This window comes from Streptomyces sp. Ru62 (genome assembly GCF_002920615.1).
Classification (GTDB): domain Bacteria; phylum Actinomycetota; class Actinomycetes; order Streptomycetales; family Streptomycetaceae; genus Streptomyces.
Genome location: NZ_PQSU01000006.1, coordinates 226,197 through 281,776, shown reverse-complemented (window position 1 = coordinate 281,776; position 55,580 = coordinate 226,197). Strand labels below are relative to the sequence as shown.

Annotated in this window: 60 protein-coding genes (2 of these 60 cut by a window edge); 22 read left to right on the top strand and 38 right to left on the bottom strand. The window is 72.0% G+C overall.

Translation table 11 applies throughout. From position 1 onward, the window contains the following. The 4 genes from C3492_RS11105 to C3492_RS11090 form a co-directional block, all read left to right on the top strand. Positions 1-50 carry the final stretch of a hypothetical protein gene (locus C3492_RS11105; protein ID WP_103811546.1) on the top strand. Its footprint begins 250 nt before the window's first position, so only the last 50 of its 300 coding nucleotides appear in the window; its start codon lies beyond the left edge, outside the window; the stop codon is at positions 48-50. 8 nt (positions 51-58) lie between these two features. Further along, positions 59-1,303 carry a cytochrome P450 gene (locus C3492_RS11100; protein ID WP_103811545.1) on the top strand — a complete coding sequence of 415 codons (1,245 nt, stop codon included), beginning with the start codon at positions 59-61 and terminating at the stop codon, positions 1,301-1,303. Between the two features lie 69 nt (positions 1,304-1,372). After that, the gene (locus C3492_RS11095; RefSeq protein ID WP_103811544.1) at positions 1,373-1,690 is read left to right on the top strand and encodes a hypothetical protein; all 318 of its coding nucleotides are present in this window, start codon (positions 1,373-1,375) and stop codon (positions 1,688-1,690) included. A 59-nt stretch (positions 1,691-1,749) separates the two neighbouring features. Further along, complete coding sequence (locus C3492_RS11090; protein ID WP_103811543.1) at positions 1,750-2,385, top strand: TetR/AcrR family transcriptional regulator; 636 nt, start codon at positions 1,750-1,752, stop codon at positions 2,383-2,385. 76 nt (positions 2,386-2,461) lie between these two features. On the opposite strand, the gene C3492_RS11085 is transcribed toward C3492_RS11090, so the two are convergent. The 3 genes from C3492_RS11085 to hpnD all read right to left on the bottom strand — a co-directional run bounded on the left by C3492_RS11085 (position 2,462) and on the right by hpnD (position 4,455). Next, positions 2,462-3,319: a GNAT family N-acetyltransferase gene (locus tag C3492_RS11085; protein WP_103811542.1), complete on the bottom strand. Its 858-nt coding sequence runs from the start codon at positions 3,317-3,319 to the stop codon at positions 2,462-2,464. After that, positions 3,316-3,543 carry a hypothetical protein gene (locus C3492_RS11080; protein ID WP_146075673.1) on the bottom strand — a complete coding sequence of 76 codons (228 nt, stop codon included), beginning with the start codon at positions 3,541-3,543 and terminating at the stop codon, positions 3,316-3,318. Before C3492_RS11080 ends, C3492_RS11085 begins: the two co-directional genes overlap by 4 nt. Before the next feature lie 75 nt (positions 3,544-3,618). After that, positions 3,619-4,455: a presqualene diphosphate synthase HpnD gene (hpnD, locus tag C3492_RS11075; protein ID WP_103811574.1), complete on the bottom strand. Its 837-nt coding sequence runs from the start codon at positions 4,453-4,455 to the stop codon at positions 3,619-3,621. A 410-nt stretch (positions 4,456-4,865) separates the two neighbouring features. Here hpnD and C3492_RS11070 point away from each other — a divergent pair, with 410 nt between their 5' ends. Further along, entirely contained in the window at positions 4,866-6,353 is a 1,488-nt protein-coding gene (locus tag C3492_RS11070) for a long-chain fatty acid--CoA ligase (RefSeq protein WP_103811540.1), read from the top strand. A gap of 125 nt (positions 6,354-6,478) precedes the next feature. On the opposite strand, the gene C3492_RS11065 is transcribed toward C3492_RS11070, so the two are convergent. The 11 genes from C3492_RS11065 to C3492_RS11015 form a co-directional block, all read right to left on the bottom strand. Further along, on the bottom strand, positions 6,479-7,201 hold the full coding sequence (locus C3492_RS11065; protein WP_103811539.1) for a dienelactone hydrolase family protein: 723 nt from the start codon (positions 7,199-7,201) through the stop codon (positions 6,479-6,481). 437 nt (positions 7,202-7,638) lie between these two features. Next, complete coding sequence (locus C3492_RS11060; RefSeq protein WP_103811538.1) at positions 7,639-8,757, bottom strand: HoxN/HupN/NixA family nickel/cobalt transporter; 1,119 nt, start codon at positions 8,755-8,757, stop codon at positions 7,639-7,641. Further along, entirely contained in the window at positions 8,744-9,133 is a 390-nt protein-coding gene (locus C3492_RS11055) for a hypothetical protein (protein WP_103811537.1), read from the bottom strand. The genes C3492_RS11060 and C3492_RS11055 overlap by 14 nt, the downstream gene beginning before the upstream one ends. A 4-nt stretch (positions 9,134-9,137) precedes the next feature. Further along, positions 9,138-10,055, bottom strand: a complete 918-nt coding sequence (locus tag C3492_RS11050) for an MIP/aquaporin family protein (RefSeq protein ID WP_103811536.1) — start codon at positions 10,053-10,055, stop codon at positions 9,138-9,140. Further along, the gene (gene nthA, locus C3492_RS11045) at positions 10,052-10,732 is read right to left on the bottom strand and encodes a nitrile hydratase subunit alpha (RefSeq protein ID WP_103811535.1); all 681 of its coding nucleotides are present in this window, start codon (positions 10,730-10,732) and stop codon (positions 10,052-10,054) included. Before nthA ends, C3492_RS11050 begins: the two co-directional genes overlap by 4 nt. A 4-nt stretch (positions 10,733-10,736) precedes the next feature. Then, complete coding sequence (locus C3492_RS11040; RefSeq protein WP_103811534.1) at positions 10,737-11,045, bottom strand: SH3-like domain-containing protein; 309 nt, start codon at positions 11,043-11,045, stop codon at positions 10,737-10,739. After that, positions 11,042-11,377: an SH3-like domain-containing protein gene (locus C3492_RS11035; protein ID WP_103811533.1), complete on the bottom strand. Its 336-nt coding sequence runs from the start codon at positions 11,375-11,377 to the stop codon at positions 11,042-11,044. Before C3492_RS11035 ends, C3492_RS11040 begins: the two co-directional genes overlap by 4 nt. Before the next feature lie 244 nt (positions 11,378-11,621). Continuing rightward, positions 11,622-11,882 carry a type B 50S ribosomal protein L31 gene (locus C3492_RS11030; RefSeq protein ID WP_103811532.1) on the bottom strand — a complete coding sequence of 87 codons (261 nt, stop codon included), beginning with the start codon at positions 11,880-11,882 and terminating at the stop codon, positions 11,622-11,624. 114 nt (positions 11,883-11,996) lie between these two features. Next, positions 11,997-12,161: a 50S ribosomal protein L33 gene (gene rpmG / locus C3492_RS11025; protein WP_103810678.1), complete on the bottom strand. Its 165-nt coding sequence runs from the start codon at positions 12,159-12,161 to the stop codon at positions 11,997-11,999. 153 nt (positions 12,162-12,314) lie between these two features. Then, positions 12,315-13,115: a phosphotransferase gene (locus C3492_RS11020; RefSeq protein ID WP_103811531.1), complete on the bottom strand. Its 801-nt coding sequence runs from the start codon at positions 13,113-13,115 to the stop codon at positions 12,315-12,317. Between the two features lie 250 nt (positions 13,116-13,365). Next, entirely contained in the window at positions 13,366-14,862 is a 1,497-nt protein-coding gene (locus C3492_RS11015) for an FAD-dependent monooxygenase (protein WP_103811530.1), read from the bottom strand. A 199-nt stretch (positions 14,863-15,061) separates the two neighbouring features. On the opposite strand from C3492_RS11015, the gene C3492_RS45595 reads away from it, so the two are divergent. Beyond that, positions 15,062-15,184, top strand: a complete 123-nt coding sequence (locus C3492_RS45595; RefSeq protein WP_258055615.1) for a hypothetical protein — start codon at positions 15,062-15,064, stop codon at positions 15,182-15,184. A 174-nt stretch (positions 15,185-15,358) separates the two neighbouring features. Here C3492_RS45595 and C3492_RS11010 read toward each other — a convergent pair whose 3' ends face one another. Then, positions 15,359-16,210: an MBL fold metallo-hydrolase gene (locus C3492_RS11010; protein WP_103811529.1), complete on the bottom strand. Its 852-nt coding sequence runs from the start codon at positions 16,208-16,210 to the stop codon at positions 15,359-15,361. Between the two features lie 424 nt (positions 16,211-16,634). Here C3492_RS11010 and C3492_RS11005 point away from each other — a divergent pair, with 424 nt between their 5' ends. Continuing rightward, positions 16,635-17,090 carry an ATP-binding protein gene (locus tag C3492_RS11005; RefSeq protein WP_258055614.1) on the top strand — a complete coding sequence of 152 codons (456 nt, stop codon included), beginning with the start codon at positions 16,635-16,637 and terminating at the stop codon, positions 17,088-17,090. Between the two features lie 39 nt (positions 17,091-17,129). Here C3492_RS11005 and C3492_RS11000 read toward each other — a convergent pair whose 3' ends face one another. The 5 genes from C3492_RS11000 to C3492_RS10980 all read right to left on the bottom strand — a co-directional run bounded on the left by C3492_RS11000 (position 17,130) and on the right by C3492_RS10980 (position 20,969). Beyond that, positions 17,130-17,759 carry a cysteine hydrolase family protein gene (locus C3492_RS11000; protein WP_103811573.1) on the bottom strand — a complete coding sequence of 210 codons (630 nt, stop codon included), beginning with the start codon at positions 17,757-17,759 and terminating at the stop codon, positions 17,130-17,132. 197 nt (positions 17,760-17,956) lie between these two features. Then, complete coding sequence (locus C3492_RS10995) at positions 17,957-18,427, bottom strand: indole-3-glycerol phosphate synthase (RefSeq protein WP_103811527.1); 471 nt, start codon at positions 18,425-18,427, stop codon at positions 17,957-17,959. 110 nt (positions 18,428-18,537) lie between these two features. Next, positions 18,538-18,849 (bottom strand): putative quinol monooxygenase, encoded by a 312-nt coding sequence (locus C3492_RS10990; RefSeq protein ID WP_103811526.1) that lies wholly within the window; start codon positions 18,847-18,849, stop codon positions 18,538-18,540. A gap of 208 nt (positions 18,850-19,057) precedes the next feature. Further along, a complete protein-coding gene (locus C3492_RS10985; protein WP_103811525.1) occupies positions 19,058-20,083 on the bottom strand; it encodes a zinc-binding alcohol dehydrogenase family protein in 1,026 nt (341 codons plus the stop codon). An 82-nt stretch (positions 20,084-20,165) separates the two neighbouring features. Next, positions 20,166-20,969, bottom strand: a complete 804-nt coding sequence (locus tag C3492_RS10980; RefSeq protein ID WP_103811524.1) for a glycine betaine ABC transporter substrate-binding protein — start codon at positions 20,967-20,969, stop codon at positions 20,166-20,168. A gap of 173 nt (positions 20,970-21,142) precedes the next feature. Here C3492_RS10980 and C3492_RS10975 point away from each other — a divergent pair, with 173 nt between their 5' ends. Continuing rightward, a complete protein-coding gene (locus tag C3492_RS10975; protein ID WP_103811523.1) occupies positions 21,143-22,093 on the top strand; it encodes a LysR family transcriptional regulator in 951 nt (316 codons plus the stop codon). Between the two features lie 51 nt (positions 22,094-22,144). On the opposite strand, the gene C3492_RS10970 is transcribed toward C3492_RS10975, so the two are convergent. After that, the gene (locus tag C3492_RS10970) at positions 22,145-22,519 is read right to left on the bottom strand and encodes a hypothetical protein (RefSeq protein WP_103811522.1); all 375 of its coding nucleotides are present in this window, start codon (positions 22,517-22,519) and stop codon (positions 22,145-22,147) included. A gap of 279 nt (positions 22,520-22,798) precedes the next feature. On the opposite strand from C3492_RS10970, the gene C3492_RS10965 reads away from it, so the two are divergent. After that, a complete protein-coding gene (locus tag C3492_RS10965; protein WP_103811521.1) occupies positions 22,799-23,521 on the top strand; it encodes an SDR family oxidoreductase in 723 nt (240 codons plus the stop codon). A gap of 58 nt (positions 23,522-23,579) precedes the next feature. On the opposite strand, the gene C3492_RS10960 is transcribed toward C3492_RS10965, so the two are convergent. Then, entirely contained in the window at positions 23,580-26,300 is a 2,721-nt protein-coding gene (locus tag C3492_RS10960) for an AAA family ATPase (protein WP_258055613.1), read from the bottom strand. Positions 26,301-26,523: 223 nt separating this feature from the next. Here C3492_RS10960 and C3492_RS10955 point away from each other — a divergent pair, with 223 nt between their 5' ends. Continuing rightward, entirely contained in the window at positions 26,524-27,963 is a 1,440-nt protein-coding gene (locus tag C3492_RS10955; RefSeq protein WP_103811520.1) for an aldehyde dehydrogenase, read from the top strand. Between the two features lie 331 nt (positions 27,964-28,294). Then, positions 28,295-28,822 (top strand): YbhB/YbcL family Raf kinase inhibitor-like protein, encoded by a 528-nt coding sequence (locus C3492_RS10950; protein WP_103811519.1) that lies wholly within the window; start codon positions 28,295-28,297, stop codon positions 28,820-28,822. A gap of 282 nt (positions 28,823-29,104) precedes the next feature. On the opposite strand, the gene C3492_RS10945 is transcribed toward C3492_RS10950, so the two are convergent. From C3492_RS10945 to C3492_RS10930, 4 genes are all read right to left on the bottom strand, one after another. Next, entirely contained in the window at positions 29,105-30,376 is a 1,272-nt protein-coding gene (locus tag C3492_RS10945; RefSeq protein WP_258055612.1) for an MFS transporter, read from the bottom strand. Between the two features lie 67 nt (positions 30,377-30,443). Continuing rightward, positions 30,444-31,055, bottom strand: a complete 612-nt coding sequence (locus C3492_RS10940) for a flavodoxin family protein (RefSeq protein ID WP_103811518.1) — start codon at positions 31,053-31,055, stop codon at positions 30,444-30,446. Positions 31,056-31,148: 93 nt separating this feature from the next. Then, positions 31,149-32,018, bottom strand: a complete 870-nt coding sequence (locus C3492_RS10935) for an aldo/keto reductase (RefSeq protein ID WP_103811517.1) — start codon at positions 32,016-32,018, stop codon at positions 31,149-31,151. Positions 32,019-32,671: 653 nt separating this feature from the next. Then, a complete protein-coding gene (locus tag C3492_RS10930) occupies positions 32,672-33,703 on the bottom strand; it encodes a zinc-binding alcohol dehydrogenase family protein (protein WP_103811516.1) in 1,032 nt (343 codons plus the stop codon). Positions 33,704-33,840: 137 nt separating this feature from the next. Here C3492_RS10930 and C3492_RS10925 point away from each other — a divergent pair, with 137 nt between their 5' ends. The 3 genes from C3492_RS10925 to C3492_RS10915 all read left to right on the top strand — a co-directional run bounded on the left by C3492_RS10925 (position 33,841) and on the right by C3492_RS10915 (position 38,051). Further along, positions 33,841-34,197, top strand: coding sequence for a helix-turn-helix domain-containing protein (locus C3492_RS10925; RefSeq protein WP_103811515.1), 357 nt, complete (start codon positions 33,841-33,843; stop codon positions 34,195-34,197). A gap of 163 nt (positions 34,198-34,360) precedes the next feature. Further along, on the top strand, positions 34,361-35,194 hold the full coding sequence (locus C3492_RS10920) for an alpha/beta fold hydrolase (protein ID WP_103811514.1): 834 nt from the start codon (positions 34,361-34,363) through the stop codon (positions 35,192-35,194). 133 nt (positions 35,195-35,327) lie between these two features. Then, positions 35,328-38,051, top strand: coding sequence for an AAA family ATPase (locus tag C3492_RS10915; RefSeq protein WP_103811570.1), 2,724 nt, complete (start codon positions 35,328-35,330; stop codon positions 38,049-38,051). Between the two features lie 200 nt (positions 38,052-38,251). Here C3492_RS10915 and C3492_RS10910 read toward each other — a convergent pair whose 3' ends face one another. Then, the gene (locus C3492_RS10910; protein WP_103811513.1) at positions 38,252-39,181 is read right to left on the bottom strand and encodes an NADP-dependent oxidoreductase; all 930 of its coding nucleotides are present in this window, start codon (positions 39,179-39,181) and stop codon (positions 38,252-38,254) included. Between the two features lie 17 nt (positions 39,182-39,198). After that, positions 39,199-39,669, bottom strand: a complete 471-nt coding sequence (locus tag C3492_RS10905) for a MarR family winged helix-turn-helix transcriptional regulator (protein WP_103811512.1) — start codon at positions 39,667-39,669, stop codon at positions 39,199-39,201. Between the two features lie 157 nt (positions 39,670-39,826). Here C3492_RS10905 and C3492_RS10900 point away from each other — a divergent pair, with 157 nt between their 5' ends. The 3 genes from C3492_RS10900 (at position 39,827) to C3492_RS10890 (ending at position 43,048) form a co-directional block, all read left to right on the top strand. Beyond that, positions 39,827-41,047, top strand: coding sequence for an MFS transporter (locus C3492_RS10900; protein ID WP_103811511.1), 1,221 nt, complete (start codon positions 39,827-39,829; stop codon positions 41,045-41,047). A gap of 48 nt (positions 41,048-41,095) precedes the next feature. Then, on the top strand, positions 41,096-42,133 hold the full coding sequence (locus C3492_RS10895; protein ID WP_103811510.1) for a TIGR03571 family LLM class oxidoreductase: 1,038 nt from the start codon (positions 41,096-41,098) through the stop codon (positions 42,131-42,133). Between the two features lie 378 nt (positions 42,134-42,511). Next, the gene (locus C3492_RS10890) at positions 42,512-43,048 is read left to right on the top strand and encodes a GNAT family N-acetyltransferase (RefSeq protein WP_103811509.1); all 537 of its coding nucleotides are present in this window, start codon (positions 42,512-42,514) and stop codon (positions 43,046-43,048) included. Positions 43,049-43,291: 243 nt separating this feature from the next. On the opposite strand, the gene C3492_RS10880 is transcribed toward C3492_RS10890, so the two are convergent. From C3492_RS10880 to C3492_RS10870, 3 genes are all read right to left on the bottom strand, one after another. Further along, complete coding sequence (locus C3492_RS10880; RefSeq protein ID WP_103811507.1) at positions 43,292-43,792, bottom strand: peptidylprolyl isomerase; 501 nt, start codon at positions 43,790-43,792, stop codon at positions 43,292-43,294. Positions 43,793-43,898: 106 nt separating this feature from the next. Next, positions 43,899-44,327 (bottom strand): phosphopantetheine-binding protein, encoded by a 429-nt coding sequence (locus C3492_RS10875; RefSeq protein ID WP_258055611.1) that lies wholly within the window; start codon positions 44,325-44,327, stop codon positions 43,899-43,901. A gap of 55 nt (positions 44,328-44,382) precedes the next feature. Continuing rightward, a complete protein-coding gene (locus tag C3492_RS10870; protein WP_103811506.1) occupies positions 44,383-45,102 on the bottom strand; it encodes an HAD family phosphatase in 720 nt (239 codons plus the stop codon). 400 nt (positions 45,103-45,502) lie between these two features. On the opposite strand from C3492_RS10870, the gene C3492_RS10865 reads away from it, so the two are divergent. Beyond that, positions 45,503-46,117 (top strand): ScbR family autoregulator-binding transcription factor, encoded by a 615-nt coding sequence (locus tag C3492_RS10865; RefSeq protein WP_103811505.1) that lies wholly within the window; start codon positions 45,503-45,505, stop codon positions 46,115-46,117. A 79-nt stretch (positions 46,118-46,196) separates the two neighbouring features. Here the strand turns inward: C3492_RS10865 and C3492_RS10860 are convergent, their stop codons facing one another. From C3492_RS10860 to C3492_RS10845, 3 genes are all read right to left on the bottom strand, one after another. Next, positions 46,197-46,796: a DUF6058 family natural product biosynthesis protein gene (locus C3492_RS10860; RefSeq protein WP_103811504.1), complete on the bottom strand. Its 600-nt coding sequence runs from the start codon at positions 46,794-46,796 to the stop codon at positions 46,197-46,199. Positions 46,797-47,248: 452 nt separating this feature from the next. Beyond that, on the bottom strand, positions 47,249-47,944 hold the full coding sequence (locus C3492_RS10850; protein ID WP_258055610.1) for a PASTA domain-containing protein: 696 nt from the start codon (positions 47,942-47,944) through the stop codon (positions 47,249-47,251). A gap of 125 nt (positions 47,945-48,069) precedes the next feature. After that, positions 48,070-48,975: a tetratricopeptide repeat protein gene (locus tag C3492_RS10845; protein WP_103811503.1), complete on the bottom strand. Its 906-nt coding sequence runs from the start codon at positions 48,973-48,975 to the stop codon at positions 48,070-48,072. Between the two features lie 212 nt (positions 48,976-49,187). Here C3492_RS10845 and C3492_RS10840 point away from each other — a divergent pair, with 212 nt between their 5' ends. From C3492_RS10840 to C3492_RS10830, 3 genes are all read left to right on the top strand, one after another. Next, on the top strand, positions 49,188-50,189 hold the full coding sequence (locus tag C3492_RS10840; RefSeq protein ID WP_103811502.1) for an NADP-dependent oxidoreductase: 1,002 nt from the start codon (positions 49,188-49,190) through the stop codon (positions 50,187-50,189). Positions 50,190-50,218: 29 nt separating this feature from the next. After that, positions 50,219-50,644 (top strand): MerR family transcriptional regulator, encoded by a 426-nt coding sequence (locus C3492_RS10835; RefSeq protein ID WP_103811501.1) that lies wholly within the window; start codon positions 50,219-50,221, stop codon positions 50,642-50,644. Between the two features lie 159 nt (positions 50,645-50,803). Next, positions 50,804-51,076, top strand: coding sequence for a hypothetical protein (locus C3492_RS10830; RefSeq protein WP_103811500.1), 273 nt, complete (start codon positions 50,804-50,806; stop codon positions 51,074-51,076). A 316-nt stretch (positions 51,077-51,392) separates the two neighbouring features. On the opposite strand, the gene C3492_RS10825 is transcribed toward C3492_RS10830, so the two are convergent. Continuing rightward, a complete protein-coding gene (locus tag C3492_RS10825; RefSeq protein WP_103811499.1) occupies positions 51,393-51,953 on the bottom strand; it encodes a nitroreductase family protein in 561 nt (186 codons plus the stop codon). Between the two features lie 106 nt (positions 51,954-52,059). After that, entirely contained in the window at positions 52,060-53,448 is a 1,389-nt protein-coding gene (locus C3492_RS10820) for an MFS transporter (protein WP_103811498.1), read from the bottom strand. Positions 53,449-53,569: 121 nt separating this feature from the next. Between C3492_RS10820 and C3492_RS10815 the strand changes: the two genes are divergently transcribed. Further along, on the top strand, positions 53,570-54,466 hold the full coding sequence (locus C3492_RS10815; RefSeq protein ID WP_258055609.1) for a LysR family transcriptional regulator: 897 nt from the start codon (positions 53,570-53,572) through the stop codon (positions 54,464-54,466). 124 nt (positions 54,467-54,590) lie between these two features. Here C3492_RS10815 and C3492_RS10810 read toward each other — a convergent pair whose 3' ends face one another. Beyond that, positions 54,591-54,920, bottom strand: a complete 330-nt coding sequence (locus C3492_RS10810; protein WP_103811496.1) for a MazG-like family protein — start codon at positions 54,918-54,920, stop codon at positions 54,591-54,593. 169 nt (positions 54,921-55,089) lie between these two features. Next, a protein-coding gene (locus C3492_RS10805; RefSeq protein WP_103811495.1) for a class I SAM-dependent methyltransferase crosses the window boundary here: on the bottom strand, positions 55,090-55,580 show its 3' portion. The gene runs 181 nt beyond the window's last position; only the last 491 of its 672 coding nucleotides appear in the window; its start codon lies beyond the right edge, outside the window — the gene reads right to left on this strand; the stop codon is at positions 55,090-55,092.

The following is a 55,580-nucleotide window of genomic DNA, read 5'->3' as shown; positions in this document are numbered from 1 at the left end:
CCGCCCGTCCGCGCAGGGTGCCCGGCGCGTCCGTCACCCCGTCTGCTTAGCTGTCGCAATGAGCAACCCAACTTCCCCCTCGAAGCCCGTGGTTGATCCCGGTGAGCTGTTCCAGGACCCCTACGCCGTCTACGGCCGGCTGCGTGAGGAGGGACCGGTCCACCGGATCACCGGCACGGACGGCCTTCCCGCCTGGCTGGTCACACGCTACGACGACGTCCGCCAGGCGCTCGCCGATCCCCGGCTGTCCCTGGACAAGCGCAACGCGACCCCGGGCGGCTACCGGGGCATGGCCCTGCCGCCCGCGCTGGACGCCAACCTCCTGAACATGGACCCGCCGGACCACACACGTATCCGGCGCATGGTGACCAAGGTGTTCACCCCCCGGCACGTCGAAGGGCTCCGGGTGCCGGTCCGGCGCACCGCGGACCGGCTGCTCGACTCCCTGTCGGGACAGGACGAGGCCGATCTGATCGCCACCTACGCCGCTCCGCTGCCGATCATCGTCATCTGCGACCTCCTCGGCGTGCCCCAGACCGAGCGCCCCGACTTCCGCGCCTGGACCGACGCCCTGGTCGCGCCCGACCCGACGCGGCCGGAGCGGGCCAGGGAGGCCGTCGGCCGGTTGCTGTCCTTCTTCACCCGGCTCATCGCCGACAAGCGTGCCCGTCCGGCCGACGACCTGCTGTCCGCCCTGATCGCCGTGCGCGACGAGGAGGACCGGCTCAGCGAGGACGAACTGATGTCGCTGGCCTTCCTGATCCTCGTCGCGGGGTACGAGAACACGGTGCACCTGATCGGCAACGCGGTCGCGGCGCTGCTCGCCCACCCCGACCAGTTGGCGGCGCTGCGGGCCGATGCCGGTCTGCTGGAGCGGGCGGTCGAGGAACTGGCGCGCTACGACGGTCCGGTACCCCTGGCGATCCGCCGCTTCCCCACCGAGGACGTCGTCATCGGCGGGGTCACGGTCCCGGCCGGCGGGACGGTCCTGCTGTCGCTCGCCGCCGCGCACCGCGACCCCCGCCGCTTCACCGACCCCGACCGGCTGGACCTCGGCCGTGACGCCACCGGGCACCTGGCGCTGGGACACGGCATCCACTACTGCCTCGGCGCTCCGCTGGCCCGGATGGAGACGGGCATCGCGCTCACCGCGCTCTTCGACCGCTTCCCCGGCCTCTCGCTCGCCGTCCCCCCGCAGGACCTGCGCCGGCGCCCCTCCATGCGCTCGCGTGGCCTGCTCGCGCTCCCGGTCCGCACGGCGGACCGACCGGGACGGGCCGGCCGCGGCGCTTCGGTCGGATGACGGATGCCCGGGCGGCGGGAAGGCGGAAGGGTTGGCCGTATCGACGCGAACGTTGCTGAAGGGCGCGACATGTCACACCGGCAGAACGGCCACCGCTACTTCGTGGACCTCGGCATCCTCACCTTCGAGATGCACTACGTCGCCGATGCGACGATGGCCCTCACCGTCGTCGACGGAGGGGGCCTGCTGTCCGACGGGCACACCGAAACCGTGACCACCACGGTGGCCGAGGTCCGCCCGAACGTCTACCTCACCTCCTGGCGGGAGCGGCGCGGTACCAGGGTCCTCCACCTGGAGGACTTCGAACGCGGGCGGGTGCACTCGCGTATCGCGCTGCCCGGCGGCGAACCGCTCGCCCGCCTCGGCACCCTCACGCGACTGCGCTGAGCCGGCGGGGAAGGGGCCGGCGACGGCGACCGGAACGACCGCGCCGGTAGGCTCGGCCCATGGCCGCACCCGACACCGACCCGCCCGCGCCGCCCCGCCGTACGCGCAACCCGGAACTGCACCGACGGGCCATTCTGGAGGCCGCCTCACAGGCCTTCGCCGAGCGCGGCTACCACCGGGCCACCCTGCGGGACATCGCCCGGCGCGCCGGCGTCACCCATGGCTCGGTGCTGCGCCATTTCGGCAGCAAGGAGAGCCTGTTCCTCGCGGCTGTCCCGGGCACCCGGGACATCGACGCCCTGGCCGAGGACACCCAGGAGCCACTCGCGGCCCGCATCGCCCGTGGCTACGTGCATCGCATGGAGAGCGCCGACGGCAACGACACGTTCGTGGCGCTGCTGCGCAGCGCAGCCGACGACACCGGGAGCGCCGCCGCCCTGTACGTGGCCATGCAGGAACGCACCGACGAGGTGTACCGCCGGCTCCTGGACGAGCACGACCTGCGGCACCGGCTGCCGTTCGTCGCCGCCTTGCTCGTCGGCGTCACGTTCAGCCGGTACGTCGTTCGCGCCGGAGCCCTGGCGGAGATGAGCGCGGACGCACTGACCGCGGACCTCACCGCCTCCCTGGAAGCCCTGCTCCACGGGGATTCCGGCACCGGGGACGCGCCCGTCGGGCAGGGCAGGGGACGGTGACGGCCGGCGGAAGCCACCGTGTCGGACCCGCGCCCGGACCCTGACCCGGACGCGTGCGCCGAAGCCGCCCTGGACGTCACGGGGCCGGGGCGGCCTGGGGGTGCCAGACCCAGGTGACCCGTTCGTACAGCCGCTCGAAACCGGTGCGCAGCATGTTGTGCAGGGATGTGTTGTGGTCGCCGGGGCCTTCCGCGCCGGTCTCGGCGACGAGCCATCGGCAGCCCGCCTCCCGGGCGGCCCGGGCGCGTACGGTGAGCAGTGCCGACTGGGCGCCGCGACGGCGTCCTTCCGGCAGGGTGGCGGCGCCGAACATGTCGGCGCAGTCACCGTTCAGGAAGACGCTCGCGACCGCGATGATCCGCTCGTCCTCCCAGACGGCGTACTGCCGCCAGCCGGGCCTGCCGACGCACGACGCGGCCATGTCGATCAGGGCGGCCGGTTCGCCGAGACCGAAGGTGGTCATCATGACCGCGGCCCACTCGTGCGCCTGCTCGGGCCGGACCGGGCCGACGCGCAGACCGGGTTCGAGCGCCGCGACGCCGTCGGTCGCGGCCAGCGCGCTCTCCGTGTCGCAGCCCAGCTTGACGTAACGATTCCCCTCGGTGAGGCCGAGCTGTGCGGCGGTCGCGGCCCAGTCCCGCGGCAACAACGCCGGGGCGATCATCAACGAGCCCTGGGCGACGCCCTGTTCGCGGTAGAAGTCGCACACCTCCGCGACGGCGTCCGCCGTGACCGGCTGCTCCGCGCCGAACCCGCCGGCCCGGTCGAAGAAGCGGCTGGGATTCTCCCGGACCGCCACCGCGAGCACCGGGCCGAACCGCCGGGAGCCGATGCCCAGCGCGTTCCGCACGGACGGCGGCGCGCCGGTCACGAAGTCCGCGTAGGCCTCGATCTCGGTCCGCTCGCCCAGGCCGACGGGCACGGTGGTCTTCATTCCTGGTTCTCCTTCTCCTGGTCGTGCACGAACCCCAGCACGGCGGCGAACACGTCCGCCTCCTCAACATGCCCGAAGTGGCCGCTCTCCCGCGGCTCGCACAGGCGGGTGTCCGGTGTTCCGGCGTCCAGCAAGACGCAGTGGAAGCGGGGAGGAGGGTAGCGGGTGAACTCGTTCTCCACGAACCCCGCCGGCCGGCTGCGCGCGGCGAACAACCCCCGCACGGGCTCTCCGGCGTCCAGCGTGCGCCGGGTGGGACGGCGAATCGGCGGCCGGTCACACATCGCCGGAGGCCGACGTCAGCGCACACGCCCCAGCAGGGCCGCGAGCGCCAGATGCGACTTCTCCCTCGTGCTCAGCGAGACCCGGCCGGCCAGCACGGCCGCGGGCTCGCTCTCGATGGTGTCGAGCAGTCCCCGGTAGATGCCCGCCATCGCGCCGACGCACGCCCGGCTGCGACGGTCGAGCAGCGGCAGCAGCCTGAAGCCCTCCTCGAACAACGCGCGCGCCCTGGCCGCCTCGAACCTGACGAGGTCGTCGAACTCCGCGCCGGCGGGGACGGAGCCCGTCGTGAAATCGGCGTCGTCACAGGCGAAGCGTTCGACGTCCTCAGCGGGCAGATAGCGTCTGCCCATGGCGGCGTCTTCGCGGACGTCCCGGAGAATGTTGGTGATCTGCAACGCCAGCCCCAGGGTGTCGGCGTACTCCCGTCCCTGGTCGGGGTCCGCGCAGCCGAAGACCCCCAGAGACAGCCTCCCGATGGAGCCGGCGACACACCGGCAGTAGGAGAGGAGATCGGCGAAGGTCTTGTAATCCCTCTGCTCGACGTCCATCGTGACGCCGGCGATCAACTCGTGGAACGCCTCCAGGGGGATCGGGAAACGCCGGGCCGCGTTCGCGAGCGCCACACGGACCGGGTCCGCCGCGTCTTCAGGGGCGGCGTACCCCGACATCAGCCCGTCCACCATCGAGCCGACGCGCCCGAGCAGTTCCGTCTTGCGCCGTGTCTCCAGATCGCCGTCGCCTATGTCGTCCACCCGGCGCGCCAACGCGTAGATCGCCGACATGGCACGCCGCTCGGGACCCGGCAACAGCCGGACCCCGTAACCGAAGTTCTTCGCTTCGTTGCGTGTCACTTCCTCGCAATGACGGTATGCCGCCCGCACATCGTCCGTCCGGAAACCGGAGAGGTCGTCGAACGCAGCCACACTGATCAACTCTTCCGCTGGAGGAAAGGCCCGAGCGCTCACCCTCTGAGCCGACGGACGCGGTACGCCAGCGTAGGGCAGTCGCACAGGGCGCCGAACCGGGAGTGACCGGGGGTGAAGCAAGTCGTCCCGATCGGGCCGCCGTTGCGGGACGTGTGAACCGTCCGGGTGCGGCACAGCGCACACGTGTGCAGCGTCGGACAGCAGGGCACGCGTCGGCGACCGACTGCTATGTTGCTCCGCGTACATGTGTGGCGGCCGTACGGCACGCGTCGTGCCTCGCCGAACTCGCGCACACGGACGCGGGGTTGCCACCGGGCCGCCGAGCAGGAGGACATATGCCGAACATCGCGGAGAACCTGTCGACGACGGCGCGGCTCCGTCCCGATCACCCCGCACTCCGGTTCGGTGACATCGTGATGACGTACGCGGAACTGGACACCGCCGCCTCCGGCATCGCGGGGACGCTCCGGGCGGAAGGGCTGGCGGCCGGTGACCGGGTGTGCGTGATGCTGCCCAACGTCCCGGCGTTCGTGGCGCTCTACTACGGCATCCTGCGCGCCGGCGGAGTCGTCGTCCCGGTGAACCCGCTGCTGAAGAAGCGGGAGATACGGCACTGTCTGACCGACTCGGGTGCGACCCGCCTGTTCGTGTACGAGGACGTCGCACAGGAGGCGACGGCGGCAGCCGCCGAGACGGATGTGCCGGTGACCCCGGTCGGCGCGGTGCTGCCGCGGGCCGGCGAACAGGCACTGATCGCGGCGCCGTCACCCCGGGACGACGGTGACCTCGCCGCGCTCCTGTACACCTCCGGGACGACCGGAACGCCGAAGGGCGCCGCGCTCACCCACGGCAACCTGGGCCGGAACGCCGAGATCCTGGCCGACCACGTCGTCCGGATCACCGACCGGGACGTCATGATGGCGTGCCTGCCGCTCTTCCACGCCTTCGGCCAGACCGGCAGCATGAACTCGGCGATCCGCCGGGGTGCCTGCCTGGTGCTCGTACCCCGTTTCGACGCGACCCGGGTCCTGTCCATGCTGGGCGAGTTCGGGGTGACCGTCTTCGTCGCCGTGCCCACGATGTACAACGCGCTGCTGCACGAGCCCGCGGTCACCACCGGTCCCGAGGCAGGTGCCCTGAGGGTGTGTGTCTCGGGCGGAGCCCCCCTGCCGACCGAGGTGCTGTACGGATTCGAGAAGCGCTTCGGCTGCCCGGTGGGAGAAGGCTACGGTCTGTCCGAGACCTCACCGGTGACCACCTTCAACCACCTCGACCGACCGCGCAAGGCCGGCTCGATCGGCACCCCGATCCAAGGGGTCGAGGTGCGTCTGGTCGGCGAGGCCGGACACGACGTGGCGGCCGGCGAGGTCGGTGAGATCGCCATCCGGGGGCACAACGTCATGGCCGGGTACTGGAACCGGCCCGCGGACACGGCCGAGGCGATCCCGGACGGGTGGTTCCGCAGCGGAGACCTGGCCCGACAGGACGACGACGGCTACTTCTTCATCGTCGACCGGAAGAAGGACATGATCATCCGGGGTGGGTACAACGTCTACCCGCGGGAGGTGGAGGACGTGCTGTACGAACACCCCGACGTCCTGGAAGCGGCCGTGCTCGGTGTCCCGCACGCGTCCCTCGGCGAGGAGGTCGCCGCGGCCGTCGTCCTCGTGCCGGACGCCCGGGCCACGGAGGAGGAGCTGCGCTCCTTCGTGAAGGCGCGTGTCGCCCCGTACAAGTACCCCCGGGAGATCCGGTTCCTCCCCTCCCTGCCGAAGGGATCCACCGGCAAGATCCTGAAGCGGGAGATCCGGCTCCCCCGATGACCTGTACGGCCCCGGCCCTCCGCAGTGGTGGCCGAGCGCCGTCGTCGGGGAGGGCCGGGGCCTCCTCGACGACGGCGCCCCGGTCGGCACCCCCTACCGTGCGCCGCCCGCCGGACGGCCCGGCCTCACTTCAGGTGCCGGTCCAGGAACCGGCAGCCGTCCTCCAGCTCGAACCAGGGGGTGCCGGTGTGTCCGCCGAGGTTGGCGTGCAGCGTCTTCTCCTTGCTGCCGAAGGCGTCGAACAGGTCCAGGGCCCGTTGCCGGGGGTTCCCTTCGTCGTCCCACTGGAGCAGGAACAGCAGCGGAATGCCGACCTGCCGGGCCTCCTCGCGCTGGGCACGGGGCACGTACCCACCCGCGAAGAAGCCCGCGGCCGCGATGCGTGGCTCGGCCACCGCCAGCCGGATACCGAGGGCGGTCCAGCCCCCGGAGTACCCGACCGGGCCGCTGATCCCGGGCAGTTCGAGGAGGGCGTCCAGAGTGGTCTGCCATTCCGGGACCGCGTTCTCGACGAGCGGGCCGATGAAGGACTCCAGGATCTCGTCGACCGGCTCGCCGGCCCGCATCGCCCGCCGGAGTTCGGCACGGGCCTGCTCGTCGGCGGCGGAACGGGGGCGGTCACCGCACCCGGCGGCGTCGATGGTGGCCACCGCGTAGCCGCGCGCCGCGGTGTACCGGGCCCGGGCCACCAGCCGGGGTTCCGCCTTGGGCAGGCCGTTGTTGTGCGCCATCAGGACCAGCGGTGCCGGTGCGGATCCAGGCGTCCACAGGGTGCCGGGAATCTCGCCGAGGATGAATTCGCGCTCGACGACACCGTCGTCGAGGCGCTGTTCCGAAGTGAAGTGCACGGTCGTGCCTTTCGGGAGTGCGCTTGAACGGCGCTCCCGGACGACCTACCGCCCGACCGTGACCCCGGAGGGGAGCACCCATGTCGATACGTTCACGGGTACCACCTCCTCGTTCTCTCGCACGGCCTCCGGGAGACTAGCAACGGTCGCCGTGGTCCGCCAACGGGTTTTGGCGAGGGCGGGCAGCACGTCCAGTGGCGCCGAAGGGGCGGACGTCCATGCGGAAGCCGACTGTCCGGGTGGATGCCGCGGCCTTGGTTCAGGGGCCGGGCATGGGGCCGGGGACTCGGCCGGGCCCGGGAAGGCGACCCAAGGGATGTCGCACCGCGGGCGGCCGACCGGCATCCGGGGACATGCCGGTCGGCCACTCCGCCTGCCGGTCCACGGCGGGGCACGCCCGGACCGGCCCCACGAGCGTGGCAGCGGCCGGCGCCGGCTCACAAGGCCGACGCGGCCGACCTGCCCTCATGGTCCGCGTCCGATGACCTGTCAGGCAACGCGGGGCCGCGGGGCCGGCCCGCGGCTTTCCAGTAGAGGAAGGAGCTGATCCAGGCCGCGAGGAAGAGACCGCCGATCAGGTAGCCGACACCGTTGAGGTCGATGCCGGCCGGCCAGGGTACGGTCCGCTCCACCGCGGGCACCCTGCCGCGCAGCAACGTCATCAGGTTCACGGCTCCGACCAGCAGCGCCGCCGCGGCCGACAGGCCGGTGGTGGTGAGGTTGTAGTGGATGCGCCGCAGCGGATGGACGAAGGCCCACCGGTACGCGGCGGACATGAAGGCGCCGTCGAGGGTGTCGAAGAGACTCATGCCGCACGTGAAGAGCAGCGGCAGGAGCATCAACGCGTACCACGGGACGCCCGACGTGGCACCGGCACCCGACAGGACGAGCAGGGACACCTCGGTGGCGGTGTCGAAGCCGAGCCCGAAGAGCAGGCCGAGCGGGAACATGTGCCAGGGACGGGTCGTCGACGAGGTGAGACGGCGCAGCAGCCGGGAGAACAGCCCCCGCTCGTCGAGGACCTGCTCCAGCCGCTCCTCGTCGTACGCCCCTCGGCGCGCCGACCGGTACACGACGGCGATGCGGCGCAGCGCCAGCAGGTTGAGCACGCCCACCAGGCACAGGAACACCCCGGAGACTGACGTACCGAGCACGGACAGGATGCGGTGGGCGGCGGACGAGTCGTCGGTCAGCCGGCTCGCCAGACGCGCTCCGACGGCCGTCAGCAGGCTCAGCACGACGACGACCGAGGAGTGTCCCAGGGCGAACCAGAAGCCCAGGTCGGCCGAGGGCCGCCCCTCGGCCAGGAACCGGCGGGTGGTGTTGTCGATCGCGGCGATGTGGTCGGCGTCGAAGGCGTGCCGGGCGCCGAGCACGTACGCGGTGACGCCCAGCCCGGTGCCGAAGACCTGCGTGCCGACCGAGAACCGGTGCGCGGACACCACACAGGCGAGCACCGCGAAGGCGCACACGGTCGTGACGACGATGACCGAGACCAGGGCGACCGTGCTCCGGTGCTCCCTGACGAACCTGCCCATCACGTCAGCACGGGGCATCGGAACTCCTGGGCCGCACCAGCACCGAGTAGGACACGCCGAGGCGCTCCGCGGGGAACCCCAGCGCCCGCACGGTGTTCAGCAGGGCGTCGGTCATGATGCCCTCCACCTGGGTGACGCGCGGGTCGAGTGGTGTGTACGCCGCCTCGTGCGGGGCCCAGCTGATCAGGAGGGACCCGCGCCCGTAGTGTTCCGGGCAGGCGCGGACCTCCACTCCTCCGGTCAGCGCCTCGGTCTGTACGCCGAATCCCGCGCGCAGCAGGGAGAAGACCAGGCCGGGCGCCAGCGGGGTGCCGTCGAGGCCCAGCGCGGCGACGACGGACCGGGCCTGGCGGCGCACGTCCTCGCTGTCCGCGCCGTTGATGGGATGGGACACGGGATCACCGGGGGGAAGAGGGAAGACGGTGCCGCGGACGCGGCCGGAACTGGTGGTAGCGGTGGATGTCGCGCTCACAGCACACCTTGTCGGTCCAGGCCGCGCCCGGCCCGAACAGGGTCAGCGCCGCCGCGGCCACCAGGGCTCCGGCCAGGGGCGCCGACATGTAGGCCCAGAACAGGTGGTAGTCACCCGAGACCACGTGCGGTCCGAAGTTGCGCGCCGGATTGAAGCTCGCACCCGTCCGCGAACCGGTCGTGGTGATCAGCGCCCAGACGACGGCGCCGACCACCCACGGCGTCGACCGCGGCCTGGGCCTGGCCGTCATGGCCGCCAGCACCCACAACAGGACGGCGGTGCTCAGCGACTCGCCGAGCACCACGACGACGGGATCGTCCCAGCCGGGACCGGGCTGGATCAGCCCGTCGTGGACCGCGGTGACCCTCTCGCCCCAGATCCCGCGGGCGGCGAGCACCCCGAGTACCGAACCGCCGAGCTGGGAGGCGCTGTAGGCGACCAGATCGGTGATGCCCAGCACACCCCGGAGGGCCATGAAGAGGCTGATCGCCGGGTTGAGATGGGCGCCGGACTCCTTGCCCGGCGGGGTGAGGGAGAACGCCGCGACACTGCCGCCGACCGTGAGTCCCACCACGGCCAGGCGCGCGGTCAGCGGCCAGGAGGACAGGTACCGCCCGTCGGCCCGCATCGTGAAGGAGACCGCGGTGAGAGCGGCCAGGACCAGCCAGGCCGAGCCCAGCGCCTCCGCGAGGTACGACGACACCGGACGGCCGAGCACCACCCACCGCGCGCCGGCGGCCTGGGTCTCCAGGCCCGGCGGCGGCTCGTGCGGCTCGCCGCCGGGCGCGGCGTGCGGAACCGGGGTGTCCGCCGCCGCGCCCGGCCCTGGCAGGGCCCCGGTCACGGCAGCCGGGGCGTGGTGACGCCGATCATGGTGTCCCGGGTGACGAGGGCGGCGAGTTCCTCCTCGCTCATGTCCTCGGTGCCGGCGGGACGCATCGGCAGCACCAGGTAGCGCATGTTCGCGTTGCTGTCGTGGACGCGGATGGTCACCCCGTCCGGTACCTCGGTGCCGAACTCCCGCAGCAGCGACCGCGGTTCACGCACGGCACGGGCACGGTACGGGCGGCTCTTGTACCAGTCCGGCGGCAGGCCCAGGACCGGGCGCGGATAGCACGAGCAGAGTGTGCACACGACCAGGTTGTGCACGTCGGGTGTCTGCTCCAGCACGATCAGCTTGGTGCCGTCGTAGTTGTCGATGCCGAACTCCTCGATGGCGGCCGTGCCGTCGGCGAGGAGGCGCTCCTTGAAGGCCGGGTCGGTCCACGCCCGGGCGACCAGCGCCGAACCGAGCGCGGGCCGGTGCGCGTCGAGGGTCTCCACCATGGCGCGCACCTCGTCGGCGGAGATCAGGCCCTTCTCCACCAGCAGTTCGCGGATGGCCTGCTGCAGGATGTCGAAGTAGTCCGGTTCCCCGGCGGTGTTCTCGATGGGTGCGTGCGGGTCCGCGACACCCGTGCCGCCGTGCGTGTGGTCGCCGTGGTCGACGATGCCGTGCGCGGGGTCGTGCGTGGTCGTCACGAGGTCAGGCTCCTTGCGTGGGGGAGTGGTCGACCGGCTCAAGCCAGTGCTCGTATATCTCCAGTTCGAGGACGTCGTCCGCCGGTCCGTCGTAGTCGGGCCAGAGGGCGGACTGCTCGATGCGCACCCGGTACAGGCGCACGTCCGTGCCCTCGTTGACGCCGTACGCCTCGCGCTCCGGATTGAGGAAGCGGGGCAGGACGCGCTCGATCCGGCCCTCCTTGCCGCGGACGTAGACCGGGGTCCGTACGTGGCCGGGGGCGTCGCGGTCGGCGATGCGCACCTTCTGGTCCTTGACGAAGCGGCTGCTCACGCGGCGACCTCCGTCAGCCGCGCCCGGATCTCGTTCATCTTGGCGCCCAGTTCCTCCGAGGTGATGACGCCCTTCTCGATCAGCACCTTGGACGCCGAGACGGCCCACCTCTCGTAGTAGGTGAGTTCGCCGACGAGCTGCGCACCGAGGTCCTCCACCCCGCGGCGCTTCTCCTCCGTGTTGACGAGCTTGTGCTCGGCGAGGACGTTGAGCAGCGCGTGGCAGCTCTTCTCGAAGGGGGTCATCTCGTGGTCCGACTGGACGACCGGCCCGGCCGGCAGTCCGCCGAGGTCATGCGCGGGGCGCACGACCATGTCGCGTTTGGTGGCCACTGCTCTCCTTGGACGCTCGCACGCGAGGGGACCCGGCACGAGACCCCGTTCACGTGTCCGTTACAAACACCTGGGAGGGAGCTTGCTGGGGCGGCCGACCCGGGGCATCGGTCAAACGACTGACGGCTTCGTGCGGCGCGGTGGGCGCTTCGGGCAGGCGTACGCGCGGGGCACGGGAACGGCCCGGCACCGCGGGTGCGGTGCCGGGCCGTGGAGGCGTGGCGTCAGTGGCGGTCGGTGGCGCTCAGTGGCGGTCGGTGGTGGTACGGCCGTAGCGCCGCTGGAAGCGTTCCACGCGGCCCGCGGTGTCCACGACGCGCGAGGTGCCGGTGTAGAACGGGTGGCTCGCCGACGAGATCTCGACGTCGACGACCGGGTACGTGGTGCCGTCCTCCCACTCGACCGTCCGCCGGGACTCGATGGTGGAGCGGGTCAGCAGCTGGAAGCCTGCCGCGCGGTCGCGGAAGACGACGGGGCGGGAGACGGGGTGGATGCCGTTCCTCATGGGGTGTTCCTCCTCGGGGGAAGTGCGTTCTTCAGGAGGGCCGGGGTTGCGCGGGGGGCAGCGCTCCTCGCGGGGGTCAGCGCTCACCGCGGGAGTCAGCGCTCCCCGCGGGGGTCAGCGCTCCTCGCGGAACAGGACGTGCGCGCCGGCCACCGGGTCGTACTTGCGCAGGACCAGCCGGTCGGGGTCGTTCAGACGGTTCTTGCGGGTCACGTAGGTGACTCCGGTTCCGGCCGTCGACCTCAGCTTGACGACCGGGCGTGTGGTGCTGCGTGCCATGAGGGACTCCTTCCGCCGACCGCCCGAGCCTGTTGACTCGAACATGTCAGACGGTTCTCTCAACACCACCACCCCGCGATGCATTCCCGGAACCGACGATGAACGCGGCTCCGAGAACGACCCCGCGAGTGCGTCCTCGGACGTCCGGTCCGGTCAGCTCAACAGGGCGGCCGTGAACGTCTCGCGGTGGTCCACCAGCCATGTCTGCACCCGGTCCCAGCGTTCCCATCCGCCGCGCTCGGCCAACGCCCGGAGATAGCCGGGGTCGCCGTCGGCCACGCGGCGGGCGACGAAGGCCCGGCAGACCTCCGTGGCCTGCTCGATGACGCCGGGCAGCTCGGCGCGGTCGCCCGCCGAGAGGCCGTAGCCGTCGGCAAGGATCCGCAGCCGTGCGGGCGCGTCCAGCCCGGAGGGATGGAGGGCGGCCGCGGATGCGGGATCGAGCATGGGCACCCAGTAGCGGGCGGTCATGGCGATGTCCCACAGGGGACGGCCAGGGGCCGCCAGGTCGAAATCGATCAGGGCAGCGGCACGGCCCTCGCGGAAGACGACGTTGTCCGGGCACACGTCGTTGTGGCACAGCATCGTTCCCCCCTCCGGGTCGGCCAGCTCCCGGGACCACTCGGCACGGGTGTCGACCGCGACGGCCGCGCTGGTCTCATGCAGGCGCCGCAGCAGGCGCCCCACCGATTCGAGGGCGCTCTTCGTCATCGCCCAGTCCGGGAACGGCGGCAGAGGCACGTCGCCGGGGATGAAGGTCAGCTGCTCGCGGCCGTCCGCGGTGAGACCGACTGGGGCCGGCGCCGCGTCGAAGCCGTGGCCCCTCAGCGCGAGGAGATGGGCGTGCAGGGCGCGTGCGTTGCGCGGTGCCGGGCGTTCCACCAGCTCCCCCCGGCGGAAGACCGCCCCCGCGTTCATCATCCCGCCGACCAGCGCCTCGTCTTCAGCCGTCATGAGGATCACGCTATCGCCGGACCGGTCCCGCGTGGGTGGACTCGGCACGGACGAGCGCCCGAGGCTCACACGCGGGAACCGCGGCCACCCGGGCCATGCCGGGGAGGGCCACACCCCGCGGACCCGAGGAGATCTCGACCTGCCCACCCGATCGTCTCGGCTCCAGCGCGCGACACCTCGACAGGCGAGCTCACCGGTGCCGAGGCCGGATTCGCCCGCTCCCGGGTCGGCCGGCGGCACGCCCACGCGCTCAAAACCGCGCGGGCAGGGTGTCCAGGGCCTTGACCGTCTCACTGGCGAAGCCGGCCGTGTCGGCGGGCTGTTCGGTCGCCCACCACACGTGTCCGTCGGGCCGCAGCAGTGCCGCGGTCACGCCGGCCCAGTCGTCCCCGCCGGTGGTGGAGAGCCGGCTGCGGTGGACTGCGACGCCGACCGCCGCCGCCTGTTCGGCCACCTCCGCGGGGACCGGGGCGTCACCCATGGCCAGCAGCACCGGACGGCCGTCGTGCAGCAGCGGGAGGATGCCCTGGCCCTCGGGGTCGTAGGCCCGGACCCCGGTGAGGGGATGGGCGTCCGCGTCGGCCGGCGGGTAGGCCGTGTCGAGTCCCGAGAGCTTGCCGGCCAGCATCCTGGAGAAGTGCGGCTCGTCGGCGATCGCGTCGCTCAGCAGGGACCGCAGCGCGGTGACGTCCGCAGTGAGGCCCGTGATCAGCGCGCTCTGCGCCAGCGTGTGCTCCGCGAGCTCCTCGCCCACCGCGTGCCGTTCCGAGTGGTAGGTGTCGAGCAGCTCCGAGCCGGCCCTGCCCTGTGCGACGGCGGCCAGTTTCCAGCCGAGGTTCATGGCGTCCTGGAGCCCGACGTTGAGACCGACCCCGCCCGCGGGGAAGTGGCTGTGCGCGGCGTCCCCGGCCAGCAGCACCCGGCCGGCACGGTAGGACGCGGCCAGGCGCGTCGCGTTGCCGAACCGGGTCAGCCAGGACGGGTCGCGCATGCCGAAGTCGGTGCCGGCGATGCGCCGTGCGGCGTCCCGGAGTTCGTCCAGCGTGAGCGGATCGCGGTGCTGGTTGAGCGGGTCGTACCCGGTGACGCGGTACCTGCCGCGCGGCAGCGGCACGACCAGGAGGCGACCGGCCTCGTTCAGGGCCTGGAACCCGGCCGGTGGCGGACTGTCCAGCACGACCTCGCCGAGGTACCCGTACGCGGACGTCCCGGTCCCGGGGAAGTCGACGCCCGCTTGCCGGCGCACGGTGCTGCGGGTGCCGTCGGCGCCGACGACGTACTCGGCGGTCACCTCGTAGGTGCCCCCGGGGCCCCGCACCCGGAGGGTGACGGCCGCGTCGTCCTGGGTCAGGGAGACCACCTCGTGACCCCGCCGGACCACCGCGCCCGACTCGACCGCGTACCGCTCCAGCAGTTCCTCGGTGGCCGACTGCGGGAAGGCCAGCATGAAGGGGAAGGGCGTGGGCAGCGCGCTGAAGTCCAGCCGGTTGTCCAGCATGCCGAAGTGCCAGTTCGGCATGGGCCGGCCGGCTGCCAGGATCTCCTCGTGACGGCCGCGCATGGCCAGTACCTCGATCGTGCGGGGATGCACGCCCAGGGCCTTGGAGTGCGGGCTGCGGTGCTCCCCCTGCTCCAGGACGAGGGGGTGTACGCCCGCGAGGGCCAGTTCATGAGCGGTCCACAGGCCGACGGGGCCACCGCCGACGATGACCACCTGGTGACGCGTGGGCTCCCTGTCTTCGGACATGCCGTCTCAACTCCTGACGAGTGGATACGCCGTCTGCTCTTAATGACCAGTCGGTCATTAAGAGCGTACGACTCTCGCGCAGTAATGACCAGTTGGTCATTACAGGAGCCGGGTCGCCCGCACGCATCGCTGTGACATACCTGGCGAGGGCGCAGGCCTCCTGCGCAGCAACCCCGCGGCCCGCTACCTCATCGATCCGGTGCAGGTCCAGGGAATCACGCTGCCGTCCAGGCTGCGGATCCACCCGCGTCAGCCGGACAACACCCCGGCGCCGGAGCCGCTGATCGTCTCCGTCGACCTGTCCGACCACCGCTTGGAGTGAGCACCGGTCCGGCAGGCCGGCAACACTCCTTGCCAGGCCGTCGACCCGCCCCGCCGGGGCGGCCCGGTGACCCCGGCCGGACCGGACGGCACCCTGCGGTGGGCGGGGTGAGGGGCCGCACCCGGTACTGATCGGCACCGGCGGCACGACCCCGTCGCGTGCCTCACACCTGGCTCACTCGGCCCAGCGCCCCACCGCGGTCAGCCACGCGATGCCCGGGTTCAGCCATGCCGGGAACCTCTGTGTCATCGCCTCGAAGTACTCCGCCCGGCTGGTGGCACCGGCGAAGACCTCCGCGGCCGCACGCAGGTAGTCGCGCGTGTCGTCGATGATGGACGCCGGATCGTCACGCTCGGGGTTCTTGTGCCCGGCCACGACGGTGGTCGGGTTGACGGCGGCCACGGCGTCGATCGCGTCGAGCCAGCTGTCGATGCCGTGGGTGCCGGCCTCGGAGAGGTACTGGTGCACCTGGTTGTAGATGACGTCGCCACTGACGACCAGGTCCAAGGACGGCACGTGCAGGAACGTGGTGTGATCGGTGTCGGTGTGCCCGGCGGCATGGGGGACGAGCGGCTGCCCGTCGACCTGGAGGCCGCCTTCCGGGACGGCCTCGGCGATGACCGGGGTGTCGCCGATCAGGCCGGGGAACGCCGCTCCCCAGAAGGGGTTCGGCCGGCCGCCGGGGGTGGTCCGCTCCATCTCCGCGATCGTCTCGGGCGTGGCCCACACCTTCAGGTCCGGGAACCGCTCACGCACGGCCGCCGTCGCGTACCAGTGGTCGCCGTGCGCGTGGGTGACGTAGACGCCGGTGATCGTACGATCGAAACCGGCGGCCCACTCCGCGACGGCGACCCCCTGCTCCGTGGTCAACCCCGGGTCCACCAGGACGGCCTCGCGGGGACCGTAGATGAGAGCGGTGGTCAGCGGAGACCACACCAGCGGGCCGCCGTCCGGCCGGGGAGGCAGGGCGGCCGGCGCCAACGGCTGCATCGGACTGACGTGTACGGCATGGGCCAAGGACGTCATCGTGGTTCCTCTCACCTGATGAGAACGTGTGAACGCCACCGGGACGACGCCCGGTCGGGGCGCTGAGCGTATGCGGGTTGCCTGCTTCGAGTCGGCCGTACGGCCCCGTGTCGCGGGTGGAGGGGAACGGGCGCTACCGCGTTCCCCTCCTTGCGAGGTCATCCACAACCCGCCGCCCTCATCCTGCTGCCGCCAGGGTCGCAAGCGGCTGCGGAGGGACACGAACGAGCCGTTGGGGCAGCCCTTCTGCCTCAACGCACGCGACGGTCCCGCCTGTCGAACCAGGGGGAGCCGGAATCCGTCGCGCGCAGACGGCGCTCGTCGCGCCCGGCGGTCAACTCAGGCGGCCGACTAGTTAGTTGGAATATCCAACTCAACCGATCGGTTGGTCTGAACAGCGGCTTCGGCGTGGGAGGACACGATCGTGAACAGAACACTCAGCCCTGAGCGAGAAGGTGTGCGGGTGGAGGTGCGGCCCTCGGCGGGCGCCTGCCGGGTGATCAGCCTCGCCGGTTCCGGCCGGGCGGAGCAGCGGGCCAGGGAAGCGGTGCGGAACACCTGCGCGGAGTTGCTCGGAGCGAGGTTGCCGGACGCGCTCCTCGTCGTCACCGAGCTGGTGGCGAACGCGGTGTCCCACACGGCCGGCGTCCGCGGCCTGATGCTCCACCACGACCGGGACGTCACCTCGCTGACGGTCTTCGACAAGGGCGGGACGGCGAGCTGGCCGCGCGCGGCCGAGGCGGACCCGCTGGCCGAGTCCGGCCGGGGCCTGCACCTCGTCGCCGCTCTCGCCGACTCCTGGCACGCCCGTCCGGCGCTCGAAGGCAAGGCCGTCACCGCCGTCTTCCACACCGGCACCAGGGAGCCGGAGTCGGACTGACCGCTGGTCCCGCCACGGCGACGGCCCCGGCACGTCGGGTCAGCGGCTCCGGAACGGTTCCGTCGCCAGCAGTTCGCCGGTGGGCAGCACCTCGTGCGCGATCAGCGCGTAACGCCGCAGCATCTGCTCGTAGGAGTCCGGTCCGCCGTCGGGGGCCGTGGCATCCGGGACCAGGGTCACCCGGTATCCGCGTTCCATGGCGCTGCGCGCCGTCGATTCCACGCACATCGTGCCGATCATGCCCGCTACGACGACGTGTTCGACACCACGCCGCTTCAGCTGGATGTCGAGATCGGTCGTCGCGAAGACATCGAGGTTCTTGTGCGGCGCGATGGTCACGTCGTGGGGACCGGGCGTGAGGTCGGGGTGGAACTCGGCACCCCAACTACCCGCCTCGAACATGCGGTTGTCGAACATCATGTGGTGGATGCCGGACTTGTGCCGCCAGTGCGCGTACTCCTCGTCGGTGTACGACATCGGCGAGAAGAACGCGGGGAAACCCTTGTCCCGGAAGCCGGCGAGCAGACGACGCAGGTTGCCCAGGGTGCCGATCCGCTCGAATTCGGCCTTGAAGCCGGGATATCCCTTGCCCTGCTCGGAGAAGATCTCGTTGACCGTGTCGATGAGAACCAGACCGATCGGTGCCGATGCCGTGGATGCGGTGGTCATGATGGACTTCCTTTCCTCCGCCGCACCGTCGTGGTGCGTGCCGGCCGGGTGGGGGCCGAGCCGTTCGGAGCGTGTCACCGGTGGTGCGTCCAGGCATCGGTCGTGTGACTGACGCGTCCGCGCCGCCCCGCCGGCCGAGGGGGTCTCGCGGTCCGGGCGGCGGTGCCGCCGCCCGTGGGGGGCGTGCGCGCGGGTGGTCACCTCTCGTCGTCGTGTGCGTACAGCTTCAGTACCGGAACGCCCACCGTGTGACGGGCCCGGCCGGCCCAGTCGAGGTGGAGGAGTTCCTCGACGAGATGCGGAGCGGTCAGCACGATCACCTCGTCGGCACCCGTCTCCTCGACCACCGACCGCAGGAGGGTCAGGGGATGGCCGCCTACCAGTTGCCCGACGGACTCGCTGCCGGCCTCCCGCAGGCTCCGGACCGAGTGTTCCAGTGCCAGGGCGGCCTGCTGCCGGGCCTCCTCGCCCTCCGGCTCCTCACCTTCGCGAGCAGCCCGCTCCAGCTCTCCGAGCGCGATGTCGTCCAGGGAGCGCAGCAGCCGGTTCTCAGCGCCCCGTGGCTGCATGAGGACGACGAAGAACGTCTCGTCGTCGTGGAGAGTGGTGACGAACTTGACGTCCGCCGCCGACAGCTGCTGCTCGATCAGAAGAACGCTGGTGAACATCGGGGTCCCAACCTCGGTGCGCCCCCGGGCGGGGCGCGAACGGTGAGCAACGCTAGCGCCCCGCCGCCGGGGACCCGGTCCCGGCCCGGTGAGCCGGCCGGACGTACCGTCTACACGGCCAGCTCGGTCAGCCGCTCGATCTGGATGCCCCCCACCGTCAGCATCTCCGCGAGCTCCGCGAACCGCCGCAGGTGGTCGCTGGCCGCGTGGGCGCGCAGGTGCTCCTCGCTCTGCCACACCTCGTGCATCACCAGCAGCCCGGGGTCGTCCAGGCCCTGGTGCGGCACATAGGTGAGGCAACCGTCCTCCTGGCGGGTGGCGGCCACCAGAGCGGGCAGCGCGTCCCGCAGTTCCTGCTCCTTGCCGGGGCGCGCCTGCATGCGCGCGACGAGGACGATGGGCCCGTTCTCAGGGTGGGTCATGGCATTCTCCGTAAGTCGTCGGGTGGCCCTGGGGGCCGGATGCGGCCGTGCGTGTCCGCGCGGACCGCGCATGGCCGGCCGCGCTCCGGAACAACTGTCGTCGCCGCGCACCGGCCGGACACGTGGTTCCGGTCGCCGGTGCCCGTGAGCGCAGGTGATGAGCGCCCTGGGGCAGTGTCGCGCGGCCGGCCGGCGTGGGGCGGGCGGCTCAGAAGCCGGTGAGGGTGATCTTGCCGATGGCGGTGCCGGACTCCATGACGCGGTGTGCCTCGCGGAGGTTCGTCGCGTCGATCCGGCCGAGGTCCTTCACGGCGGTGGTGGTGATGATGCCCGCGTCCACGAGACGGGCGATCTGGGTCAGGATGTGCCGCTGCCGGTCCTGGTCGGCAGTCTGGAACAGGGAGCGGGTGAACATGAACTCCCAGTGGTAGGAGATGCTCTTGGCCTTCAGCACGCCGATGGGCAGGGAGTCGAAGTCGTCGATGGCGACGATCCGGCCGAACGGCCGCAGGGCTTCGGCGTAGGCGCCCAGGTTGCCGTCGGTGTGGGCGGTGCTGAACACGTGTGTCAGGCCGTCCGGGGCCACCTCGGCGATCTGGGGGACCAGGGGCTCGCGGTGGTCCACGATGTGCCGCACCCCCATGCGGGTGGCGAACTCCACGGTCTCCGGACGGGAGGCGGTGCCGATGACGGTCAGGCTGGTCAGGGCGCGGGCCAGCTGAGCCGTGATGGAACCGACGCCTCCGGCCGCGGCGGTGATCAGCAGGGCGCCGTCCTGGTTCAGTCCGCCGTTCTCCAGGCCGAGGTGCTCGAACAGCCCCTCCCAGGCGGTCAGCGAGGTCAGCGGCAGGGCCGCGGCTTCCGTGAAGGACAACGTGGCGGGCTTGCGGGCCACGATGCGCTCGTCGACCGTGTGGTACTCGGAGTTGGCGCCGGCCCGGTCCAGAGCGCCGGCGTAGTACACCTCGTCGCCCGCCTCGAACATCTCGACCTTCTCGCCGACCGCGACCACGGTGCCCGCCGCGTCCCAGCCGAGCACCTTGATCTCGCCGCCCGGGTCGTTGCTCTGCCGGATCTTGTAGTCGACGGGGTTGACCGCCACGGCCTCGACCTTCACCAGCAGGTCGTGCGGGCCGGGTTCGGGGACGGGCAGTTCCACGTCGACCAGGCTCTCCGGGTCGTCGACGGGGAGGCTCGCGCGGTAACCGACGGCCCGCATGGTGGTCTTGTTCATGGGAACATCTTCGCTTTCCGTGTGCTGTTCGAACGGGTAAGTCGTGGTCTACGGGCGTGCCGCCGCGTCGCCGCGTGGCGGATCACGCCCTCAGGGCGTGGCCGTGCTGCGCGAGGTAGCGGTCCGCGGCCTGCAACGGGGTGAGGCCGTCCACGTTGATCAGGGCGTCGATCTCCTCGACACCGTCGTTGCCCAGGTACAGGCCGTCCAGCCGGGCGACCGCGTCGGGGTGCAGGTGCTCCAGCGCGTCCAGCCGGACGACCGGACTGGCGTCGTCCACGGTGCCCAACAGGCCCTTGGGCTCCTCCAGAGGGCGCAGGCCGTACAGGCGGTTCAGGTACTGCGGGCGCCACAGCGGGACGACGAACCACTCCCGTGCGGCGATGCCCCGCTCCACCCGGGAGAGGAAGCCGGACTCGGTGCCGGGGGTGAAGGAGTAGCCGACCTCGGCCAGACCGTACGCGTCCACCATCCGGGCGGAGAAGCGGCTGATGCCGGCGCCCGGGTTGATGCCGTCGATGGCCTTCGTCATCCGTCCGGCCACCTCCGGCCGCGTCAGGTCGGCGACCTCCCGCACCTCGTCCTCGGGGACGTAGGGCGGCACCGCCCACACGCAGTACGGCTGGTAGTGCGGCGTCAGCACCCGGACCCGGTCCCGGTAGCGGGAGAGGTAGGTGTCATGGCTGGAGGGCAGCCACGCGGAGACCAGGACGTCGATGCCGCCCTCCTCCTGGAGCCGGAACAACTGCTCGTGCGGTGCCTCCACGCTGTTCACCCGGTGCCCGTGGGCCTCCAGGACGCGGCGCGTGACCGCGGCGGCGGCACGGTGGAACGACAGGGCGACGTTGCCCACGGTGATGGTCGGTTCCGAGCGGGAGGGGGACATGACGACTCCTTGGACATACGCGCCTGAGCTGCGGAAACTCCGCCATGTAGGACGGGGTGTCCGGAGTCTTCCGACCTGTTCGGGCCGTCCGCTCCCCGGGACCCGTTCATCGTGCTCCCGCACCGAGTCATAAGTCCAAGAACTCTTTGGCATTCTTTCGATAAGCTGAGCGCATGGCAACGCTGCGACAACTTGAGTACCTGGTGGCGATCGTGGACGAGGGTTCGTTCACCCGCGCCGCGGAAAGCCTCAACGTCACCCAGCCCGGACTCTCCCACCAGTTCCAGGCACTGGAACGGGAGGTCGGCGGGCCGCTGCTGGAACGGCTGCCGCGCGGCGTGCGGCTCACCCCGGCCGGACGGTCGATGCTGCCCCATGCCCGGGCCGCGCTGGCCGAGGCCGGCCGGGCCACCGTCTCCGCCCGCCGCGCCGCCGGCGTCTCCACCGGTGAGCTGCACCTGGCCACGCTCTACTCGGTCAGCTCGGGCGTGCTGCCCACGGTCCTCGGGCTGTGGCGTCGCAAGCACCCCGGCGTGCGCATCCGGTTGTTCGAACACCGTCGGAGCGACGAGATGGCGCAGGCCATGACCGCGGGCCAGGCCGATGTCGCCGTGGGCCCGCTGCCGGAGAACTGGGAGGGCACCGCACGGCACATCGGCGCCGAGGAGTTCCTGGTCGTCACCCGGTCCGACGACCCGGTGGCGCTCTCCGACCGCGCACCGGACGTCCGGCTGGCCGACCTCGCCGAGCGGGAGTGGGTGCACTTCACCCCCGACAGCGGCCTGTCCGACATCCTCGAACGGGCCTGTGGCGCCGCCGGGTTCCGGCCCCGGGTCGCGGTGCGTACCGAGCAGGCGGGGTCGGCCGTCGGGTACGCGGCGGCCGGGCTCGGGCCCACCCTCGTGCCCGCCAACGCCATCCCGCCGCATTTCTCCGGCGCGTTCCTGCGTCCCGACCCGCCCCTGCGCCGGGAACTGACCGGATACACCCGCACCAGTCCGGACCCGGTCACCTCGTCCTTCCTGGAGGCCCTCGGGGAACACGCCCCGCTGATGCCCGCGCACGTCGCCAGACGCCTGCGCACCGCCGACCGCTCCGCCCGCCGCCCGCCGACGGGGGAGTGAGCCGCCGGGCGACGGGGCGGGCGCGACACCGGCCGTCCCTCCTGAAGGACCTCAGCCGTTGCGGACCACCCGGTAGCTGAGCACGGGAAGCGGGAACTGCGCCGTGTGCAGACTGCCCACGATGAAGTAGGAGTCCCCGCTCTGTCCCGGCAGGCCGGTCCGGCAGTCCGTGTTGTAGTACGCGTAGAGGTCCGCGTCGGACACGTCCACGGCCGACAGCGCGGCTTCGGACAGGGTGTGACAACTGCTGTCGTCGAGGTCGACGACGGTCCGCGTCCCGGTCAGGTCAGCTCCGCTGTACAGGCTGATGCCCCATCCCGGAAACTCCGCCGCTCCGGCGGGCGTCGCCGCCGGCCACGCGAGGGCGGCGGCGGCTCCGGCGACGGCGAGGATCCGCAGGATTGCCCGGTTGGTCCGACTGGCCATACGTCATCCACCTTGTCGAGTCGTAGCAACGGGTGACACGTCGATCGCCAAGCTATCGCGGCCCACATGTGTGCCAGAAGGTGTGATCAAGCCGTCTGCCGGCGACCGCGAGGAGTGTCTCCACCCCCGGCCGGACCGGACGGTGACTGCCCCTGACGCCATGAAGGCAGCTTATGGGGAGCGACGAAAACAATCATTGGCCTCATCGGCGTGTGGGGGGAGAGAGTGATGCTCGTGCCACATCGGCCGCGCCACGGCGCTTCACCCAAGGAGATCCACGTGACCACGCAGGAACGTTCCGGACAGCGCATCGTCGTCATCGGAGCCGGCTCCGCGATCGGACGGCAACTCGCACGGACGGCCTCGGCAGCGGGCGCCGAACTGGTCCTCGCCGGACCGGACCTCGGCAAGCTGAAGGACACCGCCGGGGAACTGAGCGGCCCGTGGCGGACCGTGGAGTTCGACATCACCGACGACGAGTCCGTCGCGCGGTTTGCCGACGAGGTCGGCCCCTTCGACCACCTGGTGTCGACGGCGGCGGTTCCCGCCAACGGGCCGCTGGCCGAACTCGACCCGGCAGACGTCCGACGGGCCTTCGCGGCGAAGGTGATCGGTCCCCTGTTCATCGCCAAGCACCTGGCCGGTCAGGCACGCGAGGGCGGTTCCCTCACCTTCTTCTCCGGGGTGGCTGCCTGGCGCCCGGCGCCCGAGCGCACGGTCATGGCGACCACCAACGGCGCCCTGGCCTTCCTCGTCCAGGCCCTGGCCGTGGAGATCGCCCCGCTGCGCGTGAACGCGGTGTCCCCCGGCATCATCGACAGCGGTGCCTGGGACAGGCTCGGTGACGCCAAGCCGGGATTCCTCCGGCAGATCGCCGACAACAACCCCGTACGGCGGGTCGGAACCGCGGACGACGTCGTCAAGGCGGTGCTCTTCGCCATGGACAATCCGTACGTCACCGGAACGGTTCTGCACGTCGACGGCGGCGCGCGCCTGGCGTAGAGCCGGGGCCCGGAGGGCGGCCGATGACCGGGCCGGCGGTCGTGGGCCGTGCCTCGCGTCAGTCGGGCGTGTCGGACGCGAGGGCGGCGGCGAGCTGCGACCGCCGGTTGATCTGCAACTTCGCGTAGACCTTGTACAGGTGCGCTCCGACGGTGCGGTGGGAGAGGTACAGCTGGTCGGCGATCTGCCTGTTCGTGTACCCCTGGGCGGCCAGCCGGGCGACGTGCAGTTCCTGGGCGGTCAGCACGGCGCCGGCGTCGAAGGTCTGGCGCGGCTGCGTGGTCTGCACCGTGCTGCCGGCGGCGCCCAGCTCCCGTGCCGTTCGCCGCACGAGCGGTGCCGCGTGGTGGGACTCGAAGACGTGCAACGCGGCGGAGAGATGGCTGCGCGCCTCCACGATGCGGCGTTCCCGGCGCAGCCACTCGCCGAAGAACAACCGGGTCTTGGCCAGGTCGAGGAACGCGGTGGTCGCCTCACCGCGCTGTATCGCCCGTTCGAAGTGGACACGTGCGTCGGCGCCCTGCGCCAGAAGCGCCCGCGACCGTTCAACGAGCATCGCGAGATGGTCGGAGTCGTCGGACGCGAGGGCGGTCGTAGCCATGTCGAGCCATCCCTCCACCGCCTCGGGCCGGCCGGCTCGCACGGCCGTGTCGGCGAGGTCGCCGCCCGCCCACACACCGATGGGCGGGTGCTCGACGCATTCCAGCAAGTGGGCGAGCGCCTCGTCGGCGCGGCCCTCGTTCGCCGCCGCCTGAGCGGACGCCCAGGACGCCACGGCCGCCACCCTGGGGATCGGGGTGGGCCCGGACAGTTCGGTGCAGGTGTTCAGGGCGGCGGCCACGAGCTCGTGTTCGCCGCGCCACGCACGTGCGCGTGCGATGTTCGCGGCGGACAGGGCCCCGACCACCGGCACATCGAGGTCGTAGCTGAGGCGCAGCGCGAGTTCCGCGTCGGTCAGGCCGGCGGCGATCGCGTTGGCGGTCATGCGCACGGTGCTGCGTCCGGAGAGGGCCACCGCCACGTCCCCGGCCCGTGCCGACTGGTGGAACATGTCGACGCCGGCGCCCCAGACCCGGTCGGCGACGGCGAGGTCATGGGTGTCCTCGACGGCGAACGCGAGGCAGTTCAGCAGTGTCGCGTACCCCTCGCGGGCCTCCCGCTGCATGAACGACAGTGCCTTCTCGACGGAGCCGATCCGGTCCGCCGGGCTGACCAGGGCCAAGCCGATGTCCCGGAGCACCTGCTGCGGCTCGGTGCCGGCGTCGGCCCGGCGCAGTTCGTCCGCGATGGCTGTCGCGAGGTCGGGAGAGGTGTCCTGACGGAGGAAGCTGCGCACCGCGGCCCATGTGAGGACCTCGACCCGGTCGGCGGGATCGCCGAGTCTGCGCGACATCGCGACGAGTTCGTCGCCGCCGCGCCCCAGGAGTGCCGAGCTGCTGCCGGCGAGCATCCATTCGGTACGAGCGAACTGCACCGTCGACGCCTCGTCTTCGACGATCGGCCTCGCCTCGGCGAGCAGGGCCACGGCATCGGCCGTCGCGCCCGCCTGCCGAGCCGTTTCCGCTGCCATCACCGTGCGTCGCGCCCGGTCCGCCGCGACCGGGGTCAGCGCGGCCGCGCGTCGCCAGGCGGCGGCGGCTTCGGTCCGCGCACCCCGTCGGGCGGCCGTCACGGCGAGGGCTTCGAGTTCGGCGGCGACGCCCTCGTCCCATCCGGCGACGGCCGCGGCCCGGTGCTGGACGGCCCGTGCGGCATCGACGACGACGGCCGCCAGTTCGGTGTGCACGCGCGACCGTGCGCCGAAGTCGGCGTTGTCGTACACGGCTGAACCCACCAACGGGTGGCGGAACCTGTACGTGCCGGCGGTGAGCGTGATCAGTCCGAACCTCTCGGCCGGCGCGAAGTCGCCTTGGTCCAGGCCCAGGTTGCGGGCCGCCGTGAGCACTTCGTAGCTGCTCGAGTCCTCTCCCGCGGCGGCGACGAGGAGAGCGTGCCGCGTCGCCGGGGGCAGCAGGGCGACCTCGGCCAGGAACGACTCCTCCAGACGCCTGCCCATCGGAACCCGGCTCCCCTCGGCAGAGGGCGGCCCTTCGACCCAGGACGGGTTGGTCGACCATTCGGTCAGGGCGAGCGGGTTGCCCAGTGCGCGCTCGACCAGACGGCGCCGCTGCGGGAGCGTCAGCGCGGGCGCGTGCAGGGAGACCAGCTCCAGCGCGTCGTCCTGCCCGAGCGGCGTCAGGGGCACGTGGTGCTTGAAGTGCAGTTTGCGGTCGGGGTAGATGCGATCAGCCCGGCTGGTGGCCAGGAGCAGCGCCGGCATGACGCTCATGCGGGCCGCGAGGAAGGTGACGATGTCGGCTGTCGACCGGTCGAGCCAGTGCAGGTCCTCGACCAACAGCACGAGGGGATCTCGTGCCGCGGCTTCCTCCAGCAGTCCGAATGCGGCGAGCCCGGTGATGAAGCGGTCCGCCGGTTCCCCCTCCGCCCCGAACGCGACCTTGAGGGCCATGCGCTGGCGCGGCGGCAGAGCGTCGATACGGTCGAGCAGGGGCAGCAGCAGTTCGTGCAGCCCCTCGAAACCGGCCGCGCCGGCGCCACGGATGCCGTGGCAGGAAAGCACCGTGAAGCCGGACGCGGACGCGGCCTCGGCGACCGCGGACGCGAGTCTGCTCTTTCCGATACCCGCTTCCCCGTGCACGAGTACCGAGGCGCCGTGTCCCTCCCGCGCCGCGTCGACAAGGGCGGTCAGCTCTGCGAACTCCGATTCCCGCCCTATCACATAGCCACCCGTACCGATGTGTTGCGACGTGCGCTCGCTGCAAGTCGATCAATCGTACTATACGGCTCTTTTCAGCCAAGGCGACATATGCACGCTCGGGCGGGATGGTCGGCGGGCGCGGACCGAGCTTAACAAAACGTTGTTCTCTTGACTAAGAGAACGCCGTTCTCTTAACGTGGGGGCTTCCCGCTTCCCGGGCCACACCCCACGAGAAGGACTCTCAGTGATCACTTACGACAAGCTGTACATCGGCGGCCGCTGGACCGAGCCCGCCAAGAAGGACCTGCTGGAGGTCCGTTCCCCGCACGACCGGTCCCTGGTCGGGCTGGCCGCCGAGGCCACGAAGCCCGATGTGGACCTCGCCGTCGACGCCGCCCGCAAGGCCTTCGACGAAGGTCCCTGGCCCCGCCTGTCCCCGGCCGAACGCCAGAACGTCATCGCCCGCTTCAACGACCTCTACGCCAAGCGCGCCGAGGAGATCGCGGACCTCACCACCGCCGAGAACGGCAGCGCCCGCTGGTTCACCGGCTGGACCGCGGCCGCGCTGTCCCAGCAGACCGACGCCTTCCTGCGCGCCGCGGCCGCCCTGCCGTGGGAGGAGGAACTGCCGCGGACCGACGGCGCCACGGGCCGCATCCTGGTACGCCGGGAACCGGTCGGTGTCGTCGCGGCCGTCATCCCCTGGAACGCCCCGCACCAGTCCGCGCTCGTCAAGATCGTCCCCGCTCTCCTGGCGGGCTGCACCGTCGTGCTCAAGGCATCGCCCGAGAACGCCCTCGTCACGCTGCTGCTGGGGGAGATCCTCACCGCCGCGGGTGTCCCGGAGGGCGTGGTCAGCATCCTGCCCGCCGACCGCGCCACCAGCGAGTACCTCATCTCCCATCCCGGCATCGACAAGATCGCGTTCACCGGTTCGACGGGCGCCGGACGCGCCATCGCGGCCATCGCCGGCCGGCAGCTCAAGCGGGTGAGCCTGGAACTCGGCGGCAAGTCCGCCGCCATCGTGCGGGAGGACGCCGACCTCGACGCCATGGTGGAGGGCCTGAAGTTCCTCTCCTTCGCCAACAACGGCGAGGCCTGCGTCGCGCACACGCGGATTCTGGTGCACCGCAGCCGCTACGACGAGACCGTGGCCAAGCTGAAGGACCTCATCGAGTCGCTGACGGTCGGCGACCCCTCCGACCCCGCCACCTTCATCGGCCCGATGGTCAGGGCGGACCAGCAGGAACGCGTGCGTTCGTACATCGAGACGGGAATCCGCGAGGGCGCCCGCCTCGTCACCGGCGGCCCCGAGGTCCCCGCCGGTCTCAAAGACGGCTACTACGTCACCCCCACCCTCTTCGCCGACGTCGACAACTCCATGCGCATCGCACAGGAGGAGATCTTCGGCCCGGTGCTCGTGGTCATCCCGTTCGACGACGACGACCACGCGGTCCGCATCGCGAACGACTCCCCGTACGGCCTCGGCGGCGGCGTGTGGACGGCCGACGAGGACCGCGCCCTGGAGATCGCCCGGCGCATCCGCACCGGCACCTTCTCCGTCAACGGCGCGCCGTTCTCCTTCGACGGCCCCTTCGGAGGGTTCAAGAGCAGTGGCATCGGCAGGGAGTTCGGCACGGTCGGCCTGACCCAGTACGTCGAGTACAAGACGATCGCCGCCTGACCCCGCACCACCGCGACCACCACTTCCTCCGCACGAACACCTGCGAAGGCCGCGCCCCGCAGCGACTCCGTGGTCCGGCCGGGCGCCACCGGCCCGGAGCCGACGACCGCCGGACCGGTACCCGGACGCAGTCACCGCCCCCTTTCCGTCCTCGTCAGTCAATCGACGGATCACCGCTCCCGGTCCGCTCACGACGATGTATGTCAGTCGCGCCAACCGCGACCACGCGTCCAGCGGCAGCCGGCCGGGGCCGGAGCGCTGCCCGCGCACCGAGCAACGCGGCGGCACCCGCCCGCACTCCGGATCACCGCGCACACCGAGAGGAAGTCACATGTCCACTCCCTACGACCTCATCGCGAGAGTCCCTTCGTTCACGCTCACCAGTGCCGACTTCACCGACGGCGGAAGGCTTCCGCTCCCTCAGGCGAGCGGCGTCTTCGGGGCCGGCGGCACCGACACCTCGCCCCAGCTGAGCTGGTCGGGATTCCCCGAGGAGACCCGGAGTTTCGCCGTCACCGTCTACGACCCCACCGCCCCGACCGGCAGCGGTTTCTGGCACTGGGCCGTCGCCGACATCCCGGCCACGGTGAGCGAGCTGCCCTCCGGGGCCGGCGACGAGTCGGGCGCCGGACTGCCGGAGAAGGCCTGGCAGCTCCCCAACGACGCCGGCCTGAGGCGGTACATCGGAGCCGCCCCGCCCGCCGGCAGCGGCGAGCACACCTACTACATCGCCGTCCATGCCGTGGACGTGGAGACCCTGGGCCTCGACCACGGCGTTCCGCCGGCGTTCCTCGGCTTCAACCTCTCGGGTCACACGCTGGCCCGGGCGGTCATCACCGCCCGCTACTCCGTCGACTGACGCCCCTCCCCGGCCGACTGACGCCCGGACACCTCACCGGCCGCGACACTGCCCGTCGCGGCCGGTGAGGTGTCTGCCGAGCGCGTGAGCCGCGCCGAGACACCGTGACGTACGGTTCCCGTGGCCCGGGCCTGCCGCTCGCTCGACCTGGCCCGGGGGGACCAGGCGTCCGGTGTGCAGGATGCGCCGTCGGACACGTGTGCGCCGTCGCGTCCCTGGCGGGGGGGACGCGACGGCGTGCCCGGGTTCGGTCACCGGGGCCACACAGGGACTCGCGGTCTCTCAGATCTCCCGGGTGAGCCGCGTGCGGTCGTCCCGGCGTGATCTCAGGGCGAGCGAGAGGGCCGCGCTCGCGGCGAGGAGGGCCACGATCAGGCCGTAGACGGCGACGGTGGCGGTCAGTGGGACGAAGTCGCTGGCGATGCCCGCCACGAGGACCGGCGCGCCGTACGCCGTGTAGGCGACGAGGTAGACCGCGGCGAAGAGGCCGCCCCGGCTCGCGTTGTCCGCGAGCGGGCCCAGTATGCGCAGGGAGGAGCCGAAGGCAGCGCCCTGCCCGGAGCCGCCCAGCAGCGCGCCGGCGACGACGAGCGGGAGCCTCGCTGTCACGACGCCGATGACCGTGAGGACGGCGCCGGCGAACAGCAGGAGCGCGCCGGTGCGAGTGGCCAGCCCGGCGGACAGCCGGCCGAAGCCGATGCCGGCCACCGCCGCCGCCATCGGCTGGACGGCGACGATCGCACCGTTCACCGCCGCGTTGTGGATGCCGAAGACCGACGCGTCGAAGGACGGCGCCAGGCCGAGGAAGAGGCCGGAGAACATCCAGCCGGCGGCGACCAGGGGGGCCAGGGACCAGAACCATCCGCGGGCCGCGCGGACGACGCTCAGCCTCGGACGCAGCGAGGCCAGCACACCGGGGTGCCGGTCCGCCGTCTCCGGGGCGGCCAGCACGGAGGCGATGCCGTAGACGAGAACCACCGCCAGGCCGAGGAACACGATCGCCGTCGGATGGCTGCTGAACTGGACGGCCAGCCCGGCGAAGAGGGCGCCGAGGGCCAGCCCGCCCACGGGGGCCGCGCTGGTCAGCACGGTCATGACCGGCCGGTGCCGCGGGGCGGCGAGCTCGATGATCGCCGCCGTGAACGTACTGGTGGCCGCTCCCGTGGCCATGCCCTGCACGGCCCGCGCGGCGATGATCCAGCCGATGCCGTCGGCGGCCAGGAACAGCGCGCTGGTGACCAGCAACAGCAGCATGGCGCCGACCAGCACCGGCCGGCGGCCGATGTGGTCCGACACGGAACCCGCCACGAGCAGGGTCGCCAGCAGCGTCACCGCGTACACGGTGAACGCCGTGGTGAGCTGCCAGGCGGGGAAGCCCCACTCGCGCTGGTAGAGCACGAAGAGCGGGCTGCCGGCGCCGGCTCCGAAGGCGACGGCGATCGAGGCGATCACCACGCCGGCGGTGGCCAGGGGCCGGCCGCGGCCGGAGGGCGCAGCCGGGTCCGGAGAGGACGCCGGGGTCTGATGTGAGGAAGGGACTGCAGACAGCTTCACGGCGTCTCCTCGGGCCGCTTGTCCGGACGGGTCGGGCGGGGGCCGGCCCACAGGGTCACACCGGTGCTCAGACCGCCGCGGCGAGGGCCCGGCGCCCGGCGCTGATCAGAGCCGCCTGCCGGGCCACGCGCGCGCCCAGGTGTTCGGCCGTGGCGATGTCAGCGCCGTGGACGGTGTCCACTCCGCCGTCCATCGGGGTCTGCGCGCCCGCTCCGCTCCAGAAGCCGAGGCGGTTGAGGTCGTGCTCGGAGGCGCTGGTGGAGTTCCAGCCCGGAGCCAGTCCCAGGCTGACCCAGAGCATCCGGTGCTGGGCGGCGAAGGCGGCGAAGAACGCGAGGGTGTTGTTCTTGTCGCCGCTCTTGGAGGCCGAGTTGGTGAATCCCGCCGCCAGCTTGTCCGCCCACCGCCCCTCGGCCCAGCGGCCGCTGGTCGCTTCGGCGAAGGTGTGGAAGCCGGCCGAGGCGCCGCCCATGTAGGTGGGCGATCCGAAGATGATGGCGTCGGCGCCGTCCAGCCGCTGCCACTGTTCGTCGGTCACGGCGGTCACGTCCACGAAGGTCACGTCGGCGCCGGTCTGCTCGGCCCCGCGGCGGACCGCTTCGGCGAGCACCGCCGTGTGTCCGTAGCCGGAGTGGTAGGCGACGGCGACGGACGGGCGGGTGGAGGACGATTCGGACATGGAAGGCTCCTGTGAGAGTGAGTGTTCGGGGGAGGGGGAGGAGGCCGCGTGCCTCCCGGCCCCTGAGAGGGGCGTCGCGGGGGTGTCGCGTTCTCAGCCCCGGGAGAACGGGTCGCCCAGGGCGTCGTAGTCGGCCTGCGTCAGCTTCAGTGCGGCGGCCGCCACGTTCTCCTCCAGGTGCTCGACCGACGAGGTCCCGGGGATCGGCAGTACCACGGGCGAGCGGTGCAGCAGCCAGGCCAGCGCCACCTGGGAGGGTGAGGCGGCCAGGCGGGCCGCGACGCGGGCGAGCGGACCGCCCGGCCGGGCCAACTGCCCGGTGGCCAGCGGGAACCAGGGCAGGAACGCGATGTCGTTCGCCTCGGCGTACCGCAGGACGTCCTCGGAGTCGCGCTGGGCGATGTTGTACAGGTTCTGCACGGAGGCGACGGGCACGATGGCGCGGGCCCGCTCCAGCTCGTCGACGCCGACTTCGGAGAGCCCGACGTGGGCGACCTTGCCCTCGTCGCGCAGCTCCTTGAGGACGCCGATCTGCTCCTCGAAGGGCACCGCGGGGTCGACGCGGTGCAGCTGGAACAGCGGAATGCGCTCCAGACCCAGTCGGCGGAGGCTGGACTCCGCCTGCCGCCGCAGGTGGTCGGGCCGGCCGTTCATCCGCCACTGCCCGGGGCCGGGTCGGGTGAACCCGGCCTTGGTGGCGATGACCAGGTTCTCCGGGTACGGGTGCAGTGCCTCGCGCAGGAGCTCCTCGGCCGTCTCGGGTCCGTAGGAGTCGGCGGTGTCGAACAGGGTCACGCCCAGCTCCACGGCACGGCGCAGGACGCGCACACCCCGGTCCGGGTCGGGGAACGGACCCCACACTCCGGGACCCGTCAACTGCATGGTCCCGTAAGCGAGTCGGTTGACCACGAACTCACCGCCGAGGGTGAACGACCCGGATGACTCCGCTGAGATGGTGCTCATGTCTCGCTGCCTTTCTCGTCCGGGCCGCCCGCCCTCGGGGCGGCCCCGGCACCGTGGCGGTGCCGTGTTGTCTGTGCGTGTGGCCTCACCGCGCCGGCACGGAACCCCCGGCGGCGCGTGCGCGGCCGGCGTCACACCGGCGATCGCGACGCCGTGGTCGCGTCGGCGCGGCAGTCCGGAGCCGTCCACCCGCAGCGTCCGCGCAGTGCTGAGAGGCGGGGACCATCACCTCTCCTCGGCGAACCGTGACAGTGTCGGGGACTGGATGAGGGCCGCCGACGGGCCACGGGTCGGTCCGGGGCGGTCCGCCGGCCGCGTGGCCGACCCCGTCGTCGGGCCCCTCGCTACCGGCCCGACCAGCATGTCCGTCGTTTGTGGATACTTTGTGGGATCCGTTCGGGGCACGTTGCCGGCCGGGCGTGCCGCCCGCGACACCCGTCCGCCGTGGTGGGCCGGGAACTCCGCACCAGTGCCGTGGGCGTCCGGGCACCGGTCGGCCACCCCCGCGCCCCCTCCGCCGCCGCGCCGCCGGGGCGGAGCCCGTCGCGTACCCCCGGGGCGGAGCCCGGCGGGCCGGCCGTGCGGGACCGGACGGGCCGGCCGGGACGCGTCTCCCGGAAGACCCCGCGCAGCCGCCGCCCCCGCCGCCCGGCTCAGAAGCCGGTCATCGTGATCTTGCCGATCGCCTTGCCCGACTCCAGGACGCGGTGCGCCTCGCGCAGGTGCTCGGCGTTGATCGTGCCGAGGTCGGTGGTGGCGGTGGTGGTGAGGATGCCCGCGTCGACCAGGCGGGCGATCTGGTCGAGGATGTGCCGCTGCACCGCCTGGTCGGGCGTCTGGTGGAGCGAGCGCGTGAACATGAACTCCCAGTGGAACGAGATGCTCTTGGACTTGAGCACACCGATCTCGACCGGGCCGAAGTCGTCGATGGCGACGAGCCGTCCGAGCGGCTTGAGCATGTCCGCGTAGGCGGTCAGGTTCCGGTCCGTGCCGGCGGTGCTGAAGACGAAGTCCACTCCGCCCGGTGCCACCTCGGCCACCTGCGGGGGCAGGGGCTCGCGGTGGTCGACGACATGGGACACCCCCATGCGGCGGGCGAACTCGGCGGTCTCCGGGCGCGAGGCGGTACCGATCACCGTCAGGCTGGTCAGCGCGCGCGCCAGCTGGGCCACCATCGCACCGACACCGCCCGCGGCCGCGGTGACCAGCAGGGTGCCGGTCTTCTCCAGGGCTCCCTCGCGCAGGCCGAGGTGCTCGAAGAGGCCCTCCCACGCGGTGAGCGACGTCAGCGGCAGGGCCGCCGCCTCGGCGAAGGAGAGGGTGGCCGGCTTGTGACCGGCGATGCGTTCGTCCACGGTGTGGAAGAGGGCGTTGGTGCCGGGCCGGTCGATGGCTCCCGCGTAGAAGACCTCGTCGCCGACCTCGAACGCCTCCACCTCGTCGCCGACGGCGACGACCGTGCCCGCGGCGTCCCACCCGAGGACCTTGGGCTCGCCGCCCGGGTCGTTGTTCTGCCGCACCTTGTAGTCCACCGGGTTGACCGCGATGGCCTCGACCCGCACGAGCAGGTCGCGGGGGCCGGGCTGCGGCACCGGCAAGGTGACGTCGACCAGGCTCTCGGTGTCGTCCACGGGAAGGCTCTTGCGGTAGGCGACCGCCGGCATGGTGGTGGGGATCTCACTCATCTCTCGCTCCTGATGGTGCCGTAGGTGCTGGCTGTGGCGATAACGTAGACCGGGGGAGGTAGTAACTTTCAACGGAACCTACTTCCCTTTGGGAAGTAAGCTGGTAGAGGCCGATTCAGGAGCGGAGGACGCGTCCGTTGGCGACGACATGCGTATCCGAACGACACGACCACCACGACGTCTACGCGGCCCAGTGCCCCTGCCGCGAGGTGCTGGACCTGCTGGCCAACAAGTGGTCGGCGCTGGCGATCGGGGCGATGGAGGAGGGACCCCAGCGCTTCGGAGCGCTCCAGCGGCGCCTGGAGGGCGTCAGCCCCAAGGTGCTCACCTCCACGCTCCGCCGCCTGGAGGAGAAGGGGTTCGTGGACCGGACCATCTACCCCGCGGTGCCCCTGCACGTGGAATACGCGCTCACGGACCTGGGACGCAGCGTGGCCCAGCCGCTCGCCCAGCTGCGGAGCTGGGTGGAGGACCACGTCGACGAGATCGCCTAGGCGCGACCGGAGGTCCGCGTGCCCTCGTCGCGGTGTCCGTGGACCTCCCCGCCGGTGCCGGCGCCGGGCGGCCTACGGTCAAATGCCCTATGGCGCCGACGTGTCAGGGCGGCACACTCGACGACGTCCGTGGTCTTCGCACTCCCCATGATGAGGAACCCAGATGTACGTCGACGCCCCCAATCAGGTGATCGATGCGGCCAACGGCGTCCGGTACGCGTACCGCCGCTGTGGCCCCACCGGCTCGCCGCCGCTCCTACTGCTCCAGCACTTCCGAGGCACGCTGGACAGCTGGGACCCGGCGCTCGTCGATGCTCTGGCCGCCGAGCGTGACGTCATCACCTTCGACAACGCCGGGGTGGGCCTCAGCACCGGTCAGGTGTGCCGCACCGTCCGGGACCTGGCGGTGGACACGCTCGCCTTCCTGACGGCGCTCGGACTGCGGCAGGCGGACGTGCTGGGCCATTCGATGGGCGGCTTCACCGCACAGGAGCTGGCTCTGCTCCGTCCCCGCGCGGTCCGCCGCCTGGTGCTCGCCGCCACCGCCCCCCGGGGTGGCCCCGGCATCCACGGTTACCCGGACGACGTGCTGGGCCACGCCGGCTTCGAGCGGCTCGGCATACAGGACTACCTCTACGTCTTCTTCCACCACACCGCGACGAGCCAGCGCAGCGGCCTGGAGTTCGTCGGCCGTTACCTGGAACGCGAGCGGGGCCGGGACCTCCCGGTCACCGCGGCGGTCCGAGCGGCACAGTACGAGGCCGTGGCCGAGTGGGGCGTACCCGACCACACGGCCCTCCAGCGGCTCACGGCCATCGACAACCCCGTGTTCGTGGCCGGGGGCGACAGCGACCTGGTGCTGCCGACGGCGACGTCCCACCTGTTGGCGGGGCTGCTGCCGGACGCCCGGCTGAAGACCTACCCGGACTCGGGTCACGGTTTCCTCTTCCAGCACCACACGGAGTTCGCGCGGGACGTGCTGGCGTTCCTGCGCTGAGCGGCGCCCCGTCACCGGGCTCCGTGCTCGGAACCAGTCACGTGACCGATGCGTGCGCGGCCCCCGGTTTGCCAGGATTCCCGTGCCGGCGGAGCGCACGTGGCGCGCCGGCGTTGGAGGAGTTGTGTCGCTGGTGGGTCGCACGTCCGAACTGCGTGCTCTCGAAGCAGTCCTTGCCGAGGGGAACGTCGACGGCGAGGCACTGCTGCTCCTGGGCGACCCGGGGGTCGGGAAGAGCGTGCTGCTGGACGCCGTGGCGAGCGCCGCACGGGCCAACGGGGTGAACGTGCTCCGGGTGGTCGGTGTGGAGGCGGAAGAGGACCTCGCCTTCTCCGCCCTGCATCAGCTCCTGTACCCGCTGCTCGACCAGCTGCCCGGTATCCCCGCCTTCCAGGCCGGGGTGCTGGAGCAGGCGCTGTCCATCCGCCAGGGCTCCGCACCCGGCCGGTTCGCGATCTCCGCGGCGGCCCTGGCCCTGCTGCAGGCGGCGGCCGGAAGAGAGCCCCTGTGCGTCGTGGTGGACGACGTCCACTGGATCGACCGGTCCAGCGCCGAGGTCCTGATGTTCGTGGCCCGCCGGCTGGGCGGCTGCCGGGTCGCCTTCATCATGGCGGCGCGCAGCGGGTGGAACGGATTCGTCGACCCCACGGGGCTGCCCGTGCTCGCCGTGCCTCCGCTGAACCTCCAGGACGCGCGGATGCTGCTCGAACGCAGCCATCCCGGCCTCGCGGAGTCCGCCCGGCAGCGGATCCTCGACGAGGCCGAGGGAAACCCGCTGGCGCTGATAGAGCTGCCGGAACAACTCAAGCCGGCCCAACGCCAGGGCCGTGAGCTGCTCCCGGCCAACCTTCCGCTCAGCTCACGCCTGGAGAGCGTGTTCGCCGACCGAGTCCTGCTTCTCACCCCGGCCACGCGCTTCTTCCTGCTGCTGGTCGCGCTGGACGGTCAGCGCAGGGGCAATGTGCGGCAGATCCGGGCGGCGCTGCGCGCCGCCGGCGAACCGTGGGACGACACCCTCCTGGAGGACGGCGAACGCAGCGGACTGCTGCGGATCGACCACATGGAGGACCGTGTGTCCTTCCGCCATCCCATGGCGCGCTCCTGCCTGGTACACATGTCGCCGAGCGGGCGGCGCAGGGCCGCGCACCGGGCCCTGGCCGCGGTCATGGACGACACCTCCGAACGTCGTGCCTGGCACCTGGCCCACGCCGCGGAGGGTCCCGACGAAGCGGTCGCGCTGGAACTCACCAGGGCCGCCCAGCGGGCTCTGGCCCGCGGCGGTGCGGCCGAGGCCGCGGTGGCATTCCGCCGGGCGGCCGAGCTCAGCCCCGACGGGAAGGCTCGCGCCCGGCGACTGGACGAGGCGGCGTTCGCCGCCGGCGTCAGCGGTCAGCTGGCGACGGCCAGCGAACTGGTCACCGCCGGGTCGGCGGAGACCCTGCGGGGCGCGGCGGCCGCCGCCTACGTGCTGTTCCACCGGGACGGCGACGTCGACGCGGTGTTCCACACGTTGCTGCCCGCGCTGAACGAGGCGCCGTACAGCACGCGTTCCGACGACCTGGCCGCCTACGACGACGCCTTCTACGTACTGCTCAACTCGGCCGTGTGGGCGAACCGTCCGGACCTGTGGCCCCCCGTGGAGCGGATGCTGGACCGGGTGTCCGACATCGCGCGCATGTGCTTCGACTGCGTCGCCGACCCGGCACGCACGGCTCATGACGTGCGGGAACGACTCGACCGTGCGACGGCCGCGCTGTCACCGCACACACCTTTCTGGCGGGTCAACTGGCTCATCTACACCGCTCTGTACCTGGACGCCTTCAGCTACTACGACGACGTGTGGCGGGACTTCGTGGGCCAGGCGGCCTACGACAGCCAGCGGTTCGTGCTCCTCGCCCGCGCCCACGACGCGTTCATGAGGGGTGACTGGGACACCACCCTGGTCATCGCCACCGAGGGTACCGGCGATGCCGCGGAGCACGAATACAACTTCACCCACATGATGTTCACCTACGGACTGGCCTCCGTCGCCGCCGGACGGGGTGACGAGGAGGCGCTGCGCAGGCACTGCGACGCCATCACCGCGTGGGCGGGGCCGAGAAGGGTCCGGCTGCTGCTGGCGGCGGTCGCCGAGACCCGCGTCACCACCGCCATCGGCCGCGGCGACTTCGAAGAGGCCTACCAGCAGGCGGTGTTGCTGACCCCGCCCGGTCAGCTCCCCGCCTACTACCCGCACGTGCAGCGGGTCTTCCTCGACCTGGTGGAGTCGGCCGTGCGCACCGGGCGGACCGCCGACGCGCGGGCCCACGTCGAGGCCGGCCGGCAAGCCCGTCTGGGCGCCATATCGCCGCACCACGAGATCATCCTCGCGGTGGCCGCAGCGGTCGCCGCGGCGGACGAGGACGCCGGAGAGCTCTACGAGGCCGCGCTCGCCGTACCGGACGCGTCCCTGTGGGCCTATGAGTACGCGCGGCTCCGTCTCCTCTATGGCGAATGGCTGCGCCGGCGCCGGGACTACACCGCTTCCCGAGTCCACCTCAGCGTGGCCCTGGACCTGTTCGAGCACCGTCTCAAGGCGCCGTTGTGGGCGAAGCGGGCGCGCGAGGAGCTGCGTGCCGCCGGCGTCGGTGTGCCGGTACCGGAGGGCAGGGCGGCGGTGCCGATGAGCGCGCAGGAGCGCCGGATCGCCGAACTGGCGGCCGGCGGGCTGTCGAACAAGGAGATCGGACGCAGGCTCAACATCTCCCCGCGCACGGCCGGCGCCCACCTGTACCGGGTCTTCCCGAAACTCGGCATCACCTCCCGCGCGGCGCTGCGTGACGCCCTGGCCGCACTCGACCAACGGCAGACGCGGTGACCGGCCGGCCGGCCCCAAGGACCAGGGCACAGGCTCCGCCGGCCGTCGGGGTCTCCGCGGCCGGGACCCCGAGCCGGTAAGGCGGGCGTGCGCGAACGGCCGGTCCGGCGTGCGGCAGGCCGGGCCCCGGTTCGACCTCGGCTGGAGCGACCGGGTGGGTGTTGTCAGGACGTGCTCCTTCGCACAGGGGCCGGGGCCGCTCAGCGCCCGGGGACCGACAGGACGAGCTTTCCCCTGGTGTGACCGCCCTGGCTGATGCGCCACGCTTCCGCGGCCTCGGGGAGGGGCAGTACGCGGTCGAGGGGGACGGTCAGCCGGCCGTCGTCGGCCAGGGCGGCCAGGGCGTCGAGATCGGCCCGGTCCGGCCGTACCCACACGTAGTGCCCGCCCTTGGCGGCGGCTTCCGGGTCGACGACGGAGGCCAGCCGGCCGGGGTCGTCCAGCAGGTCCAGCGAGACGTCCACCGCGTCGTGCCCGGCGAAGTCCACAGCGGCGTCCACCCCTTGGGGGGCCTGCTCACGGACACGGTCGCGCAGACCGGGCCCGTAGGTCACGGGGACGGCACCCAGAGACCGGACGAAATCGTGGTTGCGCTCGCTCGCCGTCGCGATGACCCGCGCCCCGAGGGCGGTGGCGATCTGGACCCCGAACGAGCCGACACCCCCGGCCGCGCCGTGGACGAGCACCGTCTCGCGCGGCTGGAGGCCGACGCGCTGGACGGCCTGGTAGGCGGTGAGCCCCGCGAGGGGTACGCCCGCCGCCTCCTCCCAGCTGAGCGAGGCGGGCTTGGGGGCCAGCAGGCGCACGTGCGCGGAGACCAGCTCGGCATAGGCGCCGAACTGGGCCCAGTCCTTGCGGATGTAGCCGAAGACCTCGTCACCGGGGGCGAACTCGGTGACGTCGAAACCCACTCGCTCGACGACGCCGGCCACGTCCCAGCCGGGAATCAGCGGGAAGCCGGTCTCCATGACGGCGTCGAGCCGCCCTTCGGCGAGCTTCCAGTCGACCGGGTTGACCCCGGCCGCCTTCACCCGGACGAGGACTTCACCGGGTGCCACTTTGGGGTCCGGCAGCTCTGTCCATTCGAGGTCTTCGGTACGGCCGTACCGGCGCAGTGCCATGGCTTTCATGTGCGGATGCGCTCCTTTCAGGCGGCGACTGCGATCGGGGTGGGCGGCGACTGCAGGGCCCGGACCAGCGGTTCGAGCCTGGCGTCCTGAGCCGTTTCGGCGAGTGCAGCCCGCAGGGCGGTGTCGTGTGTGGGACGCGCGGCCGCGAGCAGCTGTCTGCCGGCGTCGGTGACGTCGGTGTAGATCCCGCGGCGGTCGGTGGGGCACAGGTAGCGCGACAGCAGCCCGCGGTCCTCCAGGCGGGTGACCAGGCGCGTGGTGGCGCTCTGGCTGAGGACGACGGCGTCGGCGACCTGTTTCATCTGCAGGTGCCCTCCCTCTCCGTCGTGCTGCCGGCTGAGTACGTCGAGCAGCGCGTACTCACGGGCGCTCAGGCCGTGACCGGCTTCCAGAGCGCGTTCGAGGTGTGCCTCGATCCTGCCGTGCAGCAGGGAGAGGGCGCACCAGCCCTGAGCCAGGACGGAGAGCGCTGGGGCGGTGGCGGTCACAGGAGCCTCCTTCGGCGGCGGGCCGGTCACCTGGCAGCATACTTGCGTGCACTGTCTATTGCAATGACCGGCATACTGCGCTTGCAGATATAGAGCGTCTGCAACTATTGTGTCCGCACGTAAGCGTCCAACGCAATCGTTCGGAAGGTCTCTGCCCATGCCTCTCGCGCTCCTGGCCCTGGCCATCGGGGCCTTCGGGATCGGCACCACCGAGTTCGTGATCATGGGCGTGCTGCCCCAGGTCGCGGACGACTTCGGCGTCAGCATCCCCACCGCCGGCTGGCTGGTGTCCGGCTACGCGCTCGGCGTCGTCATCGGTGCCCCGCTGCTCACCGTGCTCGGCACCAGGGTGTCCCGCAAGAAGATGCTCATGTTCCTCATGGGCCTGTTCATCGTGGGCAACGCCCTCTCGGCCCTCGCCCCGAGTTTCGGCCTCATGCTCATCGGCCGGGTCATCGCCTCCCTCGCACACGGCGCGTTCTTCGGCATCGGCTCCGTGGTCGCCGCCGACCTGGTCGCCCCCGAGAAGAAGGCCTCCGCCATCTCCCTGATGTTCATGGGCCTGACCGTCGCCAACATCGTCGGCGTCCCCGGCGGCACCTCCATCGGACAGGCCGCCGGCTGGCGCCTCACCTTCGCCCTCGTCGCCGCCCTCGGCGTCATCGGCCTCCTCGGCGTCGCCCGGCTCGTCCCCGAGCAGGGCAGGCCCGAGGCCGGGAACGTCCGTGCGGAACTCGCCGCCTTCAAGAACGTGCAGGTCTGGCTCGCCATGGCGATGACCGTCCTCGGCTACGGCGGTGTCTTCGCGGCCATCACCTACATCACGCCGATGATGACCCGGGTGGCCGGCTACACGGAGGGCGCCGTGACCTGGCTGCTCGTCCTGTTCGGCGTCGGCATGTTCCTCGGCAACCTGCTCGGCGGCAAGTTCGCCGACCGGGCCCTGATGCCGATGCTCTTCACCACCCTGGCGAGCCTCGCCGCGGTACTGCTGCTGTTCACCGCGACCGCCCACCACAAGGTCCTCGCCGCCCTCACGCTCACCCTGATCGGCGCGCTCGGCTTCGCCACGGTGCCGCCGCTGCAGAAGTGGGTCCTCGACCAGGCCTCGGCCGCCCCGACCCTGGCCTCGGCCGCCAACATCGGCGCCTTCAACCTCGGCAACGCGCTGGCCGCCTGGCTCGGCGGTGTGGTGATCGCGGCCGGACTCGGCTACACCTCGCCGAACTGGGTCGGCGCCCTGCTCTCCGGCACGGCCCTGCTGCTGTCCTTCCTCGCCGCGTTCCTGGACCGCCGCACGCGCCGGGACTCCGGCAGCGTCGTGGCCGGTTCCCCGCACGCGCCGGCCCAGCGGACCAGCGCCTCCATCGCCCACTGACCCGCCGCCCACCTGGCCGGACCAGCCCCTGACCGAAGGTGTCCTCCGATGTCTCTGACTCCTCCTGCCCTCAAGCGGCTCGTTAACCCCGCGGGTCTGCCGACCCTGGGCCTTGAGCTCCCCCTCGACAATGACTGGGGCCACACGCGTCTGCGTGCCGACCGGGCCGCCGGCCGTCCCTTCGGCGTCCCCGACCTCACCCGTCACACCGAACTGGCGCGCCTCGCCGACACTCTGGGCTTCGCGAGCCTGTGGGTGCGGGACGTGCCCCTGTACGACCCCGAGCAGTTCGGCGACGCCGGCTCCGTCTTCGAGGCCTTCACCCATCTGGGTCACCTCGCGGCCGTCACCGAGCGGGTCGTGCTCGGGACCGGCGCCATCGTGCTGCCGCTGAGGCAGCCGCTGCTCGTCGCGAAGGCGGCGGCCACCGTCGACGTCCTCTCCGGCGGCCGGTTCGTACTCGGGCTGGCCAGCGGCGACCGGCCGGTGGAGTACCCCCTGTTCGGCGAGGACTTCGAGGCTCGCGGTGCCACGTTCCGCAAGGGCGTGGAGATCCTGCGGGAGGCCTGGGCCACCCGGCCGAGCGGGCAGGGCATCAGCCTGCCCGACCTCGGACTCGGCGCCGAGCGCCACCTCGACGTACTGCCCAAGCCGACGGGCCGGGCCGTACCCGTCGCCATCGCGGGGCATGCGCAGCAGTCCCCGGAGTGGATCGCGCGGAACGCCGACGCCTCCCTCAACTACCCCCGCCCTCTGGGCGCTCTGCGGCTGAAGACCCGCGAGTGGCAGCAGCTCACCGCCGGGGCCCCCAAGCCGTACCTCACCCCGATGCAACTGGACCTCACCGAGGACCCGGCCGTCGCCGCGACCGCGATCCGGCTCGGCCTGCGCACCGGGCGTGAGGCCCTGATCGAGCACCTGCGGGAGATGGGCGGGCTGGGCGTCACCCACGTCTCCTTCAACCTGCGCCCGGGCGACCGCCCCGTCGAGGAGGTCCTCCAGGAACTCGCCGAAACGGTGCTGCCGCACTTCCCCACCCCGGACGCGGCGAGCACGACCGGTGCGGACGCTGTCGCCGCGCTCTGACGGCACCGGGCAACGGCCCCGCAGCGCCCTCGCCCCTCCGGAGCGTGCCTGTGATCCTCCGTGTCCTGGGGGAGCCGAACGCCACCGCGGCCCGGCTGTGCGCCGGCCGCCCCCGGTCACGTCAGGCCGTCCGGCGCCGTCCCCTTCCGGGAGCAACCTCGGCGGAACGGCCGGCGATCCTCACCCCGGTGGATCGCTCCCGACGGAAGGAGGCGTACCTTTCCGGTGGATCGACCGACAGGTCGTCGAACAAGGCCGACATCGCCGCGCCGGTCAGGAAGGCATGCCGATGCTCACACCGGTGAACGAGGACGGTACGACGCCCAGCGGAAGAGCGGCCGAAGTCGACGTCCTCGAACACTCCGAGGCGGTCGCGGCATGAGCACTCTCGCGGCCCAGGCCCTCAGCACCGGACGGCTGGACCTGCTCCCGCTGCACGTCGAGCACGCCGAGGAGATGGCCGCGGTGCTGTCCGACCCGGCCCTGCACACCTTCATCGGCGGCACTCCGGACACGCCGGAAGCCCTGCGCTCGCGCTACCAGCGGATGACCGCGGGCTCTCCCGACCCCAGCGTGTCCTGGCTGAACTGGGTGATCCGGCTCCGTGCGGAATCCTGCCTGACGGGCACCGTCCAGGCGACGGTCGGCCCTTCCGGTCGGGGCACCGTCGCCGAGATCGCCTGGGTGGTGGGGACGCCGTGGCAGGGGCGGGGCATCGCCACCGAGGCGGCCCGGGAACTCGTGGACTGGCTCCGCTCGCAGCCGGTGCACACCGTAATTGCCCACATCCACCCCGAACACCGGGCCTCCGCCGCCGTCGCCGCTGCCGCCGGACTCGGCCCCACCGACGAACGGCACGACGGCGAGATCCGATGGCAGCGGAGCCTCAGCCACGTGTCCCGTGGGTCGTGCTGACGGGGCTCGGCGCCCGTCGAGCGCAGCGGGGACACGCCGACGGCCGGCCGAGCACCGGGTGACCCATGAGGACGGGACCTGCCGGCTGTTCCGCACCGGTGACGCGGTGGCTCAGCGCAACGTCCACGCCGTGCTCCTCGACGCCCGGCGGCTGTGCGGGTCCCCGTGAGGACACCATCGGCCCGCCGGGGCGGCCGAGGACGTGCCGCGGGAGCGGCCCCCGGCAGCCCCGGCGGCGAAGGGTCAGAGCTGGCCGGACTCGGCGATGGTGATCTTCGCGGAGGTACGGCCGCTGGGGGAGGAGCCGAGCGCCTCGATCCTCTTGACGAGTTCCATGCTCTCGGTGTCGGCGACCTCGCCGAACACCACGTGCTTGCCGTCGAGCCAGTCGGTCACGACGGTCGTGATGAAGAACTGCGACCCGTTGGTGTTCCGGCCGGCGTTGGCCATGGACAGCAGGCCCGGCCGGTCGTGCTTGAGGGTGAAGTTCTCGTCGGCGAACTTCTCGCCGTAGATGCTCTTGCCGCCGGTGCCGTCGCCCCGGGTGAAGTCACCGCCCTGGAGCATGAAGTTGGGGATGACCCGGTGGAAGGAGGAGCCCGCGTAACCGAAGCCCTTCTCGCCGGTCGCCAGGGCGCGGAAGTTCTCCGCCGTCTTGGGAACCACGTCGTCGAACAGGTTGAAGACGATCCGCCCGGCGGGCTCGTCGTTGATGGTGATATCGAAGTAGACCTTGGTCGTCATGCCCCTATCCTGACATTCCGCCGGGCACCGGTCGCACGCGCGGTCCGCCTCCGGCCGGTCCGGCCGGTGTGTCCCGCTGCGAATACCGGGACACGGCGTGTCCGGATCAGCCGGAACCCTCCTCGGCGGTCAGGGCCGTCAGCAGGGCCCGGACGGTCGGCCGGCGGTACAGACCCCGCAGCCGTACGGCGGGCAGCCCCTCGGCGCGCATCGCCGTACCGATGCGGATGGCGAAGAGCGAGTCGCCGCCGAGTTCGAAGAAGTCGTCGTCGGGGCCGACGGGCACGCCCAGCACCTTGCTCCACACCGCGCTCAGCCGGGCGGCGAGGCCCTCGTCCGCCGGAGGCGGAGCGCCCGGCCGGGTGGCCCGCGTCAGGACGGGCTCCGGCAGACGGGACGGGTCCAGCTTGCCGTCGGCGGTCAGCGGCAGCGCGGGCAGCGCGGGCAGCGCCGTCACCGTCGCCGGCACCACGGGGAGTACGCCGGCGGCACGCGCCTGGATCGCGGAGGTGGCGGCGTCCTCGGTGGGCACCACGTACCGTCGATCCGCGCGGTGGCCGCGTCACGATCGGCTCGCCCCACGGCAAGGGTCATGGACCCCAGGGTTCCGGCGCCGGACCGGGAGTGTCCGAGGAGTGGGCCCAGGCCAGCAGTTCAGGGGCGTCGAGCGCCGGTAACCACAGGTCGGCCCGGGTGGCGCCGTCGCCCGGCGGCCGGGGGCCGACGCCCAGGACCCGCAGTCCGGCGCGGTGGGCCGCTTCCACACCGGTCAGGGAGTCCTCGATGGCCAGCGCCCGGTGCGGGCGGACACCGCAGAGGCGGGCCGCCATGGCGTAGAGGTCCGGGTGCGGCTTGGGACGCAGGCGGTCCCCGGTGTCGGGGGCGACGATGTGCTGGAAGTGCGAGCGCAGCCCGGCCCGTTCCAGGCTGCCCTCCACCACCACTCTCGGGCAGTTGCTGGCCACCGCCAGCGGCAGCCGGGCGGAGAGCAGCCGGACGAGCCGGGCCGCGCCCGGCATCGTCACCGGGTCGTCGGTGACGAGCTCCAGGAAGTGGTCGAGAAGCGCGGCCGCCAGCGCTTCCGCCAGTTCCGGCTTGTGCGCCGACCGCGCCATCAGTCGGCCGCAGTCCTCGTAGTGCAGGCCCGTGGCCTGCTCCGCGAACCCCGGCGGCGGCTGGAGCCCGTACTCCCGGAAGGCCCGGTTGCGGGCTTCCCGCCAGTGACGTTCGCTGTCCATCAGGGTGCCGTCACAGTCGAAGACGACGGCTTCGGGCGACCAGTCGAGAAGAGCGTTGACCGTGGCGCTCACGAGGGCCTCCTAGGTGTCCGCACGCATGGCGTACGACATTTCCGACCATTCACAGGAAACGGAAAGATAGTGGCGGCTACGTTATTTCCGTCACGGCAAATCGGGCAATAACTCTATTCAGTGACTCGACGGGACCGGGATCCGGGCGTATGGCCGTGTGGCGGCGACGGCGGCAGGTTCGCTATCGGCATCGTCAACACGACTGTCACGACACCCCAGTTGGCACACGCGCACGGTCGTGCCGCACCCGGCACGAACCCGCGCCCCTCACCACCCGGCCGCGTTCCCTTTCGAAAGAAATGCGTAATTGCCGCGCGAGTGTGACCTATTCTGCGCCAGGCGTACGCTGGCGCACTGAATTCGTGGCCGGTGGAAGAACCGAGCGAGGGCGGACGGGACGTTGCAGGAACGGGCGAAGGCAACCCGTAGATCACTGCTGGAAGCGGCTGCCCAGCTCTTCGCCGAACAGGGGTACGCGGCCACCAGCGTCAACGACATGAGCGCCCGGTCGGGCCGCACCAGCGGCGCCGTCTATTTCCACTACGCCGGCAAGGAGGGCATCGCCGTCGCCGTCGTCCAGGACCGGTTCGCCACGTGGTCACAACTCGCCGCACGCTACGCGGACGAGGCGGTCCCCCCGGTCGAGCGGCTCGTCGCCCTCAGCTACGACATCGCCCATGCCCTCGCCGAGGACCCGGTGACGCGTGCCGGCGCCCGCCTGTGGGCCGAGCGCGCCACCATCAACGCCCCCCTTCCCGACCCCTTCGCCCTGTGGACCGCCGCCGCCACGCGACTGCTCGCGCAGGCCCGGCTCGCCGGCCACCTGTACGCGCACATCCGCCCCGCCCGCACGGCCCGTACCCTGGTGCGCGCGTTCTTCGGCCTCTGCGCCCTCACCGAGGCGCTCGAAGGCACGGCCGTCGTCACCGACCGCCTGACCGACTGGTGGCAGCTGACCCTTCCCTCCCTCCGCCCGCACCCGGCGCGCGAGGAGGACCTGCCGACAGGCCGCTGACGACGGCTGGCCGGCGCCGGACCCTGCACGACGCGGCCGAACGCGCCGGACACGGCCGGGACGAGGCGAAAACGTCCACTCACGTGCGCGGGAAGCGGGCGCGCATGGCGTCGATGCAGGTGTCCCGGGACGTGGGTCCGCCGAACCGGAGACGGTCATAATCCGTGAAGGCCGGTTCCAGGACATCGAGTTCGTCGACCAGAGCGTGCAGCCGCTCGGAGCACCGCGCCGAACCGGCGTCCAGCTCGTCCGCCGCGGCACCGATCGCGGCCGTCAGGTGATCCTTGCGCTGAATGGTGGCCGGGGTCACCGAGTGCAGACACACATACTGCCCGCTGAGATACGCGTCCCACTCCGCCTTGCCGGTGGCCGGGTCGGCCCAGTGGGCGGTGAACCACGCTTCGAGCAGGTCCACGCCGCCGGCCTCGTCGGCGAGAGCGAACAGGTCGGCCGGCACCATCTCGGCACCGTCGGAACGCAGATACCCCGGAAGCGGCAGGCACCGCCCCAGCATCAGCCGACGGACCTCGTCGGCTTCGCGGCCCAGCACCGCGCACAGTTCCTCCAGGACCACGAACTGCGTGCTGACGTACACGTCGTCCGCATCGGTCATCGGATGGTCGCCGTTGACCTCCTGGAACCGCTCCACGAGCTGTTGCTTCAGGTCTGTCTCCGGCACGAGTGGCCTCCGGCGTCATCATCGCGGGCGTCTCCCGCACAGGACTCCGCACGTTACGGGCCGGACGGTTCGGCACGCACCGAACCCTCCGCCGCACGGGACGACGCACGTCGCACGGGCGGACCTCGGCTGCCCGTGCGGCCGGTCGCCGAGGTGCCGAGGTGCAGGGGGAGCGGTGGCGGGGTGATGCGGTGGTGTGGTGGTCGCGACAGCATGCCGGAACGGTTCGCCGCCCTCCCGGCCGACCCCGCGCCGGAGGACGTCGTCGAGATGAACCGCGCCGCCCACCGCTGACAGTGAAGACTGATCGTGGCATCGTCCGGGGATCTGGCCCGGCCACTGACCGACGCCCGGCTGTCCTTGGCGTGAATCGTCGGCCTCTCTCAGCGCGGTCGGCGCGGGTGGCGGGTGGTGGAGGCCCGGGGGAGTGGCGCGCCGGGCCTCACCTGTGTCTACGGGCAGTTCTCCCCGTACTTCACCGCGTTCAGCGTGACCGGCTGCCCGTTCAGCTTCGCGCCCGCGGCCGGCTTCTGGCCGCACACCTGCCAGTTCGACTCCAACAGCACGAACCGGTCCTCGCCGCTGACGTCGTTGACGGTGAGGGACGTGCCGCTGTCCAGCGCCTGGCGAGCGGCCTTCACGCTCTTGCCGTGGAAGTCCGGCATCGTCCCGCCGGCGGCCGACGGCTCGTCCTGGTCCTCGGCCGGGCACGTCTCGGACAGCTTGACCGCGCCGAAGTCGAGCTTCGTGGTGGTGGCCGTCGTCGTCCCGGCCCTGATGTTCTGGGAGCAGACCTTCCAGTCGCGGTCGAGGATCTGCATACGGGCGCGGCCGGAGGAGTCGTGCGAGGTGAGCCTGTAGAAGCCGGTCTCCTGGGCGTGGTCCTGGGCGGACTGGAGGCCCATGCCGACGAAATCGGGCACTGCCTTCTTCTCGTCCTCCTGTGACACCGCGCCGGCCTTGCTGTCGGCGTCCGCGTCGGCGTCGGCGGGTGTCGGCGTGGCGGCGGCGCTGGAGGCGACGCTCGACGGGGCCGGTGTGGCGGAGGCGTTGTCCTTGTCGCCGTTGTCGCCGTTGACGGCGTTGCCGACAGCGCCGATGACGATGACACTGCCTGCGATGCCGCCGATGAGCTTCCAGTTGGCCACGGGGCCCCTCCCTGGGTGGTGCGTGTGGTGCAGGGAGGAGCGTAAACGGAAGGTAAGCAATGTGTGCAATCGGTGATGACTCTGTGACCGGATCGGGTGGCGAACAAAGGACGGCGGCGTCCGCCTCAGCTGTTCTTCACGCGCCGGGCCGCAGCCACGAGTTCGGCAGGCAGCGCGGGGCCGGCACACGCGTGATCGATCAGCAGGTCCCGGTACGAGTCGTTCGGCAGGTTCGGTGCCAGTTCCATGAGTTCGCTCAGATCGGCACGCGAGCCGGTGAGTCGTGCACGGTAGGCGGCCCCGGCCGCGCGAAGTGAGAGCTCCGCCGGCTCGTACCGCAGCCCCTGATCGACCAGCCGGACCGCGGAGGCGAAGTCGCCCTGCTCAGCACGCACATCGGCCAGGTCGAGGTAGAGCGACCAGTTGGCCGGTTCCAGGGCGAGAGCGCGCTCGAACGCCGCCACGGTCTGCCGGAGATCACCCAGCTTGCGCCACGTGCCCGCGCGCACGACTTCCGTCAGCATGATCCGCTCAACGGAGTCCGCCTGGTCGCAGAGGGCGAACGACGCGTCGGTGAGACCGCATGCCCGCAGCAGGATCGCCATCTTGGCCAGCGCCTCCGGCAACGGTTGGCGGGCGGAGACCACGTCGATGGCCTCGAACCAGGGCCGGAATCGTTCCCGCATGCTTTCGGTGTCCAGATCATGGCCACGGTCCATCGTCCGCATGGCGGCCTCGGCCAGCGCGTCGGCACTCACCCCACCGAGAAATCGTTCATCGCCGAACCACGGTGCGCGGCTCCAGGCGATGTCGGGTCGCACACCCGTGACCGATCCGATCGCCAGTGCCGCGCCGTCCATGTCGTCCTGAAGGAAGCTGATGTACGACTGCGCCAGGACCGTCCTCAACGAGTCGGCACCCCGCACCACCTCGGCCAGCTCCGACTGCTCGTCCCTCCACAACTCGGCAAGGACCGCATAGGGCTCGGGGTCCTCCGGTGCGGAGGCGATGGCACCCGCCAGATAGTGCACGGCTGCTGATGGACTGCCCCCGCAGTGCGCCAGCACCCGCGCGAGACCTACTCCCGTTGTCACCGCCCGATTCGACATCGTCCGAGGGTATCCCTGCTCCGGCCTCCGTCGGCCGGCCCCCCTGGCTCGCTCGGCACGATGCCACGGTGCCCCCGCGACCACACGCTCGCCGTCTTGCCCCTGACCCACGGGTCAAGGCTTAGCGTCCGGACATGAACGCGACTCATCGTCTTGTACGTCTGGCCCGCCGCCCCTCCGGACTGCCGGCTCCGGAGGACTTCACCCTGGTGCGGGGCCCCGTTCCGCGGCCCGAGGTCGGCCAGGTACTCGTCCGCAACACCCATTTCCTCGTCTTCCCGGGATTGCGCACCCTCATCGGAGGCGAGACCCGCGATGTCCCCCTGCCGCCGCTGCACCCCGGCGACACCCTGTTCGGCCCCGCGATCGGCGAGGTGGTCGACGGTCCGCTGAAGAAGGGCCAGTTGGTGCTGCACCTGCAGGGCTGGCGGGAGTACGCGACGCCCGTCGCCGCCGAGTGCAGGCCGCTGGAGGGCATCCTGCCCGACCCGGTGGCCCACCTCGCCCAGGGCTCCGCCGCGTACGGCGCGTTGACCCGGCTGGCCGAGGTCCATGAGGGCGACACCGTGTTCGTGACCGGGGCCGCCGGCGCCGTTGGCACTCTGGCGGGCCAGATCGCCCGGCTGCTGGGTGCCGCCCGGTTGGTCGGCAGCACCGGCTCACCGGACAAGGCCCTGCGTCTTGAGCGGGAACTCGGCTACGACGCCACAGTTCTGCGCGGAGCGGCCCCGATCGCCTCGCAGCTCGCCGAGGCCGTGCCGGACGGCATCGACGTCGTCCTGGACACCGTGGGCGGGGAACAACTGACGGCCGCGGTCCACGCTGCCAACCGCGGAGCCCGGTTCGCCCTGGTGGGCGCACTGGACGGTCAGCTGTCCCCGGACCGAGCGGGCGGGAGCGCGCCGGCTGTGCTCGACACGTACCGGCTGCTGACCAGGGGCATCACGATCGCCGGCTACAGCGGCGTGGACCACCCGGACGTCGAGGAGGAGTGGGAGGCCCGCTTCGGGGACTGGCTGCGGGCGGGCGACATCCGGTTCCCGTACACCACGGTCCACGGAATCGGGCGCGCCCCGGAGGCGTTGCCCGAACTGATCGCAGGCCGTTCCTTCGGGGCGACCATCGTGGAGCTGTAGGACGTAGAGCCGTAGGACAGGGAGAGCGCATGCGGATCGGCGAGGCAGCGGCGGCGGCCGGCACCACACCACGCGCTCTGCGCCTGTACGAGGCCCGCGGCCTCCTCCGGCCCCCGCCACGCACCCTGTCCGGCCAACGCGAGTACGGGCCCGCCGAAGTGGCCCGCGTCCGCGTCATCCGCGACCTGCTGGCCCTGGGCCTCACCCTCGACGACCTCCGCCGCCGCGCCCATCACCTCGACCTCCTCGTCCAGGACCCGCCGAGATCCTGCACCAGCGGCTCCGGCGAGTTCAGCGACGTCGTGGCCGGTCGCCTGGCCGTCCTGGACGCGGAGATCGCCCGTCTGACACACCTGCGTCAGAGCCTCGCGGCAGCCGCACGCGGACCGGGGGACGCCCCGGTCCCGCCGACCGTCCCCGACGGCAGCGATGTCACGCCTGAGCCCGAGCGTTGAACCCTGACGGACTGCCCACCGGTGAGTCCTGCGCAGGCGCCGAATCGGGCGGCTGCGAGCGGGGGCCATCACAGCCCGACACCAAGTCGAGCCCGGGCGCCGATAGTCGTACCAGGCTCGGCGAACCCCGCTGTCAGTGGCGGATGCGAGGCTGACCGGATGGACCGTTATGAGGAGGAGCTGCTACGCCGCCGGGTCTACGGCGCCGACCACGACCACCCTGGCCCGCGGCCGGACCGGCGCTACGCCGAACTGGTCGGCGGGCCGCTGGACGGGCTGCTGCTCGACATCACCGGCCGGACGCATGACGAAGTCGGCACCGGCGTCGCGCTGGCCACCGAGCTGGGACAGTTCGGCGCCGGCGGCCGCGCGGTGTACGACCCGCGCCCCGGCGACCCGGCCCGCTTCGACTGGGCCGGCGACACCCCGTGACCTTCCCGGGCCGCCCGTCCAGCGATGACGCCAGTTCTTGGTGGATTCTCCGGGGCGGTGCGCAAAATCCGCCGTCCGTGCGTTGACCCGCCCGTCTCCCGCGACGAATACGCCCGGACGGCACGGACCCGACGGGAGCGGATTCGGCCATTTGGTTGGCGCACGTTCTTCCAGTCACCATCCCCGGGCGCTCGGGGAATGTCGCGGGTCCCGGTCGATGCGAGGGATTCCGGGTTCTGGTGGTTGCGACGAGACGCCAGGGGACGGGATATCGCGCGCTGCACGCGACGGCGGTCGGCTGATCACGGTTCGGCTGTCACTCCGCCGGCGACCAGGGAGCGGAGCGCAGGTCCGCGACGCTGCGCCGCTCCCGGCCCTCCGGAGGTCCGCCGGCCGCCTTGCCCACCGCGACCATGGAGACGATCGCCCAGCCCGGGTTCGGGTCCAGCTCCTTGGCGAGCCCTTCCAGGTCGAAGGCCCGGAACTGGTGCGCGGCCAGTCCCATGGCCTGGGCCTGCACAGTCATGTGGGCGACGGCCTGGCCGAGGTCGTGGTCCGCGAACTCGGAGTAGAGCAACTGCGAGTCGTCGACGTGCCGGCGCGCCAGCGTGACGACGAGCAGGCCCGCGTCCGTCGCCCAGCGGGCCGAGCTCGGCGCGAGGTGGGGGAGCACCCGGTCGTGCTCCGGCTCACCCGGCCGGCCGATGAAGAAGCCCCAGGGCTGGGAGTTCCCCGCCGACGGTGCCCACCGCGCCGCTTCCAGCAGCAGCTCAAGGGCATGGTCGTCGACAACCGCCGACGGATCGAACCGGTAGGGGCTGAAGCGCCCGGCGAGCAGTGGGTGTATGCCGCTGGGCGGCTCCGGAGACTGGTGCATGTTCCGCGGCAACCGGCGACCGCCGGCGCGTATTCCGGCCCGTACGAGCGCGGACACCGCCCACACCGGACGATCCACCCGAAGAAACCCGACCCGCTCGGTCACCTCACCTACGTCCCGAACTCGCGCCCGTCACCGGGGTGTTCCGCGTCAGCGCGAAGGCCGGCCAGGCGAGGGCGCAGAGGCCGCCCGACAGCAGCAGTGACCACCCCGTGCCGGCGGTCGCGGCGGCGCCCATCAGGGCGACACCGAGGGTGGCGCCGATCTGGCGGACGGCGTTGAGCAGGCCGCCGACCGAGCCGGCCGTGCCGGGCGGGGCAGCGCCGATGACGGCCGCGACGAGGGCCGGCAGGACGAAGGAGATGCCGAAGCCGGTGAGGAGCAGACCCGCCCCGAGCCAGACGTAGGCGCCTCTCGCGAAGACCGTGCCGGCCAGGACGGTGCCTCCGGCGGTCAGGAGTGCCAGGCCGGCGACGATCGGGGGCCGCGGGCCGGTGCGGGCGACGATCCTGCCGGTCAGCGGCGGGTTCACGGCGAAGGGGACGGTCAGCGGCAGGAACGCCAGGCCCGTTTCCAGGGCGCTCAGGTGGCGTTCGCGCTGGAGCAGCAACGGCAGCACGAACAGGGCACCCGACAGGGCGAAGTTGGTGACCGCGCCCGCCAGCAGCCCGGCCCGCACCGGTGCCGACCGCAGCAGTGTCCGGTTCACGACCGGGGCCTGGCTGCGTCGTTCGAGCAGCGTGAACACCGTCACCGTGATGCCGAGCCCGCCCGCCGACCACGCGGTGTGGACCCATGCGCCCGCGCCGGCGGCGATCAGGACGTCCGTGAGCAGTGCCAGCACCACGACGGCCGCGGCCTGGGCCGGCCAGTCGACGCGGTCGGTGCCGCGCGGGCAGCGCACCGCCCGCCCCCGGGTCAGGGCCAGCACCAGCAGCCCGAGGGGCACGTTGACCAGGAACACGGCCCGCCATCCGGCCGCCTCCACCAGGGCGCCGCCGGCGATCGGGCCGGCCGCGACGGCCGCCCCGCTGACCGCGGCCCACACCGAGATCGCGCGGGCCCGCGCCGCAGGCCGCGGGTAGAGACGGGCGATCAGTGCCGTCGAGGCCGGGACGCAGGCGGCCGCTGCCGCCCCGGACACCGCCCGCAGCACCAGCAGCGCGCCCAGGTTCGGGGCCAGGGAGCTGAGCAGGGACGCGAGCGCGAACACGGCCGTGCCGGTCCGGAAGACCCGGTGGGCTCCGAACCGGTCGGCCGCCGCCCCTGCCGACAGCAGCAGAGCCGCGAACACCACGGTGTACCCGGTGGTGGCCCACTGCAGGCCGGCCATCGACGTGTGCAGTGACGCGGCCAGGTCGGGTTCGGCGACGGACAGCACGGTGGTGTCGAGCAGCACCATGAAGTAGCCCAGCGACACGCCGGTCAGCGCGGCCACGCGCCTCGCCCGGGACGGCGCGGGCACCGCGGGCGCGACAGGGTTCACAGCAGTCATGGAAGAGGATGCCTCCGGTGAGCAGCGAGATCGGTCACGCCGCCCACCTTGGGTCCGACCGTACGGGGCGCTCCACCGGCGCAGCCGCACACCGCGTTCGGAAATTCAGTACGCTGCAACGGTGTTGGGCGCGTACGTGGAACTACGCCAACTCGTCACCTTCGAGGCCGTGATCCGGCACCGGACGGTCACGGACGCCGCCGTCGCCCTCGGTCTCGCCCCCTCCTCCGTCTCGCAGCAGATCCGCACCCTCGAAGGCGGCCTCGGCGTCTCCTTGTTCACGCGTGGCCCCAGAGGAATGGAACCGACCCCCGCCGGGGAGCGGCTGCGCGGCTGGGCACGCACGCTGCTCGACACCGCCGAACAGGCCGTCCACGACGTCCGCGGCGAGCGCTTGCGGCTACGGCTCGGCGCCCTGGAGACCCTCGCCGGCTCCCACGTTCCCCTCGTCCTCGCCCGGCTGGCCGAACGCCGCCCCGACATCACGGTCGACGTCCACTCCGACCGCACCCGCCACGGGCTGCTCACCGACGTCGCCGACGGGCGCCTCGACGCGGCCCTCCTGCTGGACGCCGGGGAAGCACTCGGCGGGCTCGGCTTCCCCGCCCCCGACGAACCCCTGGCCTTCCTCGACCTCGACCCCGTGCCCCTGGCCCTCGTCGCGGCCCCGACCCACTCCCTGGCCGCCCGGCCCGCGTTGACCCCCGCCGACCTCGACGACGAACGGCTCCTGGTCAACGTCCCGGAATGCTCCTTCTGGCTGGCCGGGCAGCACCTCCTCGGCGCCGGCCCCCGACGCGTCCGAGCCGGCGGCGTCCCCGTGATGCGCGCCTGGGCCGAACACGGCCTCGGCGTCACCCTGCTGCCCCGCTTCGCCGTCACCGACAGCCTCCGCGCCGGCACCCTCGTCCAACTGGCCCTCCCCGTACCCGACCTCAGCCTGCGCCTCGTGTGGCGCAAGGACCGCGAGACCCTGCCCGAACTGCGCGACGTCCTCTACGCGGCCGCCCGCCCCTGAACGGGAGGAGACCTGGGAGACGCGTCCTCGTGCGCCGTGGCGCATCAGGTGGACGGCACCGCACGCAGGAAGGCCCCCGGCCGCACCCCTCGCGGAGGGGGTGGCCGGGGGCCTCGTCGGAGGGTCACTGCATGGCGGACGGGGGGCCGAAGGTGCGGGTGGCGATCGCGTCCAGCTTCGCGGCGAACGTGGCGGCCGGGTCGGGGCTGAAGCTGTGCAGCGCCACGGCGGCGGTGACGATCACGTCGCACAGCTCGTCGGCGACATCGGCCGACGTGTGGGTGACGCCCTTGCGGGGGTTCTGCCCGGTCAGACCGACGTACGCCTGCCCGGCCTCGCCGACCTCCTCCGTGAGCTTGATCAGGCGCAGCGCCCGCTCGTGCTCGTCGCGGCCGTTCTCCCTGTCGAGCCAGTCGACCAGGCGGCCGATGGTCTCCCACTGCTCCGGGGTCATGTACGGGTGTCCTTTCGTGTCGTGGGCAGGCACGGCCGGGGTCAGCGGCGACCGGGGCGGCGGGGACGATCCACGCCCCGGCCGTGCCCGGTCCAGCATGAACCTCGCGCCAGGGCCCCGGGTGAGCCGGTCTTCGGGCGGATCGAGAGGCCTGCGGGCGGGCCGCCGGTCACCGGCCGGGGCGCCTGGCCATGACGACCACACCCGGCCCGCTGTACTCCTCCGGAGGGAGCCGGAGTTCGGCGACCGGGTGCAGGCCCGCCTTCTCCAACAGGTCCACGAGTTGTTCCGGCCGCCACTTGTACGTCGTCCACCGAACGGGGACGCCCCCGTAGGCCTCGGTGCGCACCGCGTCCTCGTCCCCGACGTGTGTCCCGGTGATGAGGTGCCCGCCCGGCTTCAACGCGCGTGCGAGCAGGGCGAGGACCTGGGGGAGGACGTCACGGGGGAGGTTGAACAGCGACCACCACGCGAGCACGCCGCCGAGGGAGGCTTCACGGAGGTCGAGGTCGGAGGCAGAGGCGACACTGAAACGGCAGTGCGGATGAAGACGGCGCGCGTTCTCGATCATGCGGGGGGAGAGGTCCACCCCGGACACGTCGAGTCCGCGTTCGGCGAGGTACGCGGTCACCGTTCCGGGGCCGCAGCCGACGTCGAGGA

Bases quoted from the DNA above. Each gene is read 5' to 3' on its own strand.
- C3492_RS11100 (WP_103811545.1), top strand. From the start codon at position 59: ATGAGCAACCCAACTTCCCCCTCGAAGCCCGTGGTTGATCCCGGTGAG.
- C3492_RS11095 (WP_103811544.1), top strand. From the start codon at position 1,373: ATGTCACACCGGCAGAACGGCCACCGCTACTTCGTGGACCTCGGCATC.
- C3492_RS11090 (WP_103811543.1), top strand. From the start codon at position 1,750: ATGGCCGCACCCGACACCGACCCGCCCGCGCCGCCCCGCCGTACGCGC.
- C3492_RS11085 (WP_103811542.1), bottom strand. From the start codon at position 3,319: ATGAAGACCACCGTGCCCGTCGGCCTGGGCGAGCGGACCGAGATCGAG.
- C3492_RS11070 (WP_103811540.1), top strand. From the start codon at position 4,866: ATGCCGAACATCGCGGAGAACCTGTCGACGACGGCGCGGCTCCGTCCC.
- C3492_RS11060 (WP_103811538.1), bottom strand. From the start codon at position 8,757: ATGCCCCGTGCTGACGTGATGGGCAGGTTCGTCAGGGAGCACCGGAGC.
- C3492_RS11030 (WP_103811532.1), bottom strand. From the start codon at position 11,882: ATGAGGAACGGCATCCACCCCGTCTCCCGCCCCGTCGTCTTCCGCGAC.
- rpmG (WP_103810678.1), bottom strand. From the start codon at position 12,161: ATGGCACGCAGCACCACACGCCCGGTCGTCAAGCTGAGGTCGACGGCC.
- C3492_RS11020 (WP_103811531.1), bottom strand. From the start codon at position 13,115: ATGACGGCTGAAGACGAGGCGCTGGTCGGCGGGATGATGAACGCGGGG.
- C3492_RS11015 (WP_103811530.1), bottom strand. From the start codon at position 14,862: ATGTCCGAAGACAGGGAGCCCACGCGTCACCAGGTGGTCATCGTCGGC.
- C3492_RS11010 (WP_103811529.1), bottom strand. From the start codon at position 16,210: ATGACGTCCTTGGCCCATGCCGTACACGTCAGTCCGATGCAGCCGTTG.
- C3492_RS11000 (WP_103811573.1), bottom strand. From the start codon at position 17,759: ATGACCACCGCATCCACGGCATCGGCACCGATCGGTCTGGTTCTCATC.
- C3492_RS10995 (WP_103811527.1), bottom strand. From the start codon at position 18,427: ATGTTCACCAGCGTTCTTCTGATCGAGCAGCAGCTGTCGGCGGCGGAC.
- C3492_RS10990 (WP_103811526.1), bottom strand. From the start codon at position 18,849: ATGACCCACCCTGAGAACGGGCCCATCGTCCTCGTCGCGCGCATGCAG.
- C3492_RS10985 (WP_103811525.1), bottom strand. From the start codon at position 20,083: ATGAACAAGACCACCATGCGGGCCGTCGGTTACCGCGCGAGCCTCCCC.
- C3492_RS10980 (WP_103811524.1), bottom strand. From the start codon at position 20,969: ATGTCCCCCTCCCGCTCGGAACCGACCATCACCGTGGGCAACGTCGCC.
- C3492_RS10975 (WP_103811523.1), top strand. From the start codon at position 21,143: ATGGCAACGCTGCGACAACTTGAGTACCTGGTGGCGATCGTGGACGAG.
- C3492_RS10970 (WP_103811522.1), bottom strand. From the start codon at position 22,519: ATGGCCAGTCGGACCAACCGGGCAATCCTGCGGATCCTCGCCGTCGCC.
- C3492_RS10950 (WP_103811519.1), top strand. From the start codon at position 28,295: ATGTCCACTCCCTACGACCTCATCGCGAGAGTCCCTTCGTTCACGCTC.
- C3492_RS10940 (WP_103811518.1), bottom strand. From the start codon at position 31,055: ATGTCCGAATCGTCCTCCACCCGCCCGTCCGTCGCCGTCGCCTACCAC.
- C3492_RS10935 (WP_103811517.1), bottom strand. From the start codon at position 32,018: ATGAGCACCATCTCAGCGGAGTCATCCGGGTCGTTCACCCTCGGCGGT.
- C3492_RS10930 (WP_103811516.1), bottom strand. From the start codon at position 33,703: ATGAGTGAGATCCCCACCACCATGCCGGCGGTCGCCTACCGCAAGAGC.
- C3492_RS10920 (WP_103811514.1), top strand. From the start codon at position 34,361: ATGTACGTCGACGCCCCCAATCAGGTGATCGATGCGGCCAACGGCGTC.
- C3492_RS10910 (WP_103811513.1), bottom strand. From the start codon at position 39,181: ATGAAAGCCATGGCACTGCGCCGGTACGGCCGTACCGAAGACCTCGAA.
- C3492_RS10900 (WP_103811511.1), top strand. From the start codon at position 39,827: ATGCCTCTCGCGCTCCTGGCCCTGGCCATCGGGGCCTTCGGGATCGGC.
- C3492_RS10895 (WP_103811510.1), top strand. From the start codon at position 41,096: ATGTCTCTGACTCCTCCTGCCCTCAAGCGGCTCGTTAACCCCGCGGGT.
- C3492_RS10890 (WP_103811509.1), top strand. From the start codon at position 42,512: ATGAGCACTCTCGCGGCCCAGGCCCTCAGCACCGGACGGCTGGACCTG.
- C3492_RS10880 (WP_103811507.1), bottom strand. From the start codon at position 43,792: ATGACGACCAAGGTCTACTTCGATATCACCATCAACGACGAGCCCGCC.
- C3492_RS10840 (WP_103811502.1), top strand. From the start codon at position 49,188: ATGAACGCGACTCATCGTCTTGTACGTCTGGCCCGCCGCCCCTCCGGA.
- C3492_RS10835 (WP_103811501.1), top strand. From the start codon at position 50,219: ATGCGGATCGGCGAGGCAGCGGCGGCGGCCGGCACCACACCACGCGCT.
- C3492_RS10830 (WP_103811500.1), top strand. From the start codon at position 50,804: ATGGACCGTTATGAGGAGGAGCTGCTACGCCGCCGGGTCTACGGCGCC.
- C3492_RS10825 (WP_103811499.1), bottom strand. From the start codon at position 51,953: ATGCACCAGTCTCCGGAGCCGCCCAGCGGCATACACCCACTGCTCGCC.
- C3492_RS10820 (WP_103811498.1), bottom strand. From the start codon at position 53,448: ATGACTGCTGTGAACCCTGTCGCGCCCGCGGTGCCCGCGCCGTCCCGG.
- C3492_RS10810 (WP_103811496.1), bottom strand. From the start codon at position 54,920: ATGACCCCGGAGCAGTGGGAGACCATCGGCCGCCTGGTCGACTGGCTC.